Raw genomic sequence first — 54,859 nt, 5'->3', positions numbered from 1 at the left:
CCCGTACCAGACTGGAGGAGACAAAGCTGTATTCCTCCGCCGGCGTCAGGAACAGCGTTTCGACCTCGGGGGCCAGCTGACGGTTCATGGCCGCCAGCTGAAATTCGTGCTCGAAATCGGATACCGCGCGCAGGCCGCGCAGGATCACGTTGGCCCCCTGGGCATGAACGAACTTGGCCAGCAGCACGTTGAAGCCCTGAACCTCGACCCCGTCGATCCCCTTCACTGCCTCTTCGGCCAGCGCGACGCGCGTCTCCAGGGGAAAGGCTGGCCCCTTGTTCGGGTTGGCGGCCACCGCGATCACCACACGATCGAACAGACGCGCGGCTCGGCGCACGATATCCGTGTGCCCGTGGGTGATTGGGTCGAAGGTGCCGGGGTAGATCGCAGTGACTTGGGACATGCCAACAGCCAGCAGGGAACAAGGCCCGTATTAGACCGCAAGGGGTGGGGGCAAACCAAACACCCCCACCCGGGCATGTTCGGAAATCGCCGGGCCAGGCTTTACACTGCCCCGTCTCGTCCACCGCCGCCAAGGGCTACCGATGACCGATGACTACCGTCCGCCGCTCGCCGATTACTGGGACCAGCTCGAGGCCCGCTACGGGGGCGGGTTCAACTTCCACCAGATCTCGCGCGAGGAACTGGCGCAACTGGTCGAGCACCTGCGCCACGCCGTGAAGGAAGACCCGCAAGTCACGGACGTCGAGAAACAGAACCTCGGGCTGGTCCTCAAGCACGCCGAACAGACCCTGGAGAAGCGCAAGGCCTGACGGGCCGCCCGCTACTCCTGCGGCGCGCGTGCTTCCAGCGCCGCGGGGCAGGGCGGAAGGGCGCGACACTGATCGCCGTCGTCAGGCGCCCCGGCCGCCGCCCCCAGGGTAGGCGCATAGCTCCCGGGACCGGCCAGTTCACCCGCGCAACTGGCAGCCTCGCGGGCCTGCTCGCCGCACTGGCGGGCAATCAGCACATGGGCCAGGTTGTTCCAGCCCTCGTGCCGTTGCGGGTCCCGTTCGATCAACTGGCGCAGCGTGTCCTCCGCCGTTAGCAGGTCGCCCTGGGCGAAGGCCACATTCGCCCGCCCGACATAGCCGATCGGGTGTTCCGGCCAGCGCTCCATCGCGGTCTGATATCCCGTGGCGGCCGGGCCCAGACGCCCCACCTGCTCCAGTTCGTTCACGGCACGCAGCCAGCGCAGCGGCTCGGCCGTGGCCGGCAGCTGATCCGGCTCGGTCACCAGGAAGGCCCAGCGATCGCCGCGCGCCCAGGTGCGCTCGAAGCGGGCGAACGAATTCACGTGGCGCTCGATAGGCCCGCTGCGCAGATACACCTCGCGCTCCTCCAGGTCGTAACCCATCACCACGGCAAAGTGCCATTCGGGGAACATCGCGACCCCGAGGTTCTGGAACACCACCACCGGGTTACCCTCGGCCACCTCGCGCAGGATGGACTCCAGCTGCGGCTCGACGCGGTAGGCGACCAGGTCACGGGCACGCGCGGCGGCACGCATCTCGGCCTGCAGACTGCCCTCGCGACCCGGGATGTAGACCTCGTCGATCAGTTCTTCCAGCGAGGTGTCGATCCCGCGCGCGCCCAGTACGGTGGCCAGCGCCGCCGGACCACACTGGTAATCCTCCTGCGGGAAGAACGGGGTGTCTTCCAGCTCCACGCGGGTCGGGATGTCTTCCGGGGCCTGACTGGAGAGCTGCGCACTCTGTGGCGCCGTGGCGCAGCCACTGAGCCAGAGCACGGCCACCAGGCCGCAAACGAGTGCGGCGAGCCCGGGGGCTCGCCGCCAGTAAACAGGTGCCATAAGAGACCTAGCGTTCGCGGGCAGGGCCAACGAACGAGAAGATGTCGGTCACGCCGACCGCGTCCAGAATCACGAGCACGACGAACACGATGGCAACCACGCCGACCACGCCGGCGGCACCGGCCGGATCGGTTTCCATGCGGGCCTCGAGGTGGGCCAGCTCTTCAGGGGTCAGGCGGGCGACGCGCTCCTGGGCCCGGTCGGGGTCCACGCCCATCTCGACCAGCTTCTCGCGAACGGCCTGATCATCCAGCTGTTTGAGCAGCTGAGCGCGGGTGTCATCCGCGCTGGCCTGCTGGATCATGGAGCCGGTGTCCAGCATTCCCGCACCGGCAAAGGCCGGGGTCGCGGGCAGCAGGGCCAGCGCCATTGCGATCAGGAAAGCGGCCGGGGCGGACAACCAACGACGATGCGGTGCGTGGGACATGGTCGAACTCCTTTTTCGATTGAACAGGGCCGGCAATCCGCCGGGGTGACACCACTTAAGTGTACCCGCCGGCACCTGCTCGCCAAGCCCCGGGCTGCTCATTTTTTCGCGCCCGGTCACGCTATCAAGCCCCGGTCAGGGAAACGCGGACCACGAAACGCGAGCTGGCTCAACTCTCTTCGGGCGGATCGACCTTTTCGATCTCGTACTCGAGCACTTCGACCGAACGCGCCCAGGCCCCGCCGCAGACGCTGTCGTCACGCGTGCGCTCACGCATGTCGCCCGGCGCAATCGTGCCGAAGCGACGCACCGTGGTGCGTACGTCATCGTCGAGCTCGCCGGGGCAGGTGTAGGCCGTCTTGGTCACGGTTACATCGACGTAGTCATCGCTCTCGTTCACGACGCGCCACTCACCGCGGACGTTGTCGCAGCCATGATCGCGCAGCCGGTATTCGACCTTGATGTCGTCGGGCGAACCGTCGGCCGCCAGCCAGTAAGCACCTTGGGCCGACACCGTGCCCGGGGCGGCGAAAGCCCCCATCAAGGCGACGGCCGCAAAGCCCGCCAGCGTCCGGTTCAGGGTTTGGCTCTTCATGATCTCCTCCACAGTCTCTGGACTTCGGCTGGCCCTCTTGCGTGGCCTTTATCACAGATTAGACGCCCGGCTTGCACTGGCTACTCCGTTTCCGGGTAGCACACGGGGTTTTTCCGCCCACAGGCGCCTTGTACATTGCTCATCATGCCGCCTTCGCCTGAAACGCAGATGAATGAAGTCGTCCTGGAGTCGACCCTGACCTGCCCCGAATGCGGGCACGAGAAAGGGGAAACCATGCCTACCGATGCCTGCCAGTGGTTCTACGAGTGCACCGGCTGCGGTGCCCTGCTGAGGCCGTTGCCGGGCGATTGCTGCGTCTTCTGTTCCTACGGAACCGTGCCCTGCCCACCCATCCAGCAAGAAGGCCCCGGCGGCTGCTGCGGGCCGAACAAAGCACCCGAGCAGCAGGCAGGCGACACTAGTCGGTGTTGACCTCGTACGGCGGGCAGCGCTTGGGCAAGAGCTCGCCGCGGATGCGCGGGTAGCAGGGCAGGCCGCGCTCGAACGGCGGGGCGTCCTCGCCCTGGATCAGCGGGCGCAGGTAGTCGCGTGCGTCCTGAGTAATGCCGTAGCCATCCGGGGTGATGTAGTTGCGCGGCATGCCCTGCTCGATATCGGCGACGGTCTCCAGCGGGGTAAAGCCGATGCTCCAGCGATAGGGCTTGCTGGAGTCACGCCGGATGATCGGCATGAAGGCATCCTCGCCGGCGACCACCCCCTCCACCGCCGCGCGGCCACAGGCATAGGCCTGCTCCACGTCCACCTTCGACGCGATATGGCGCGCGGCACGCTGGATGTAGTCCACCACCGCCCAGTGCAGCTTGTGCCCGGTCTTTTCGCGGATCAGCTCGGCAAGGCGCGGGGCGGCACCGCCGAGCTGGGTGTAGGCATAGACATCGTGGCTCTGCGCGACCGAGAACAAGCCACCGTCGGGATTCTTCAGCCCCTCGGAAACGACCACCACGCAATACCCGTGACGTTCGATGGTGCGGTTCAGATGATCCAGGAAGTCGTCCTGATCGAACGGGACCTCGGCGAACAGGATCAGCATCGGCGGCTGGCCGTCGAACTCCTGCGCCAGCGCCGCCGCAGCCGCCAGCCAGCCAGCATGGCGCCCCATCACCTCCATCACGAACACCTTGGTGGAACTGGTGTGCATGGACTCGACGTCCAGGCTGGCCTCGCGCACCACGGTGGCGATGAACTTGGCGGCGGAACCAAAGCCCGGGCTGGAGTCGGTCACGGCAAGGTCGTTGTCGATCGTCTTGGGCACGCCAATCGCCTTGATCGGAAAGCCCATGCGCTCGCCCATCTTCGCGATCTTCAAGGCGGTATCCATGGAGCCGCCACCGCCGTTGTAGAAGAAGGTGCCGATGTCATGGGCGCGGAAGACTTCGACCAGGCGCTCGTATTGTTGCGGGTCCTTGTCGGGGTCACCCAGATCGAAGCGGCAGGAACCGAACGCACCGCCCGGCGTATGGCGCAGGGCGGCCAGGGTCAGCGGGTCCTCGTGGTCGAGGTCGATGATCTCTTCGCGCAGGACGCCCAGGATGCCGTCGCGCGCCGCATAGATCTTGCCGAAATGGGCCGGGTGGGCGCGGACCGCCTCGATTACCCCCCAGGCGCTGGCGTTAATGACAGCGGTGACCCCGCCCGACTGGGCGTACAGCGCGTTCTGGGGCATGCGAATCCTCCATGTTTTTGTTGGACCCCGAAGGCCGAGCAAGCACAGTGCCAGGCCGGTCACGCCACGATCAGTGCTGCGGATCGGCCCCTCCGGGTGCTTTTGCTACACTATGCCGCCTTTGACACCCGGCGCGCCGGGGCCGTTCGCCCCGCGACGGGGCTGCTGTGCCCCATTTCGCGCCGTGTCGCCCGATTCACAACAGCATCAGGATTGCATCATGCATATCGGCACCACTCTGACCAACTGCATCATCGAAACCCAGCGCGGCATCCAGGGCGCAACCGGCGAATTCACCGGTCTGCTGAACGACATCTCCGTGGCGTGCAAGAAGATCTCCGACCTCGTCGACAAGGGTGATCTGGTCGGCGTGCTCGGCTCCGCCGGCTCCGAGAACGTGCAGGGCGAGACGCAGAAGAAGCTCGACATCATCACCAACGAGGTGTTCATCGAGAGCCTGAGCCACAACGGCCACGCCGCCGGCCTGGCCTCCGAGGAGATGGACGAGATCTGCGAGATGCCGGCCAACGAGCCGCGCGGCCACTACCTGGTCCTGTTCGATCCGCTGGACGGCTCCTCGAACATCGACGTGAACGTCTCCGTCGGCACGATCTTCTCCATCCTGAAGGCCCCGGAAGGCGTCACCGATCCCAAGACCGAGGACTTCCTGCAGCCGGGCACCAAGCAGGTCGCCGCCGGCTACTGCCTGTACGGCCCGTCCACCATGATGGTGATGACCACCGGCCAGGGCGTGAAGATGTTCACCCTGGACAAGGACTTCGGCGAGTTCCTGCTGACCAAGGACAGCGTGCAGATCCCGGAAGACACCCAGGAGTTCGCGATCAACATGTCCAACAGCCGCTTCTGGGAGGCCCCGGTCAAGCGCTACATCGACGAATGCCTGGCCGGCAAGGAAGGCGAGCGCGGCAAGGACTTCAACATGCGTTGGGTAGCCTCCATGGTCGCCGAGGTGCACCGCATCCTGTGCCGCGGCGGGGTGTTCATGTACCCGATGGATACGAAGATGCAGGCCAAGGGCACGACCGGCAAGCTGCGCCTGATGTACGAGGCCAACCCGATGAGCTTCATCGTCGAACAGGCCGGCGGTGCCGCCACCACCGGGCGCGAGCGCATCATGGACATCAGCCCCGAGGGCATCCACCAGCGCGTGCCGGTGGTCCTGGGCGCGAAGAACGAAGTGGAGCGCATCACCGGCTACCACAACGAGGGCTGATCCCTACGCCCTTTGCAGTCAGTTAGACGCTGGCGCGAGCGCGGACGCGCGATCAAGTCAGCGCCTTCCAAGAGGCCCGGCCCCGCAAGGCGCCGGGCTTTCTTGTGCCCGGAAGCCATTGGTTGTAACGGACGTTACGTTACTGCTATACCTGTAACATGGATTTTCCGGATACCGACTGGCAACTGCTCATCCTCGCCTTTCAGAGTGGGCAGAACTCGACCCGGGTTCGGCTCTGGCGCGCGCTGAAGGCGCTGGGCGCCGCTACGCTGCGCGACGGGGTCTACTTGCTGCCCAATCGCTCGGATCTGCGCGACGCTCTGCTGGAACTGGCGGAATCCGCCCGGGCGGCGGGCAACCAGGCCTACCACCTGCCGGTGGCGGCCAGCGCCGAGGAGCAGGCGCATTACCGCAGCCTGTTCGACCGCGAGGCCGAGTACCGCACGCTGCAGACCAGCGCCGAAACCCTCCTGGGCCAGCTGCCTGGGCTGGGCGAGGCCGAACTGCTCAAGCGCCTGCGCCAGGTCCATCGCGAGGCGGAGCAGCTGCGCCACACGGACTACTTCCCGGGCCCCGGACGCGGGCCACTGGAGGCCCAGCTGGCCCGGCTCGAATCCGCGGCCCAGTCGATGCTTTCGCCGGACGAACCTTCACCCGCACCGGATTCCGGAATCCCCCGGCTGGACTTGGCGGACTACCGGGGCCGGCTGTGGGCCACGCGCGCGGCCATGTGGGTGGACCGGGTCGCCAGTGCCTGGCTGATCCGCGAATTCATCGACCCGGAAGCCCGCTTCGTCTGGATTCCCACCCCGGCCGACTGCCCGACCGAGGCCCTGGGCTTCGACTTCGACGGGGCCGCCTTCACCCACGTCGGCGACCGCGTCACGTTCGAGGTACTGCTGGCCGCCTTCGGCCTGGAGCGCGACAGCGGTCTGGCCGGGCTCGCCGAGATGGTGCATTTCCTGGATGTCGGGGGCCGCCCCATCCCCGAGGCGGCGGGCTTCGAAAGCATCCTGACCGGGGCCAAACAGCAGTGCACGGACGACGATGCCCTGCTGGCCCGGGTAACACCGGTGCTGCACGACCTCCGCCAGGCCTTTGAGCAACAATCCGGACGCGACCCCAGATGACCGATCCCCGACACTCCTCGACACAACGACCCGACCCGCCCACTCGGGCCGAGGCCTTTCGCTACTGGCTGAAGCTCGGCTTCATCAGTTTTGGCGGTGCCGCCGGGCAGATCGGGATGATGCACGAGGAACTGGTGGAGCGCCGACGCTGGGTCTCCGAGAACCGCTTTCTGCATGCGCTGAACTACACGATGGTGCTGCCGGGGCCCGAGGCGCAGCAGCTGGCGACCTATCTCGGCTGGCTGCTGCACGGCACCTTCGGCGGCCTGATGGCCGGGCTGCTGTTTATCCTGCCTTCGCTGTTCCTGATGATCGGTTTGTCCTGGGTGTACCTGGCCTTTGGCGATGTACCGGCGGTGGAGGCCGTGTTCTATGGCATCAAGCCGGCGGTGGTCGCGATCATCGTCTACGCGGGCTGGCGCATCGGCGGACGGGTACTCAACAATGGCCTGCTGTGGTTGATGGCGATCGCGGCCTTCCTGGCCATCTTCGCGCTCAATATCCCGTTTCCGTACATCATCATTGCCGCCGGCATCCTCGGCTGGCTGGGCAGCCGTGTGTGGCCGGAGCGCTTTCGTGGCGGCGAATCCCACGGTGAGGGCGCCCACGAGGCCCGCGGCCCGGCGGTGGTGGACGACGACACGCCGCCCGCCCCCTGGATGCAGTTTCGCTGGCTGCGGGTCGTCCGATTTCTGGTGGTGGGTCTGGGCCTGTGGGCCGCCGTATTCGGCGCGTTGCTCGCGGTGTTCGGCTGGGACGCCACGCTGACCCGAATGGGGCAGTTCTTTACCCAGACCGCGCTGGTCACCTTCGGCGGGGCGTATGCGGTACTGCCCTATGTCTATCAGGGCGGGGTGGAGACCTATGGCTGGCTGAGCCCGACGCAGATGATCGACGGGATCGCGCTGGGCGAGGGCACGCCCGGGCCGCTCATCATGGTGGTCACCTTTGTTGGCTTCATCGGTGGCTGGACGCAGGCCTTTCTCGGGCCGGATCAAGTCGTTCTGGCCGCCCTGCTGGGTGCGCTGGTCGCGACCTTCTTTACCTTCCTGCCGTCGTTCCTGTTCATCCTGGTCGGCGCACCGCTGGTCGAGCGCACCCGCGGGGACCTGCACTTTACCGGGCCGCTGACGGGCATCACCGCTGCGGTGGTCGGGGTGATCGTCAATCTCGCGGTCTTCTTTACCTGGCACGTCTTGTGGCCGGACGGATTCGAGGGGGCCTTCGAATGGTTCTCCGCGCTGCTGGGCATCGCTGCCTTTATCGCCCTTGCCCGCTTTCGGGTCGGGATCATCCCGCTGATCGCTGTCTGTGCCGCCCTCGGTGCGGGGTATCAGCTTCTGCTCTAGGAGTACCTGACATGCTGAAACAAGGACGAAAAGGGGGCCTGTCGGTCCTGGCCCTGGCGGCATTCGCGCTGGGTCCGGCTCTTGCGGCCAGCGAGACCCCGATCCTGCCAGAACCCGAGGCCGTCTCGGATCATGCCCATGCCTGGATCGGGCCGTACGGCGGGCCGGACACCGAGAACCAGGGGTTTCGTATGAACCTCGGCTACGTGGTCGGCGAAGATGCTGTGGCCGTGATCGATTCCGGCCATACCCCGGAGATGGCCAAAGAGATGCTGGAGCATATCCGCGCCACGACGGACAAGCCGGTGCGCTACATGATCAACACCAACTCACAGCCGCACCGCTTCATGGGCAATGACGTCTTCCGCGAGGCGGGAGCCGACATCCTGGCCGCTCCCGAGGCCATCGACCGCATGCAGGGCAGCGCCTCGATGTTCGCCATGCAGCTCGAGAACGCGCTCGATCGACCGGAAGGCTCCGCCGAACATCCCGAACCACCGAACGTGATGGTCGAAGATCGCGAGGAACTGGACCTGGGCGGTGTCACGCTGACGGTTCGTCATGTGGGCAGCGCACACACCCACGGCAGCCTGATCGCGGTGGTCGAGCCCGACAACGTCGTGTTTGCCGGCGACGTTCTCTACGGCGGCCGTCTGCTGGCCATCCTGCCCGACGGCAGCATGGAGGGCTGGCTGGAGGCCTACGAACTCCTGCAGGATGAGTACGCAGATGCGAAATTCATCCCGGGCCACGGGAAACCGGGCGCACTGTCGACCTTCGACCACGCAACCCACGATTACCTGCGCGCGCTGTGGGACCACATGTTTGAGGCGGCGGACATGGGCACCGACATGCAATCGGCCATCCGCTCCTTCGATGCTTCGCCCTGGCAGGACCTGGCCGATTTCGACGACCTGGCGCCACGCAACGCGAATCTGGCCTACCAAGAGGCCGAAAGCGCCTTGTTCTAGAAAAGCGTGGAAGTCGACTCGCCCCGGGGTGTTTGTGAATCCCGGGGCGAGCCGCAGTCGAATCAGACGACGCGGCCTTCGGGCTGCGCGTCCGGATCCCGGTGCAGGGTGGTCAGGTTGGCCACGGTGGTGTCGGCGATGTTGGTAAGCGCCTCGTGGGTCAGGAATGCCTGGTGGCCGGTGACCAGCACATCGTCGCGCTGCATCAGCCGCGCCAGACGCCGGTCCGGCAGACCGGCCAGCGACCAGTCGTGGAAGAACAGCCCCGCCTCGGCCTCGTAGACGTCCAGCGCAAATCCGCCCAGCTGACCCGAGTCCAGCGCGACCTCGGCGGCATTGGTATCCACCAGCGCCCCGCGCGCGGTATTGATCAGAAAGGCCCCGCGCGGCATCCGCGCCAGGGTGTCGGCATTGATCATGTGCCGGTTCTCCGGCGTCATCGGACAGCTCAGGCTCAGCACCCAGGACTCGGCCAGCAGCGTATCCAGGTCCCGATACTCCACCCCCGCCGCCTGCAGTTCCGCATTCGGGTAGGGGTCGTGCGCGAGGACGCGGCAGCCAAAGCCGAGCATGATCCGCGCGAAGGCCTGGCCGATGCGTCCAGTGCCGACCACCCCCACGGTGCGCCCGACGAGATCGAAGCCTGTCAGGTGGTCAAGGCGAAAATCGCCGCGCCGAGTCCGGTCCCAGGCCCGGTGCACCTGACGGTTCAGGGTCATCAGCAGGGCGACCGCATGCTCCGCGATCGCGTTCGGCGAGTAGGCCGGCACCCGCCCCACGCGCACCCCGCGCTCGCGGGCCCGCGCGACATCCAGGTTGTCGTAGCCGGAGCAGCGCAGCGCCACCACATGGACACCCTGGTCCGCCAGCCCGTCGATCACCCGCCGGTGCAGGTCGTCGTTGGTGAACACGCAGACCGCATCCGCGCCCCGCGCCAGGTGCACCGTCTCCGCAGTCAGGCGCTCGGCGTACACCACCGGCACCATTCCGGCGGACACCAGAGCGGGTACCAGGGACTCGCGATCATGCTGCTGGATACTAAAGACGGCGACCTTCATCGGTTCTCCCGGGTGTTGTCTGGATTCCGTCCCAGCATAACCGGGAAGGGGCCCCTTCGGGATGGATCACGATCCAGGGTTGGCGCACTATAATTTCAGCCACGGTCGCCCATCGAACGAAGGTCGATGCAGGTTGCGGCGAGCGTTCGAGGATGACCCATGCACGTGATCGCACCACAAGTCGTGGATACGCTGATCCGCCTGCTGGCCGGCGACGGCTACGAGGTGGTGGGTCCGACGCGGCGCGACGGGGCGATCGTCTACGATCGCGTGCACGGTCTCGACGACCTGCCGGCGGGCTGGACCGACGAGCACGCCCCCGGCCACTACCGCCTGCGCGCGCGTGACGACGCGGCCCTGTTCGGCTACGTGGTCGGGCCGCACTCCTGGAAGAAGCACCTGTTCCCGCCCGAGGAGACCCTGTTCCGGCTGACCCGTCAGCCGGACGGCAGCTTCGTGACCGAGCCGGGCGAGCCGGCACCGCCCCGGCGCGCGTTCATCGGCATGCGTGCCTGCGAGCTGGCGGCGATCGGCGTGCAGGACCGGGTGTTCCTCGGCCAGGTGGTGCAGGATCGCGGCTATGCGGCGCGGCGTCGGGACGTGTTCATGGTCGCGGCCCACTGCGCCGAGCCCGGCGGCACCTGCTTCTGCGCCTCGATGGACACCGGGCCGCGCGCGCGGGAGGGCTTCGACCTGGCCCTGACCGAGGTGATCGACGGCGCCACGCACTTCCTGGTCGTCGAGGCCGGGAGCGAGGCGGGACGCGCGATGTTCGAGCGGCTGGAACCGCGCCCCGCCAGCGCTGCCGAACAGGCGGCGGCCGAACGCGTCTGGGCCGAGGCCCCAGACAAGATGGGCCGGCAGATGCCGGGCGACGCGCGCGAGGTGCTGAACCGGGCCTTCGAGCACCCGCGCTGGGAGGAGACGGCCGAGCGCTGCCTGTCCTGCTCCAACTGTACGCTGGTCTGCCCCACCTGCTTCTGCTCGCAGGTCGAGGAGGTGCCCGATCTGGAGGGCCAGCGCACCGAGCGCGTGCGGCGCTGGGATTCCTGTTTCAACCAGGAGCACTCGCACCTGGTCGGCGGGCCGCACCGCGACTCGGTGGCCGCGCGCTACCGCCAGTGGATCACCCACAAGCTGGCCACCTGGCACGACCAGTTCGGCACTTCCGGCTGCGTCGGCTGCGGACGCTGCATCACCTGGTGCCCGGTGGGGATCGACATCACCGAGGAGGTGACCGCGGTGCGCCGTGATGCGGGGGACTCGCCATGAAGGAACTGCTGGCCATCCTCGAAGACCAGCCGTTCTTCGAGGACTTCGACCCGAAGCATCTGCGCCTGCTGGCGGCCTGCGCCGCGAAGCTCAGCTACCCGGCGGACACGCGGCTGATGCGCGACCACGAGCCGACGGAGACCTTCTGGCTGATCCGCGAGGGCCAGGTCGCGCTGGAGAGCCCGCTGCGCGAAGGCTGCGTGACCTTTCAGACCCTGGGGCCCGGGGACATCCTCGGCTGGTCGTGGCTGCTGCCGCCGTATCGTGCCAGTTACGACGCCCGCGCCCTGACCGAGCTGCATACCCTGCGCTTTGATGCCGGCGTGCTGCGCGAACACATGGAGGCCGATCCGGCCTTCGGCTACATGCTGATGAAACACTTCTCCGCGCTGATCGTGCAGCGGCTGCAGGCCGCGCGATTGCAGGCGCTGGACATCTACAGCCACGGAGGGCCCGGGCATGGCACCTGAGACCCTGCAGCCCCGCACCGACAGCGCCCTGCCGGAACAGGCGATGGCGCCGCAGCCCTGGCGCATCCGTTCGGTGCGGCCGGATGTCGCCAGCAACGAGGTGTTCAGCTGGACGCTGTACCCCGAACCGGGGGTGGAGCCGGGGCCGCTGCCGACCCCCGGGCAGTTCAACATGCTCTACCTGTTCGGCGTGGGCGAGGTGCCGATCTCGGTGTCCGCGATCACCGCGGACGGCGGCATCGTGCACACCACCCGCGCGGTGGGCAGCGTGACCCGCACGATGCAGGATCTGGGGCCTGGCGCGGTGGTCGGCCTGCGCGGCCCGTTCGGTACCGCGTGGCCGGTGGAGCAGGCCCGAGGCCGCGACCTGGTGCTGGTGGCCGGCGGCATCGGTCTGGCCCCGCTACGCCCGGTGATCCATGCGGCGCTGGAACGGCGCGACGACTTCGGCCATATGGTGATCTGCTACGGCGCCCGCTCGCCCGGGGACATGATCTTTCGTGACGAGCTGGAGGCCTGGGGCGCGCGCGACGATCTCGACCTGCGCATTACCGTAGACCGCGGCACCGCCGCATGGCGCGGCGATGTTGGCGTGGTCACCCAGCTCGTTGATCGCGGCGGCTTCGACCGCCGCAACACGCTGGCGATGACCTGCGGCCCGGAGGTGATGATGCGCTTCGCCGCCGCCGCGCTGGAGCGCCGCGGGCTGAAGCCGGGAGACATCTTTGTCTCCATGGAGCGCAACATGCGCTGTGCGGTGGGCTTTTGCGGGCACTGCCAGATCGGGTCGCAGTTCGTCTGCCGCGACGGACCCGTGTTTCCCTACCCGGTGATGGAGCCGGCCTTCCGGATACGCGAGCTATGAGACGGGAACAGCCTACCCTCGCGGTGTTCAAGTTCGCCTCCTGCGATGGCTGCCAACTCTCGCTGCTCGACTGCGAGGACGAGCTGCTGGCGGTGACCGACCGGATTCAGCTCGCACACTTTCCCGAGGCCACGCGCACTCGCATCGACGGGCCCTGGGACCTGACGCTGGTGGAGGGCTCGATCACCACGCCGGAGGCGGCCAAGGAGATCCGCGAGATCCGCCGAGCCTCGAAGTTCCTGGTGACCATCGGCGCCTGCGCCACCACCGGCGGCATCCAGGCCCTGCGCAATTTCGCGGACGTCGAGGAATTTACCCGCCAGGTCTACGCCCACCCGGAATACATCGAGACCCTGGCCACCTCGGATGCGATCAGCCAGCACGTGCCGGTGGACTTCGAACTGCGCGGCTGCCCGATCGACAAGTACCAGCTGCTGGAGGTCATCAGCGCGTTCCTCTACGGCCGTCGCCCGCAGGTCTCCAGCGCCAGCGTCTGCGAGGAGTGCAAGCGGGCGGGGCAGGTCTGCGTGATGGTCGCCCACGGCACGCCGTGCCTCGGCCCGGTCACCCACGCCGGTTGCGGCGCGCTGTGCCCCGGCTGTCACCGCGGCTGCTACGGCTGCTTCGGCCCCAAGGAGACGCCCAACGCGCCCGGCCTGTCCGGGCAGCTGGAGCAGCTCGGCATGGACCGCGCCACCCGCGTGCGCTTCTACCGCACCTTCAATGCCGGCGCCGACGCCTTCCGCGAGGAGAGCGAGCGCGAAGAATCAGGAAACGGACCATGAGCGAGACCCGCACCATCGAAGTCGACTACCTCGCCCGCGTGGAGGGCGAGGGCGCGATGTACGTGCGCACCGAGGGCGACCGCGTGGAGGAGGTGAAGCTGTCGATCTTCGAGGCCCCGCGCTTCTTCGAGGGCTTCCTGCGCGGGCGCGACTTCCGCGAGGCCCCAGACATCACCGCGCGCATCTGCGGCATCTGCCCGATCGCCTACCAGCTGGGCGCCTCGCTGGCGATGGAGGACGTCTGCGGCGTGACCGTGGACGGCGTGCTGCAGGACCTGCGCCGGCTGGCCTACTGCGGCGAATGGATCGAGAGCCACGCCCTGCACGTGTTCATGCTCCACCTGCCGGACTTCCTCGGCTATCCCGACGCGGTCACCGCCGCGAAGGACCACCCGGACATGGTGCGCAACGGCCTGCGCATCAAGAAGACCGGCAACGCCATCCTGCGCCTGCTGGGCGGGCGCGAGATCCACCCGGTCAACCTGCGCGTCGGCGGCTTCTATCGCACGCCAACGCCCGCCGAGGTCGCCGGGCTGCGCGAGGAGCTGGCCTGGGGCCTGGAGGCTGCCTGCGAGGTGGCCGAATTCCTCGCCACCCTCGACTACCCGAACCTGGAGCGCGACTACGAGTTCGTGTCGCTGGTGCACCCGGACGAATACCCGATCACCCATGGCCGCCTCGGCTCCGGCAGCGGTCTGGACGCCGCCATCCGCGACTACGACAACGTCTTCACCGAGGAACACGTCGCCCACTCCAACGCCCTGCACAGCCACCGCTCCGACAGCGGCGAACCGGTGTTCATGGGTCCGCTGGCGCGCTTCGCGCTGAACCGCGAGCGCCTCACCCCGCGCGCCGCCGAACTGGCCGAACGCGCCGGGCTGGGCGCGGCCTGCCGCAACCCGTTCCGCAGCATCCAGGTGCGCATGATCGAGATCTTGCTCGCCTTCGAGGAGGCCCTGCGCCTGGTCGACGGCTACCGGGGCGCACCGGCCGAACCCGCGCGGCCGGTCACCCCGCGTGCCGGCACCGGTTTCGGCGCCACCGAGGCCCCGCGCGGCATCTGCTACCACCGCTACAGCATCGACGACACAGGCATCATCACCGACGCCAAGATCGTCCCGCCCACCTCGGTCAACCAGCCCACCATCGAGGCCGACCTGCGCGAACTGGTGCAGACCCACCTCCACCTGCCGGACGACGAACTGCGCCACCACTGCGAGGTCGCCATCCGCAACTACGACCCCTGCATCTCCTGCGCCACCCACTTCCTCGACCTCACCGTCGAGCGCCAGTGAGCGCAGGCATGGATCGCGCGCACAAGGGGCCGCTGGTCATCGGCATCGGCAACCCCTGGCGCGGCGACGACGGCATCGGCCACGCGGTGGTGGACGCGCTGGTCGACACCCCGGGCCTCGCCACCGCGAAAAGCCACGGCGAACCCGCCGAACTGATGGAGCTGTGGCAGGGCCATGATCCGGTGATCCTCGTGGACGCCATCGTCACCGGCGCCGCCCCCGGCACACTCCACCGCCTGGACGCCCGCGAGCCGCTGCCGCGCGGCGCCCGCTACTCCTCCCACGGCATCGGCCTCGCCGAGGCCGTCGAACTGGCCCGCTCCCTGGGCGAGCTGCCGGACACCCTCATCGTCCACGGCATCGAACCGACGTGCCTCAAGGACGCCGCCGATCTCTCGCACGAGGTCCGCGAGTCCATTGCCTCAGCCGTCTCCCGAATCACCGACGACCTCGCGGCGGCCGTGCACGGGCAACCTCCGTGCACCAACAGAGCAGGGTCACAGCACTCGAACTGATTGAACGTGCTGGCGAAAGACGCGATATGGAGACCGCTCAGGACCTTGGAGGGCCGGCTATGGTGGCCAAATGGCGGGTCAAGGTGACCCGCCGGCGACAGTCTGGAGCCCGAAGCACTGTCAGCGTCCCTCGAACGCGGCGAGGATTTCGGCCTCCAGCAGGGATTCATCGCCGCTGTGGCGAGGGGAGAAGTGGAACGGGATGACCCGCCGCGCACCGGCCTCGCGGGCCAGCTGACCCGCCTGACGCGCGGTCAGGTGGGCCGTGGTGGCGGCACGCTGTCCCGCGGCGTGGAGGAACGGGGCCTCGATGTAGAACAGGTCCGCGTCCCGGGCCAGTTCCACAATGGCGCGGCGGTTGGCCTCGTGGAAGGCGACATCGGTCACGTAGGCGATCTTCTGCCCGCGAGTCTCTTGCAGTACCTCCCGGCGCAGGCGCCCGAGCGGGAGTTCGCGCCGATGCTCGCCGTGGCGGTCGTGCCAGGCGACCTCCACCAGGGTGTCGTCCGCCGCCTGCTCCCGCACCAGGCGCTTCAGGTGCGCGAGCCACGGACCGGTCGGCAGGCCGAGGGCCTCGAGTCGGTTGCGCCAGACGTTGATGTGGGTCTTCTCCTCCAGCACAAAACCGAGACAGGGGATGCCGTGATCCAGGTGCACCGCACGGATGCGGAAGCCGGGTTCGTCGAGCAGTACGCCATCGTCGGGTGCCGGCGGAGTGGCGTCCTCGCGGCGAAAGCTATCGCCGGAACGAAACCGTGCGCGGGCATGGCGACCATCGGCGCCGAACTCGGTTACCTCGAACACCAGTTCGGTCGCGAAGTGGTGCAGCAGATTCCAGGTGTAACCCTGCAGGTGGTGGCCGGCACGTTCGATCAGACCCGGCGGTCCGTACAGCCGCAGGTGCGCATCGCGGCCCAGTAGCAGCCGTAACAGGGTGTCGAAGCCGATGAAATGGTCCATATGGACATGCGAGACGAACACGTCCGACAGGCGCAGGACCCGGCGCGGAGGCAGGCGACTCATCTCGCCAAGGTCGAACAACAGCGCGCGGCGCTGGAACAGGCAGTCGATATAGAGCGCCGGGTCGCCGCAGGGTCCGTTGACCAGATGGGGGTGGAACAGTGGCGTCACCAGCGAACCCCCTCGCGAATGGCCCCGACATGGCCTTCGGGGCCTTTTGCTCCAGTGTCGCAGGAACCGCTAACCGGACGAACCGGGGTTGGAGTTCGGCAACCGGCTGAACGGGGACGAGAATGCACAGCCACGACGACGTTCAGGCGCTTGGAGGCGCGGTTTCGGCGTTGCAATGGGGCTCCACGATGCCCTGCGAACGAGAGGCCGGACCCGGGCTCACGGGCCTGGCAGGCGGTAGCCCAAGAGGATCCGCCAGCACAACGGAACCGCAGCATCGGGCGCGCCCGTTTTCGTCAACAACGGGCGGCCGGGCGCCTGCTGGCAATGGCTTGTGGGGTTGGCACCCCAGGTTTCCCTAATGGTGTGCGGAAACCGCAGCCGCAAACTCGCCGCAAAGCTCGTGGGTGGCCGAGTGGGAAATGTCTCCGAGGGACAGCATGCCCACCATCCGCTTGTCCTTGTTCATAACCGGCAGACGGCGGATCTGGCGCTCTTCCATAAGGTGTACGGCGTGTTCGAGGTCATCGTCCTCGAAGCAGTAGATGATCCCCGCTGTCATGACATCACGCGCCGTTAGGGACGCCATCTCTTTGCCCTCGGCGATGCCACGGCAGACGATGTCACGATCGGTCAGCATGCCGATCAGGCGATCGTTCTCGCCAATCGGGACTGCGCCAATATCCTTCTCGCGCAGGAGCTTTGCGATTTCGATGATGGACGTATCCGGAGCGCACCACTCCACTCCGCGGTGCATGGCTGATTTGATGTCCATGGCCCTGACCTCGCTGTATGAGTAATTACTCTTGTATAGCCAAGGCTTAGGGCACTGGCCAGGCGAATAATTTCATCATTCGGGCGAAGCGGAGGAATGGGCTCCGAACGACGAGGTCGATTGAGAAGCCCACAGCCATTCGACCGAGGACGGACCCGGGGGAGACACTGAATTAATCGCGCGTGCCCGCTCGGACGGCTCGGCGCACCCCTCACGACCGCACCAGGACTCCGCGGCGTGAAGCCCCGGGCGGTACTGGCATTCCCTGGCTCAGATGTGACCCAGCGCCTCCATGGCGCGCGCCACCTTGACGAAACCGGCGATGTTGGCACCCACCGTGTAGTTGCCGGGTGCGCCGTACTCCTCGGCCGTCTCGTGGCAGGTCCGGTGGATGTTGGACATGATCTCCTGCAGGCGGGCCTCGGTGTGTTCGAAGGTCCACGAATCCCGGCTGGCGTTTTGCTGCATCTCCAGGGCGCTGGTGGCCACACCGCCGGCGTTGGCCGCCTTGCCGGGCCCGAAGGCGATTCCGGCCTCGCGGAAGGTCTGGATGCCCTCCGGCGTGACCGGCATGTTGGCGCCCTCGGCCACCGCAATGCAGCCGTTCTCGACCAGCGTCTTGGCATTCTTGCCGGTCAGTTCGTTCTGCGTGGCACAGGGCAGGGCCACTTCGCAGGGGATATCCCAGATACAGCCGTTCTCGGTGTACTTCGCGCTCTTCTTGCGCTCGGCATAAGCACTGATCGGGCCACGCTCGCGTTCCTTGATCTGGCGGACCAGCTCCAGGTCCAGACCGTTCTCATCGAGCAGCACCCCACGCGAGTCGGAACAGGCAACCACCCGGGCGCCCAGTTGCTGGGCCTTCTGGGTCGCATAGATGGCCACGTTGCCGGCCCCGGAGATCACCATGCGTTTGCCGTCCAGCGAGTCATTGCGGGCCTTGAGCATGTCCTCGGTGAAGAATACGGCCCCGTAGCCGGTGGCCTCGGTGCGAGCACGGCTGCCGCCCCAGTCCAGACCCTTGCCGGTGAATACGCCGGACTCGAAGCGGTTGGTCAGGCGCTTGTACTGCCCGAACATGTAGCCAACCTCGCGCTGGCCCACACCGATGTCGCCCGCGGGGACGTCTGTGTATTCGCCCAGGTGGCGGTACATCTCGGTCATCAGGCTCTGGCAAAAGCGCATGATCTCCGCGTCGGAGCGGCCCTTGGGATCGAAGTCGCTGCCACCCTTGCCGCCACCGATCGGCAGTCCGGACAGGGCATTCTTGAACACCTGCGAGAAGCCCAGAAACTTGATGATCCCCAGGTATACCGACGGGTGAAAACGAATGCCTCCCTTGTACGGCCCCAGGGCACTGTTGAACTGCACGCGGAACGCACGATTGATGTGCAGCTCGCCGCGGTCGTCCTGCCAGGGGACACGAAAGATGATCTGGCGCTCGGGCTCGCAGATCCGCTGAATGATCTTCAGCTCGGCGAATTCCGGGTACTTCACCAGGACCGGGCCCAGCGTATCCAGCACGCCGTGTACCGACTGGTGGAACTCCGTCTCGCCCGGGTTGCGGTGCAGGACTTCCTGATAAATGGGTTCAAGCTTCTCGTCGAGACTTCCGTTCATTGGGTCGTATCCTGATGGTCAGATTCACGCGAATTTAGGCGCGGAGCAGCAGGAAAACAATCCCGACCGCCCCATGCCGGGGCTGCGCGGCTGTCGCGCCACCCGCTTGACCGACTCTCGGGCCGATGGGCGTCTGCGGGAACCCTGGAGGCGCCCCTGGGGCGCGGAAGCGGACTCACTCCGAGACGCGGTCCCGTTCGGGCGCGGGCGGGGTCGCGCGGGAGGAGACGCTGAGGGCGGTGACCGTGACGAGGATGAGGGCCATCCCGATGATCTGAACGATTGCCAGGCTTTCGTGCAGGATCACGACCCCGAACAGCGTGGCGGTGACCGGCTCGATCATCGCCACGATAGAGGCCACGGCGGGCGCGGTCGTCCGGAGCCCGTTAATGTAGAACGCGAACGACAGGCCCGCTCCAAACACGCCCAGCGCGGCGAACAGCGGCCAGTCCGTGGTAGTCAGGACTGCGGCCATCTGCGTGTTGTCGCCCGGCAGCATCAGCAGGATCACCAGCACGCCGAAGGCAATCGTAAGGATCGCCTGCGGGCTGCCATGCTGGCCCGCGTACTTGAAGCCAAAAATGAAGATCGCGTAGGACAGGCCCGCCAGCAGGCCGGCACCGGCACCGATGAGCGTCACGCCGCCGGCTCCGGTGTCGTAGATCTGGGTGAGCAGGACGATGCCGACCATGACCATCGCGATGGCCACCAGCTTGAGCGTGGTGGGGGTTTCCAGCTTCAGAGCGAAAGAGATGATGTAGACAAACACCGGGGCGCAGTACATCAGCGTGGCGGCAACCGCCACACTGCCATGCGCGATGCTGAGAAAGTAGAACGCGAAGTTACCGGCCACGCCCAGACCGGCCACGGCCGACCAGAACCACATCCGGCCACTCCCCAGCCCGCTGCCACCCGGGCGCCAGGCCAGCCACACCAGCACAAACAAGAGACCAATGGCCCCGCGGTAGAACGAGACCACAAAGGCATCCCATCCCTCGGCCATGAGGATGCCGCCAATCCCGCCGGACAGCCCCCAGAAGAAGGCCGCCAGCACCACCAGTCCCACACCCAGGCCCATCAATAGCTCCCTTTGTTTCGTTGTATGCAACGGGCCGTCATCGGGGACGGAACAAGGCCGAGGTTCTCGGGCAACCTGCCCGTCCGCTGGCTGGGAAGGCGCCGGCATCCCGCTTGGAGCCCCTGCAGGATACGTGCCCTGAAGGGCGCGTCCAGAACCACGGTACCCTGCCAGGCCTTTGGCTGCTCTGCTGGCGGGGCATGAGGCGGCTACGACATGGCTTCCTCGATCCGCTGGCTCACGCGGTCGGCGACCTTGCCTCTCACCACGACCGCGTCGGCTCCCGCCTGGCGCGCGGCCTTCAGCATCGCGCCTTCGACGTGGGGGCCAAAGGCCAGGATGGAGGCATCGGGACAGCGTTCGCGCCAGTTGGCCACGGTGTCCACGTCGCGGGTCGCCAGGTCGACCACCACCAGATCGGGGCGCTCGGCCCCATCGCCACTGGTGACCGTGGCCCCGGCCGAGCGCCAGCGGGATTCGAGGCGCACGCGGGTCATCAGGTCCGGGGTATCGAGGTGGATGTGCATGGGCGTCTCCGGCGGAAGGGGTCTGTGACCTGGATGCACAGCCTCGCGCACGACGGGCAGGCGCACCAGAGACGCCATACGGGACAGCGAAAATTCAGTCCCGGAAAACATCCGCGCCTGTGCGGTTGAGCGCACCCCCGGGTTGGAGGAAGCTTGAGGTTGACACCGACTGCGCTGGCGCACCGAACCCAAGGGAAACACTGATTAATGGACACACTGTTGCGGTTCCCTTGTGCAGAATGACTGCACAGCAGTCACCGCGCCTTGTTCGCACGCAAAAGCGACTCGAGCGCGAGTGTGTCCATTAATCCGTGTTTCCCAAGGAGTCGAGATGCACGAGTTTTCGTTGATGGCCGACCTGATGCGCAAGATCGAGCATGTGGCGGCGGACAATAACGCCGAGCGGGTGACCCGGGTGCGGGTGTGGCTGGGCGCGCTGTCGCACATCACGCCGGAGCACTTCCGCGAGCACTTCGAGGATGGCACCCGCGGCACGCTGGCCGAGGGCGCCGAGCTGGAGGTAGAGACCTCGGATGACGAGACCCACCCCGAGGCGCAACAGATCCTGCTGCGGAGCCTGGACGTGGCGTGAACACGGCCACGACACGCACCCCGGCGCGGGAGCACTGGCGCCTGGTCGTCACCGGCCGGGTGCAGGGCGTGGGATTCCGGCCATTCGTCGCGGCGCTGGCAAAACGCCTGGCGCTGACCGGGACGGTCGGCAACACGCCCGCGGGCGTGGTGATCGAGGCCGAGGGGGACGCGGCCAGCCTGGATGCGTTTCGTACGGCACTGGTGCAGGAGGCGCCGGTGGCCGCGCGGATCGATGGCATCTCTGTCAGCCCCGTAATCCCGACTGGCGCGGCCAGTTTCCGGGTCACCGCGGGGCCGAACCGGGGCGGTGCCCCCGCCCTGGCCCCGGACCGTGCCCCCTGCCCTGACTGCCTGGCCGAGATCCGCGATCCGGGATCGCGGCGCTACCGCTATCCGTTCATCGCCTGCACTGCCTGCGGCCCGCGCTGGAGCATCACGACCGCGCTGCCCTGGGATCGTGTCCACACCACCCTGGCTGACTTCCCGCTGTGCCCGGCCTGTCGGGCGGAGTTCGAGAACCCGGGGGATCGGCGCTTCCATGCCGAGGCGATGGCCTGCCCGGACTGCGGGCCGCGGCTCGTGCAGCGCGCGCCGGACGGTACCGAACAGGCCACCGGTGATGCGGCACTGGATGCCGCCGTGGCCACCCTGCGAGAGGGGCAGATTCTGGCCCTGAAGGCCCCGGGCGGATTCCAGCTGCTGACGGACGCCACCCGCGAGTCCGCGGTTGCCCGCCTGCGCGCGCGCAAGCAGCGCCCGGAAAAGCCGCTGGCGGTGCTGCTGCCGGATGGCGGCTGGCTGGACCGTCTGGCCCATGCATCCGAAGCGGAACGGGCACTGCTGGACAGCCCGGAGGCCCCGATCGTGCTGGTGGATCGCAAGATTGGCGCGCCGCTGGCCGGGAACATCGCCCCGGGGCTGAACCGCCTCGGGCTGATGCGGGCGGCCACGCCTCTGCACCAGATGCTGCTGGACGCGCTCGCGATCCCGCTGGTCTGCACCTCCGGCAACCGCAGTGGCGAGCCGCTTTGTATCGACGGCGAGGAAGCGGTGGCCCGGCTGGGCGTGATCGCGGATGCCATCCTCGACCACGACCGGCCGATTGCGCGGCCGCTGGACGACAGCGTGTTCCAGATCGCGGCCGGGCAGCCGCAGTGCCTGCGCCTGGGACGGGGAGCCCTGCCCCTGCGCATCCCGCTGCCGCAGCCCGGCCCGGTCACGCTGGCGCTGGGCGGCCACCTGAAGGCGGCACCGGCGCTGGCCCTGGACCGCGAGGCCGTGGTCGGCGCCCATGTCGGCGACCTCGACAGCGATGCGGCCCTGCGCCGCCTCGACAGCGAGGCCCGCGCGCTGGCCGGGCTCTGCGGCGTGCAGATCGAACGCATCGCCTGCGACCGGCACCCGGACTATGCCTCCACCACGCTCGCCGAGGGCACGGGCGTGCCGGTCTTCCCCGTGCAGCACCACCACGCCCATGCCGCGGCCTGCCTGGCCGAGCACGGGGTGCAGGCCCCGGCTCTGGCGCTGATCTGGGACGGCGCGGGGCTGGGTGCCGACGGGACGCTCTGGGGGGGCGAGTGCCTGACCGTGGGCGCCGATGGCGACTGGCAGCGTCTGGGTCACCTGCGCCCGTTCCGCCTGCCGGGGAGCGAGGCCGCGATCCGCGAGCCGCGACGCGCGCTGCTCGGGCTGCTGCATGCGCACTTCGCGGGCGATACGGCGGCCCTGGCGGCCAGCCCGGTCCGGGCGCTGTTTAGCGATGCCGAGTGGGCACCCCTGCTCCGCGCCCTGGATCGCGGGGTCAATGCGCCCTGGACCAGCAGCGTCGGGCGGCTGTTCGATGCGGTGGCGGCCCTGACCGGGCTGCGCACCGGTGCCGGCTTCGAGGGGCAGGCCGCGATGCTCGTGCAGCAGGCGGCGGAGGCCTCACCGAGAGCAGCGGATGCCCCGGATCTGGTGCTGGATAACGCGATGCCCTGGCAGGCGGACTGGGGCCCGCTGATCGCCGCCCTGCTGGCGGCGCAGGCGGCCGGTGCATCCCCCGGGGGGATCGCCGCGCAGCTGCATGTCGCGCTGGCGCGGTTCGCGGTCGCCGCCGCACGGGCGGGCGGGCGCGAGACCGTGGCATTGACCGGCGGATGCTTCCAGAATCGGCACCTGCTGCAATGCTGCGTGGCGGCCCTGCGGGACGCCGGCTTTCACCCGCTGTGGCCACAGGCCGTTCCGCCCAACGATGGTGGACTGGCGCTGGGCCAGGCGGTGGTCGCGCGCCACGCCGCACACCCGGCCCGACCGGAAGGAGGAGACTGACCCATGTGCCTTGCGATCCCCGGCCTTATCGACGCGGTGGAGGGCGACGACCCGCTGTTCCGCCAGGCGCAGGTCCGATTCGGCGGGGTTGCGCGCACGGTGTCGCTCGCCTGCACCCCGGAGGCCGGGCCCGGCGACTACGTGCTGGTGCATGCCGGCATCGCGATCGCCACCATCGACGAGGCCGCGGCCGAACGCACCCTGGCCGCGCTGCGCGCGATCCCCGAACACGAGCCGCCCACCCCGGAGGGCCCGTGAGGCACCTGGACGAATACCGCGACCCGGCGCTGATCCTGCAGCAGGCGGAGGCGATCCGCGCGGCCTGCACCCGGCGCTGGACGCTGATGGAGGTCTGCGGCGGCCAGACCCACGCGATCCTGCGCCACGGGCTGGACGACCTGCTGGCGGGCTCGGTCGAGCTGCTCCACGGGCCCGGCTGCCCGGTCTGCGTGACCCCGACCGAGACCCTGGACCAGGCCGTACTGCTGACCCGCCGCCGGGAGGTGATGCTGTGCACCTTCGGCGATATGCTGCGCGTGCCCGGTGCGCTGGGCGACCTGAACGCCGCGCGCGCGGCCGGCGGGGACGTGCGCGTGATCTACTCGCCGCTGGATGCGGTCGCCCTGGCGCGCGAACACCCGCAGCGCGAGGTGGTGCTGCTGGCGGTGGGCTTCGAGACCACCGCCCCGGCCGCCGCGATCACGGTACTGCAGGCCGAGGCCCTGGGGCTGTCCAACCTGTCGCTGCTGGTCTCGCACTCGCTGGTGCCGCCGGCGATGGAGGCCCTGCTGACGGACCCGGCCCACCGCATCCAGGGCTTTCTGGCCGCCGGGCATGTCTGCACCGTGGAGGGGGCCGCGGCCTATCAGGCGATGGCCGAACGTTTCCGGGTGCCCATCGTGGTGACGGGCTTCGAGCCGGTGGACCTGCTGGCCGGGATCCGGGCCTGTGTGGAGCAGCTGGAACGCGACGAGGCCCGGGTCGAGAACCGCTACGACCGGGCCGCCCGCGATGACGGCAACGCGGCCGCCCGCGATGCGGTCGCCCGCGTATTCGAGCCGGTGGAACGCGAGTGGCGCGGCATGGGCCGCCTGCCCACCAGCGGGCTGGGCCTGCGCCCGGCCTACGCCCGCTTCGATGCCGTCGCGCGTTTCGGGATCGCGGCCCCCGCGACCGGGGCGGACGGGCCCTGCATCGCCGGCGAGGTGCTGCGCGGGCTGCGCCGACCGACCGATTGCCCCGCCTTCGGCCGCGCGTGCACCCCGGACACCCCGCTGGGCGCGCCGATGGTGTCCTCCGAGGGGGCCTGTGCCGCCTACCTGCACTACCGGGGCGGGGCATGACCACGGAGGTGGTCCGCCTCGCGCATGGGGGCGGGGGCCGGCTGCAGGCGAAGCTGCTGGACGAGGTGATCCTGCCGGCGCTGGGCAGCCCGGCCCGCGGGGCCCCCGATGCGGCCGTGCTCGACGCACCGGGCGGACGCCTGGCCCTAACCACCGACAGCTTCGTGGTGCGGCCGCTGTTCTTCCCCGGTGGCGACATCGGCCGCCTCGCGGTACACGGCACGGTCAACGACCTGGCGATGGCCGGGGCGCGGCCGCTGTGGCTGACGCTGGGCCTGGTCCTCGAGGAGGGGCTCCCAGTGGAGGATCTGCGGCGCATCCTCGCCTCCGTAAGCGCGGCTGCCGAAGAATGTGGTGTGCAGGTGATGGCCGGCGACACCAAGGTAGTCGAGGCCGGACGCGGCGACGGGGCCTATCTCAACACCAGTGGCGTGGGCGTCGTGCCGGAGGGGGTGCGGATCGCACCGGATGCGATACGGCCGGGAGACGTGCTGCTGGCCAGCGGCGATCTGGGCCGGCATGGCGTCGCCATCCTGGCCGCGCGCGAGGGTCTGGGGCTGGACCCGCCGATCCCCAGCGACAGCGCCCCGGTCGCCGGGGCAGTGGCCGCGCTGCTGGCAGCCGACGTGCCCGTGCATGCCCTGCGCGACCCCACCCGCGGCGGCACAGTGGCTGCGCTGCAGGAACTGGCGGACGCCTCCGGCTGCCGCCTGGTGCTGGACGACGCAGCCATCCCGGTGCGCGAGGACGTGCGCGGGGCCTGCGAGATCCTCGGGCTGGACCCGCTGCACAGCGCCTCGGAGGGCCGCTTCCTGGCCGCCGTGCCGGAACCCGCGGCCGAACACGCCCTGAGCGTACTGCGATCACGACCGGAGACGGCCGGTGCCGTCGCCATCGGCCAGGCCGAGGCGGGCGAGCCCGCGGTCATCCGACGCCTCGCGACCGGCGTGGAACGCCGGGTGATCCTGCCAGCCGGCGAGCAGTTGCCCCGCATCTGCTGAGGGACCACTGAAACCGCCCGATGGAGTCTGACAGAGACACGGGATGACGGGCATGACGGCGGCGCCCGCCGGACGTTATGGTGAAACTCACGGTTCAGTCAGGAGAAACCCACGATGTCGATGCGCCCGTTGATTCCCGCATTCCTCGCGCTCGCCAGCAGCCCCGCCCTCGCCCACCCGGGGCACGGCCATGGCGACGGCTTCTCTCTGCTGCACTACCTGAGCGCCCCGGAACATGTGGCAGGACTGGTATTGCTCGCTATGGTCGGCGGGGGCATTGTCGGCTGGTGGCTGCGCCGCCGAAGCCGTGACAACCGCCAGGACTGATCCAGGCGCCCCGCGCGTTCATGCGCCGGCTTCGAGCGGCCACCAGTAGCGCTGCTCGAAGTCCCGGTCCCGGTCGCGTACCGGCACCGACTGGAAGCCGACCCGGGCGAAAAAGCCGGCCGCCGACGTCTGCGCCTTGACCAGCACCCCGTCTACATCCGCAGCGCGGGCGGCCTCCTGGCAGGCCACTACCAGTTGCCGTCCGACACCCGTACCACGGGCGGTGCGGGCCACGTACAGGCCGTGCAGCAACAGACCCGCCGTCACGCCCTCGGGCAGGTCGCGGGCACCTACCGATTCCCAGGTCGCCACACCGACCACCTGTCCGGCCTCCTCCCGCACGACGGCGTCCAGGAACATCAGATCGGCCTCGGTGTAGCGATAGGCCGGCAGTGCCAGCCGGCGTACCCGCTCCGGCAAGGGCCAGTCCTCGATCGCCTCGGCGACCAGCTGATTGATCGCCCCCAGGTCCTCACGGCAGGCGGGGCGCAGGCCCGAACTCTGGACAACGCTGGCGGCCATCGGACACCCCTTATTCGGCACGGTTCATGCTGGGACCACGAGAGGGGTCAGGAGTGCCCCATGCCGAGGGCTTCACGACAGCGACATGTTCGATCAGAGATAATCACGCCGCACCGAAAAGAGACGACAGCGCACCATGACGGAACTGAAAAAAGCCATCGAGCACCAGCGCGAATATCTGGAAGCCCGGCTACAGGAGCCGCTGGCCGAAATCGCAGCCCGTATAAGCAAGGCCTGGCCGCGACGCGAGGCACTGGATTCGATCCTGGAAGAGGCGATCCGGCAGATCCCGGAAGCCACGTTTGTCTATGCCCTGAACACCGAGGGCATCCAGCTATCCGACAACATCTCGCGCAGCGGCGTGCTGCCGGAGCACTTCGGTCGCGACCGCTCGCAGCGCCCCTACATGAAGGAGGCGGTGCCAGCCGAGGGCTTCCTGCTGTCGGAGGCCTACATCAGCCTGCTCGGACGCCGCCCTTCGCTCACCTCGCTACAGCTGGTGCGCGACGAGAACGGCACGGCTCTCGGGTTCCTCGGCGCGGATTTCGACCTGCGCAACCTGCCGGATCTGTCGGAGGATCTCTACGAGGAACCGAACGAGTGGCGCCAGATCAAGGGCGACCCGTCCATCCGCGGTACCCTGTTCCTGCAGAGCCGCACCGAGAGCCTGATGGACCAGCACATCGACACCGCGCTGGCCATCCTGGAAGAGCTGTTCACCGAGCGCGGCGTATTCCAGGGCGTGTTCCACTTCTCCAGCTCGCGGGCGACGCTCTGGACTACGGAGGACCCCTACCGCTACCGCATCCTGACCCATGAATCCCTGGCCGACCCCGATGTCTGCCTCGCCTTTCCCCACGAGCCTTACCCGGAGGAAGCGCTGATCCCGAAAGAGTCCGTGGGCCGCGTGCTCGAAGGGCTCAAGGCCCTGCGCTTTGCCGACGAGACCATCTACCTGCGCTCGGCCTCGGTGAACCTGTTCAACGGCATGGTCAGCCTGACTTTCTCCTGCGACGGCTCCCACTACATGACCTGGGACGACTTCCTCGGCCGCTCCATCGACTTCTGGATCGGCGCCACCGGGTAGGAAACGCCCTCTCGCGCTGACAGCGACCCGTCGCCTGGGCCATGATGGTCTCGGAGCCAGGTGCGGGGACAACAGGGGATGGAGACCGCGGTAGCCAAGGAAATCGGCGGGCGGCGCGAGCAGCAGGACGCAGCCGGTGTATGGACCTGCCCGAATACCCGGTGCGCGTTGCTGGTCGTCGCGGACGGCATGGGCGGGCACGCGGACGGCGCTCAGGCAGCCCGGATGGCCATCGCCACCGCCGAGCGCCTGTGGCACGACTGCGACGGTCGCCCGGAGGACCCGGCGGCACTCCTGGAGCGCCTCTTTCGCGAGGCCCAGGCCGCCCTGCACAACCCCGGCGCGGCACCCGGCGAACAATCCGGGACCACGCTGGTGGCGCTGTATGTCGGGCCGGAGCGGGCCTGGTGGGCCCACTGCGGCGACAGCCGTCTGTATCACTTCGAGGGGGAGCGCCTGATCGCCCGCACGCGGGACCACACGCGGGTGCAGGCGCTGGCGGATGCCGGCGAGATCCGCGAAGAAGACATGGCAACCCACCCGGAACAGAACCAGCTCCTGCAGGCCCTGGGCGTGGTCGATCCGATCCGGGTGAAACATGGCGAGGCCTCGCTAACGCCCGATAGCCGCTTCCTGCTGTGCTCCGATGGGTACTGGGAACAGCTGGACCCCGAGGAAAGTGCTCAATGGATGAGTCAGCCGGATCTTCAGGCCGCCTGTACGCAGACGGCCGCCCGCGCGGCACAGCGCGGCGGCGTGCATGGCGACAATGTGGCCATCGCCGCCTGGCGTGCACAGGCCATGACCACCCCGGCTCGGCGCCACCTGCGTGCCGCCATCCGGCCGCTACTGCTGGGGGCCCTGCTCCTGCTCGCCGTCCTTGCAATCCTCTTCTGGCCTCTGGACTGAACATGACGCGTCTTGCTGTCGGGGCAGCATTGCCCCTCGTCGCCCTGCTGACCGGCTGTGCAATGCTGGGAGTCGAAGGAGATGAACCGGCCACCGAGGCGCCCGAGGTGTCAGAAGAGGCCGCTGCAGAAGGCCCCGCGCCAGCGGAGGACCTGACCATCGCGCAGATCATCGAGGCCCTGCAAGAGGGGGACATCGAACGGGCAGCCCCGGCCCTGGACCGATTCCTGAAGGGCGAGCCCGGGCACCGGGTCGCGCGCAGCCTGCGCGCGCAGCTGGATGCGGACCCGCGCGAGGAACTGGGCTCGGCCTACTTCACGCACACTGTCGAGCCGGGCGAGACACTGGGCCAGCTGGCCCGGCAGTACCTGGGTGATGCCAACCGCTTCCTGGTCCTCGCGCGTTACAACGACATCGAGCGCCCGTCGCGGCTACTGGCCGGCCAGCGCCTGCGCATACCGCAGAGCGCCGCGCGCGAGGTACCGGCCGCCAATGCGGAGGGACTCGAAGACCAGCTGACCGCCCTAGGCGGACAGGACGACGAAGAGGCCTACCTGCGCGCGATCGAGGCCGACCTGGAGGCGGGGCGTTACGAAGAGGCGCGCGACGGGGTGCGACAGGCGCGTGCACAGGCCGGCAATGGCCTTCGGGGGCAACGACTCGACGAGCTGGAACGCACGGTGGACGGCCGCTACTGGGAGCGGCACGGGCACGCGGCGCGGGATGCGGGTGACCCCGAGGCCGCGCTGGCCGCCTACGACCGGGCGTTGGAGGCCGACTCCGGGCGCGCCAAGGCCCGGGAGGCGCGCGAGGAACTGCGCGAACAGCGCAAGGACGAGCTGCATTCGGCCGCCATCCAGCGTTATCGCAACCAGGACCTGGACGAGGCGATTGCCCTTTGGGACAAGGCGCTGGAGCTGGACCCCGAGTTCGAGGCCGCTCGCGGATACCGCTTGCGGGCCCTGGAACTGCAGCGCCGCCTGGAGCGTCTGGGACGCTCGGAAGAAGGCGCTTCCTGAGCCAGTCAGACCCCGTATTCGGCGCGGTAGGCGCGCAGGGCCTCGAGGTGCTCAGGGGCGCGGCCGGTCTGCTCCAGCATCTGCACCAGGTCCCCCAGCCGAGCCACGCGCACGACCTCCAGGCCCAACTCGTCCTCGACCTCCTGAATTGCCGAACGCTCGCCGCGGCCGCGCTCTTCGCGATCCAGGGCAATGGCCACCGCCACCGGCGTGGCGCCCGCCGCGCGGATCAGCTCCACCGATTCGCGGATGGCAGTGCCGGCGGTGATCACGTCGTCCACGATCAGCACGCGCCCGGCCAGCGGTGCCCCCACAATGTTGCCGCCCTCGCCATGGTCCTTGGCCTCCTTGCGGTTGAAGGCCCAGGGCCGGTCCATCTCGTGGTCGCGGTACAGCGCCTCGGTGACGGCCGCAGCCAGCGGGATGCCCTTGTACGCCGGACCAAAGACCAGGTCGAAGGAGACGCCGGAATCGACGATCGCCTGTGCATAGAACTCGCCCAGGCGTACGAGATCGGAGCCGCGGTTGAACAGGCCGGCATTGAAGAAATACGGGCTTACCCGCCCCGACTTCAGTGTGAACTCGCCAAAGCGCAGGACATCGCGTTCCAGGGCATAGTCGAGAAAGGCATGGGCGGTCATCGTGGGGCTCCGGTCGGAAAACGCCGTATTCTGACACAGGCGGGGCTGGATTCATCATGCCAGCCCTTTCCTGCACGCGCGCGCGCCGGTATCGTTCCCGGCCATGCGCATACTCTCGATGAACGCCAACGGCATCCGTGCCGCCGCCCGAAAGGGCTTCTTCGACTGGCTCCCGACGACCGAGGCCGACGTGGTCTGCATCCAGGAGACCAAGGCCCAGATCCACCAGATTCAGGGCGAGCCTTTCCATCCCCCCGGCTACCACTGCGCCTATGTGGATGCGGTCAAGCCCGGCTACAGTGGCGTGGCCCTGTACAGCCGGCGTCAGCCGGACGAGGTGATCACGCGCATTGGCTTCGAGGAGGCGGACAACGAGGGCCGCTACGTGGAGATGCGCTTCGGGGACCTGTCCGTGGTGTCGCTCTACCTGCCCTCGGGTTCCTCGGGGGACCACCGGCAGGATTCGAAGTGGCGGTTTCTGGACTTCTTCCGGCCCTGGCTGGCGGAGCGCATGCAGGACGGGCGCGAGTGGGTGATCTGCGGCGACTGGAACATCGCCCACAAGGAGATCGACCTGCGCAACTGGAAATCCAATCAGAAGAACTCGGGCTTCCTGCCCGAGGAGCGGGCCTGGCTGGATCACCTGTTCGACGAGATCGGAATGGTGGATGTATTCCGGCGGCTGGACGACCGACCCGAGCAGTACACCTGGTGGTCCAATCGCGGCCAGGCCTGGGCGAAGAATGTGGGCTGGCGCATCGACTACCAGATTGCCACCCCCGGCATCGCGGAGACCGCGCGGGCCCCGTACATCCATACGGACGACCGCTACTCCGATCACGCCCCGTTCTGGATCGACTATGACTACACCCCCTGATCGTCGTTCGCGGGCCTCTTCGTGAGCACGGCTGCCGAGTCGCAGAACCGGCCAAACCGCGACTGGCGCGAGGCGCTGGCCGTCTACCGCCACCCGCGGGTGGTGGGCATGCTGTTCCTCGGTTTTGCCGCCGGACTCCCGCTACTGCTGACCGGCGGCACCTTCACCGCCTGGCTGCGCGACCTCGGGGTCGAACTGGCCTCCATCGGTTTCCTCTCCTGGGTGGGCATGGCCTACAGCATCAAGGTGCTGTGGGCTCCCATCGTGGACCGGATGCGGCTACCGCTGCTGACCCGGATCTTCGGGCGACGGCGGGCCTGGATGCTGGCGGCGCAGGCGACCATCATGCTGGGGCTGTTCGGAATCGCCTTTACCGACCCCACCGAACAGCTCTGGCTGGTCGCGGTCTGGGCGGTACTGACCGCCTTTGGTGCCGCGACCCAGGACATCGCGATCGACGCCTACCGCATCGAGGCGGTCAGCCAGGAGCGCCAGGGCGCGATGGCCGCAGCCTATGTCTTCGGCTATCGCGTGGCATTGCTGACGGCCGGGGCGGGGGCGCTGCATATTGCGGCCGCCGGCAGCTGGAGCCTGTCCTATATGGCGATGGCGGCGCTGATGCTGGTCGGGGTCGTATGCACCCTGATCGTGCGCGAACCCGAGGTGGCCACCCGCGACGCACAGACCGCCCGGCTCGAACAACGCGTGGTGCATTACATCAACAACACCGCCGACACCGGCCTCTGGCGGGACTTCAAGGCCTGGTTCATCGGCGCGGTGGTATGCCCGTTCGTGGAGTTCTGGCAGCGCTTCGGACGAATCGCCCTGCTGGTGATCGCGTTCATCGCGATCTTCCGCATCAGCGACATCTTCATGGGGGTGATGGCCAACCCGTTCTATCTCGACCTGGGCTTCACCAAGGACGAGATCGCCAACATCGCCGCGGCCTTCGGGCTGGCGATGACGCTGACGGGGGCCGCCCTGGGCGGACTGCTGGTCGTGCGTTTCGGGATCATGCGCATGCTGATCGCCACCGCCATCCTGGCGCCGGCTACCAACCTGACCTTCTCCTGGCTGGCGACCCTGGGCCCGGAAACCTACGGCCTGGTGTTCGCAATCATGGCCGACAATCTCTCCGGCGGGATGGCGATATCGGTGTTCATCGCCTATCTCTCCAGCCTGACCAACTCGGCCTACACCGCGACCCAGTACGCCCTGTTCAGCTCGATCATGACCCTCCCGGGTCAGTTCCTGGCCGGATTTACCGGCGTATTCGCCGAGCACCTGGGCTGGTTCTGGTTCTTTGCCAGCTCCGCGCTCATTGGCATCCCCACCATCCTGCTGGCCCTCGCCCTGATGCGCTGGGCCAATCCGGACCGCATGGCCCAGCCGGGCCGACCGTCGGAGTTGCAGGCGCCGCCGGAGGGACCGGAACGCGCCCCCTCGTAAGAGGCGGGCCCGGGTTCCGAACGTCGGCCCGTCCGTCCGGGGCCTACCAAAACAAAAACGTCCGCCGGCGATGACGATCGCAAGCGGACGGCAGGGCAGCGCCCCCGGTATCGAAGGGGCGGCTATCGACTACTCCCGGCTTCAGGGGCGCTTCGGCGTCTGGTATTCCGCCTCTTTCTGGAAAGACTCCCAGATCGTCTCGTAACCGACGAAGCCCTTTTCGTTGGGCGGCATCTGGCGGGTCACCAGGTAACGGGACTTGCCGTCCGGGACCTGCGGGTGTTTCTTCTCGGTATCCTGGCTCATGGTTCATTCACCTCGCTTCGATGAAAAAGAGGGGATGGGACATTAACGTCTCGCCCCCAGACATACTGAAAGGCCGGGCAAACCGGCCCCATCACTCGATGGGCACCGCTCGTCCGCTGTCGATTTCCGGGCCCGACTCCACCTTGCCACCATGCTCGATTTCGTCCGCAGTGGCATCACGCACCAACAACACATTCAGTTTGAAAATCACCTGCCGACCACACAGCGGGTTATTGCCATCAATGGTGATCGTCTTGTCGTCGAGCCGCGTAACCAGAAAATTCTTGGTCTGGCCACGATCGTTTTCCATCAGGATCGCCGTACCGAGCTCGCGGTACTCCTCCGGCACGTTTTCGATCGCTTCCGTGATCACCAGGGACTCGTCGCGCGGGCCGTACAGCGCATTGCAATCGATGGGAACCTCGATGGTTTCGCCCTGCGCCTTGCCCTCAAGCTCGCCCATCACCTTGGGCGACAGGACCTCATTGACGCCGTGCACGTATCCCAGGGGGAACTCCACCTCGGTCAGGACCTGGCCGGATTTCTCGTCGATGACCTGGTAATTCAGCTCGACGTACTTGTTGTCCTTGATTACATCTGTCATTCAAAGTCCCGCTGTCTTAGAAAATGGACGCACCGAAGATTCGCACTTCGCCTTCCTCGTAGCCGAGGACCATGCGGCCGAGCCACTCCCCTTCTTTCTTCGTGCTGCGCACCCGATACAGGACCGTGACATGTTCGCCGCGGCGAATGATGCCGAGGTAATCCCAGTCATCTTTCAGGTTGCGGGTCAGCTCGCTCTGGGCGAACTGCTTGCCCACCTCGACCTCGTTAAGGCCGAACAGCAGGTGGTAGGAGAACCGGCGGACGAACTTGCCGTACTGGCCCTTGTTCGAGTACTTGATCAGATCGCTCCACATGGGATGGGCGATCTCCAGGATCTCCTCGTCGGAGTGATCGATGATGTTCATCGAGGTCTCCGGCATTGGCTGTGCTTCAGCTGCACTGGTCATGTTGAAACCCCCGGGGGTGACGGTTGAAAGAGAAGACCAACGCGCGAACGCGTTGGCCATCGCTGCTTGCCAGCCGTGGTGACGGGGCCGCACCCGACCCCGTCACGTTAGCACCCTAGGCTTCCGCCTTCTCGGGTTCGGCCGGGGCCTCGTCCTTGTCGACCAGGTGATAGCACGGCGCCTTCTCCATGGTGTACTCGCCCGTCTTCGGGTCACGACGAGAGACGGTCAGGTGATGCCAGTTCTTGTCGTCGAGCTTCATGTAGTCGCCTCGGTAGTAGTAACCCGGCCAGCGGGTTTCCTTGCGGAACAGCGTGTGTTGGAAGACGCTCTCGGCCGTGCGCACGCGGTGCTTCAGCTCCCAGGCACGCAGCAGCTCGTGGATGTCCTCCGCCGCCAGCTTGTCCAGATCCTCTTCGAGGATGTGCATCTTCTTCAGGCCGATATTGAGCAGCTTCTCGTTGGTCATGTAGCTGACCGTCACGCCGCCGCAGTATTCATCCATCAGCTTCTGCAGGCGGTCAAGACCCTGGCGCGGATTGATGAAGTTCGGATTGACCGAACCGGCCACAACCTCGTTGCTATAGATCTTGTAGTGCTCGAGCGGCTTGTAGATCTCCTCTTTGCGCTTGTTGATCTGCGAATCGGAGACGCGGATGCCGTCGGCCTTGCCATCGTCGATGTACTTGCAGGCAGCCTTCGCGGCCAGCCGGCCCTCGGTGAAGGAACCGGAGGAGAACGCATGTGGCGTCCCGCCCACGGCGTCGCCGGCACCAAACAGGCCTTCGACGCTGGTCATGCGGTTGTAGCCCCAGAAGTACTCGGGCGGGGAAACATCTTCCGGACCGGAGCACCAGGCTCCACAGCCCGTGGCATGCGAGCCCATCACGTAGGGCTCCGAGGTGGTCAGCTCGGGGTTCTCGTTCTTGGGGTCCACGTCGGTGGCGGCCCAGAGCACGGCCTGGCCGACGGTCATACCCAGGAAGTTCTCCCAGCCCACCTCTTCAAGATGCGGATCCTGGAAGGCCTCCATGGTGACCATGTGGATCGGGCCACGGCCGGCATTCACCTCGTTGAGGAACGCGTGGTTGCGCAGGCATGTCGGGATCGGGCGATGGGTCCGGTGGGAGACCTCCGGATCCAGGTACTCCTTGCCGACCATCTCCTGCAGCTGCGGCCACCACTTGGACTCGTACTCTTCGCCGTTGCAGTTCTGCGTGCGGGTCTTCAGATGCAGGAAGTAGGCACCTACCGGGCCGTAACCATCCTTGAAGCGGGCCAGCACGATGCGGTTTTCCATCTGGGTCATCTTGGCACCGGCATTGATCAGCAGACCGTAGGCCGAGCCGGAAGACCAGGGCGCGTACCAGACACGACCCGCCCCTTCACCGACCGAGCGCGGCTTGAAGATCATCGATGCGCCGCCGGCAGCAACGATTACCGTCTTCGACTTGAAGACGTGATAGTTGCCGGTGCGCACATTGAAGCCCACGGCGCCGGCCACCCGGTTCTCCTTGGACTCGTCCATCAGCAGATGGGTGACGCAGATGCGGTTGTAGATCGTATCGGCCGACTTCTTGGCGGCCTCGGCCACGATCGGCTTGTAGGACTCGCCGTGGATCATGATCTGCCAGCGGCCTTCCCGCTGGTAGGCGCCCGTCTTCGGGTCGCGCATCAGCGGGAGACCCCATTCCTCGAACTGGTGCACGGTGGAATCCACGTGGCGCGCCATGTCGAACAGCAGATCCTCGCGCACCATGCCCATCAGGTCGATACGCGCGTAGCGAACATGGTCCTCGGGGTTGTTCTCGCCCCAGCGGGTGCCCATGTAGCAGTTGATCGCGTACAGGCCCTGGGCCACGGCGCCGGAGCGGTCGATGTTGGCCTTCTCCGCAATCACGACCTTCTTGTCCTGGCCCCAGAACCGGGCTTCCCAGGCGGCGCCCGTGCCGCCCAGGCCGGCGCCACAGACCAAGATGTCGATGTTGTCTTCGACGATTGTCTTGTAGGCCATCAGTAGTACACCCCTTCTTTCAGTTTGAGACCGGCGGCCTCAAGCGTGTGCAGATCCCCCTCATCCATACGGATGTACTTGGGCTCGTTGAACAGCAGCTGGCTGTCCCTCATCGACTTGTCCGGCGCAGGAACGTCGGCCAGCTGCGGGATGTGCTTGCCCCAGGGTTTGGTGGTAATGGGCGACAGGAACTCCTTTTCGCGACCATCGCGGAACTTGATCTTCCAGGCGATAGTTCCCCGCTCTTCGTCGCGGTCGACGCGTACGCTGTGCCCAAGCGGCGCGAAGTCCGCATAGCCGCGCACGTCAATGGCGTGGTGCGGGCAGGCTTTCACGCAGGAGAAGCACTCCCAGCACATATTGGGCTCGATGTTGTAGGCACGACGGGTGGTTTCGTCGATATGCATGATGTCTGACGGGCAGATATCCACGCAGTATCCACAGCCATCGCAACGGGTCATGTATACGAAAGTTGGCATGGTAGTCCTCGATCGATGCTGATGTTCGGGTAAATGGCTTTAGTAGTGGTTGGGCGCTTCACGCTGGATACCCTTCCCCATCTCCATCGGCGCGTCGCGCAGCAACTCCATGGAATGGCGCTGCTGCTGCTCGGGGTCATCACGCGTAAGGGTCGGAAGGTTCTCGGCGGAGCCGTCGGCCCGGGTAAGGCGCTTCTGGTAGGCCGCGGCGGGCTTGAAGAACATGTGCGCGAATTTCGACCAGTAGACGGTTGCGAACAGGGTCGTGGTAGCCGCGAGGAAGAGCACGAAGAAGAGCCAGCCGAGGGCACCTGCGCCCTGGGTCAGCGACCACAGAATGGCGAACGTCGACATCGCCAGCAGCGACACGATGAACAGGTCCGCGCGGACCAGCTGGTACCAGCGACGGCCTTCGGAATTGACATCGACACGAATGAAAAACCAGAACCAGTAGCCGCCAAAGGCGAGCGACAAGGCGCCCAGGTGCCACAGGAGCGGCCACACGCCGGCGGCCGGCTCGGCCGCGTAGCCAAAGATCAGCACGGCGGAGGAGACGACGAAAACGATAAAGCCCCACATGGTGAAGAGGTGGGAGGCACGACGCGTCGGATTCTTGAATTCGCCGGAGGTGATGACCTCTTTCCCGATGGTCTGCATCGCCAGCGAGAATTTCTCGCCACCGCTCACGCTTCGGCTCGCATTCTTCTCGGCTTTCTTGGCGTTCTCGAAAAAGTACTTGGCACTCCTCTTGTGCATCATGTCGAGGATCGTGCCGCCGGCCACGAGAATGACCATGAGCACGACATACCACTGCATTGCGGCTGGTGGAATAAACGCAGCCAGTTCGGCAAAGGGATTACTAGTGATCACGGCGTCAGGCCTCCTCAGAGTGTCCAATTGGCCCACCGAGTCTGTGCCAACTCCATCTTGTGCTTCAAATCAAACTTGCTTGCCGAGACATAAGTTCAATGTATGGGGTCATATGCTTATTTAGGGAAACGCTAATCTATGGAGCTGCTTTCACGGGCTTTGCGCGCCACAAGCCGGTCGCGCGACTGGAAAGTAATGTGGCGACCAGCACAAGAACCTTTAATCAACCACGAAACCCGCATTGGGACCGAACGGCAGCCGATTGATGAACCGCGCCGCTCCAGACGCGGCCGACAAGGGGTCAAGTAACCCGGCGCTTTATGGACTATCTTGTGCTACGTTCAGGGTCGACTTGCAGCACGGCCGGCGACCAGACCGGCTGGCCACGTACGGCCCGAGCACGACACTCGGCGGGATAATCCGCCCAATCCATGCAGTCCACATCCAGCGTCGGCAGGAGATAAAGCCCCATGATCAAACCGCACGGTGCAGACACCCTGAAGCCCCTGTTTGTCTACGACCCCGAACAACACCATGCCTTGTTGAAAGAGGCCGAAAGCCTCCCCTCCGTGGTGATCAGCTCTGCGGCCGCCGGCAACGCCGTGATGATGGGAGGGGGCTATTTCACACCCCTGACCGGCTTCATGAATGTCGCAGACGCAATGGGCTGCGCGGAGGACATGCGAACCACCAGCGGTCTGTTTTTCCCGGTCCCGGTGGTAAACCTGTTGGAGAATGCCGACGCCATCCGCGGGGCCAAGCGAATCGCCCTGCGCGATCCCAACATGGAGGGGAACCCGGTACTCGCCATCCAGGAAGTCGAGGCCATCGAGGAGTTCACCCCCGAACAGATGGAGACCATGACGCAGAAGGTCTACGGCACGACCGACATGGAACACCCCGGGGTGGCCGCCTTCAACAGCGAGGGCCGCGTCTGCGTGTCGGGCCCCATTCAGGTGCTCCACTTCTCCTATTTCCAGGATGACTTCCCCGACACCTTCCGCACTGCGGTCGAGATCCGCAACGAGATTGCGGAACGCGGCTGGAACAAGGTGGTGGCCTTCCAGACCCGCAACCCGATGCACCGCGCTCACGAGGAGCTATGCCGCATGGCACTGGACCAGCTGGGCGCCGATGGCCTGGTGATCCACATGCTGCTGGGCAAGCTGAAGCCCGGCGATATCCCGGCCCCGGTGCGCGACGCCGCCATTCGCAAGATGGCCGAGATCTACTTCCCCCCGAACACCGTGATGATCACCGGGTACGGCTTCGACATGCTTTATGCCGGGCCGCGGGAGGCCGTGCTCCATGCGCTGTTCCGGCAGAACATGGGGGCGACCCACTTCATCATCGGGCGCGATCACGCCGGGGTTGGGGACTACTACGGACCGTTCGACGCCCAGACCATCTTCGACACGGAGGTCCCGAGCGACGCACTGGAGATCGAGATCTTCCGAGCGGACCACACCGCCTTCTCGAAGAAGCTCGGCCGCGTGGTCATGATGTGTGATGCGCCCGACCACACGAAGGAGGACTTCGTGCTCCTGTCCGGCACCAAGGTGCGCGAGATGCTGGGCCGCGGCGAGGCACCCCCGCCCGAGTTTTCCCGCCCGGAGGTGGCCGAGATCCTGATGGACTACTACCAGAGCATCAATCAGTAACCGGGCTCGACTGCGTCAAAGCCCGGAAACAGAAAAGGTGGCGGGAGATCCCGCCACCTTTTTGCGTTCTCAGTAGGTCTTCGACAATGCCGCCTGGATCTCGGCGAAGGTCCGCGCGACATCAAAGGTCTGCACCGACACGCCCAGTTGGCGGCCAATCTGCGTGGCCGAGAACATGCCCCGGATGCGGGTCTCGCCGGTCGCCGGATCCGTCTGGCCCACGAGCGCATGCTGACGCCCCCAGTCCTTCAGGGTTGCGATGATGTCGCCAACGTCCGCCTGCATCACCCGTTGCATGTCCAGAAGATCCACATCATCCAGGGGCGCCATCAGGTCACGGACCCGGAGGTCCTCATGCCGCAGACCACGCTCATTCACCATCTGGATCGGGCGCTCCCCCTGCGTATCGCGAGCCGTAATCAACCCGCGCACCTGCCGCGCGTCGTCGACCACGATCAGCAACCGCACACCCCTGGCAATCATCTGCTCCGTCGCCTGACCGAGGGTCGCGTCGGGACCAATTGTGGCCACCGGCACTCGGCGGAAGTCGGTCAGCACACACAACGCGGAGGAGGCCAGCGTAACCCGCGGTTCCTCGTCGGTTACCTGCTGAAGCCCGGTTCCGGGAGCTGCCTTGCTCGATGGCAGGGGCTTGTGCGGGAATTCTGCGGTCATCGCATTTCTCCATCCAGGGTGGGAACCTAGACGATGCCCTGAGATGGGCGCGCTGACAAGCGGGTCCCGTCTGACGAAACCGCGGGGCGGCGCAGCGCCGGGGAGGCGCCAGGGAACCCCGATGGGTCACTCGATTCCGGCTGCTGCCTCTTCCGGCGTTGGCCGGATCTCGAACGACATGCGGTCGAGATCCCCCAGCGCCCAGGTCGCCTCGGGCGCGCCGAGACCCGCGACCGTGCCGGGATTCACGACCCAAGTGGAGCCATCCTGCACATGCGGCTGCTGACGGATCTCGGTCTCGTGGCTGTGGCCGCAGCAGACCAGGTCGTAGTCACCCGTGCATGCCATCGCATGGGCGTAATGGGGGTAGTGCGTGACGAAGATGCGGCGCCCCCCCAGGGTGATCGTGGCATCCAGCCCGTAGTAGTGCAGCAGGCCGTTGGACTGATGGGCGATGCGCGAGATCGCGACCGGGTCCCCCAGGTTGTTGCCATGCACCGCGTGTATCGGCACACCCAGCTTCAGCGAGGCCCGCAGCGTATTGCCGCCGATCACGTCGCCACAGTGGATGACCGCCTCGGCGCCCTCGACAATACCGGCCTCGATCGCGCGGGCCAGCATCGGGCCGCGGTCATGGCTGTCGGAAACAATGCATACCTTCATGGGTTCGCAGGCCTCTGTTGCCAAATTCCAGTGCCGGGACGATAACACTGCCGCGCCCCGCCCTGCCCCCGGGCCCAATTCGAGGCATCCGAACGGGCACGCAGAATCCATCTTTGACTCCCTTGTGGTGGGCACCCCGGAACTGCATAGTGGGGGTAACCCCGACCGAAGTAAGGGGTATTGCAGTATATCGCGATTGTCTAACTTACAAGGCGTTGACGATTTATGGCACAGACCCCGTCGCACGAAATCAAGAACACCACCTGTTACATGTGCGCCTGCCGCTGCGGCATCCGGGTGCACCTGCGCGACGGGGAGGTACGGTACATCGACGGCAACCCCGAGCACCCGATCAACGAGGGCGTGATCTGCGCCAAGGGCGCCTCCGGGATCATGAAACAGCACTCCCCGGCGCGGCTGACCCAGCCCCTGCGGCGCAAGCCCGGCGCCGAGCGGGGCGACGGCGAGTTCGAGCCGATCTCCTGGGAGGAGACCTTCGAGATCCTCGCCGAGCGCCTCGGGCACATCCGCGAGACCGACCCGAAGCGCTTCGCGCTGTTCACCGGGCGTGACCAGATGCAGGCCCTGACCGGGCTGTTCGCCAAGCAGTTCGGCACCCCCAACTACGCCGCGCACGGCGGTTTCTGCTCGGTGAACATGGCCGCCGGCATGATCTACACGATCGGCGGCTCGTTCTGGGAGTTCGGTGGTCCCGACCTGGAACGCTCGAAGCTGTTCGTGATGATCGGCACCGCGGAGGACCACCACTCCAACCCGCTGAAGGTGGCGATCTCCAAGTTCAAGCGCCAGGGCGGGCGCTTTATCTCCATCAATCCGGTGCGCACCGGCTACTCCGCGATCGCCGACGAATGGGTCCCGATCCGTCCGGGGACCGATGGCGCCCTGCTGCTGGCCCTGATCCACGAGATCATCAACAAGGGCCTGTACGACCGCGACTTCCTGGTCCGCTACAGCAATGCCGGCCAGCTGGTGAACATGGACGAGGACCAGGACGAGTTCGGCATGTTCCTGCGCACCGAGGATCCGCCGGAAGAAGGCTGCTACGACGCGCAGAACCAGCTCTGGTGGGATCGCAAGACCGGGCGCCCGGTCGCCACCCACACCCCGGGCGCCGACCCCTACCTGCTCGGAGAATTCACACTCGACGACGGGACACGGGCGAAGCCCTCGTTCCAGCTGCTGCAGGACCGGGTCGCGGAGTACACCCCGGAATGGGCCGAGCGCGTCACCGGCATAGCGGCCAAGGATATCCGCCGCCTGGCCCACGAGATGGGCGTGACCGCGCGCGATCAGCGCATCGAGCTGCCGATCGCCTGGACCGATTCCTGGGGTGTGGAGCACGAGTCGGTGACCGGCAACCCGGTCTCCTTCCATGCGATGCGCGGGCTGGCCGCACACTCGAACGGCTTCCACACCATCCGTTCGCTGTCGATCCTGATGTCGCTGCTGGGCACGATCGATCGCCCCGGTGGCTTCCGCCACAAGGCCCCGTTCCCGCGTCCGATCCCGCCTTGCGCCCGCACGCCGAAGGGGCCGGAGGGCGTTCAGCCCGGCAAGCCGCTGGACGGCATGGTGCTCGGCTGGCCGGCCAGCCCGGACGACCTGTTCGTGGACGACAAGGGCGAGCCGGTGCGACTCGACAAGGCCTTCTCCTGGGAGTACCCGCTGGCCGTGCACGGCATGATGCACAACGCGATCACCAATGCCTGGCGCGGCGACCCCTACCCGATCGACACCCTGCTGATCTTCATGGCCAACATGGCGTGGAACTCGACCATGAACACGGAAGAGGTCCGCAAGATGTTGAACGACAAGGACGACAACGGGGAATACAAGATCCCGTTCCTGGTCGTGGCGGATGCCTTCCAGTCCGAGATGACCGCGTTTGCCGACCTGGTGCTGCCGGATACCACCTATCTGGAACGCCACGACGTAATGTCGATGCTGGATCGCCCGATCTCCGAGTTCACCGGCCCGGTGGACTCGGTGCGCATCCCGGTGGTGCCGCCCAAGGGCGAGTGCAAGCCCTTCCAGGATGTACTGATCGAGCTCGGGTCGCGCCTGAAGCTACCGGCCTTCGTGAACGAGAAGGGCGATCGCAAGTTCCGCGACTACCCGGACTTCGTGGTCAACTACGAGACCGAGCCGGGCTCCGGCATCGGTTTCCTGGCCGGCTGGCGCGGCAAGGGCGGCGAAAAGTCCCTGCGTGGCGAACCCAACCCCAACCAGTGGGAGATGTACGCGAAGAACAACTGCGTCTTCCAGTACGAACTGCCGCGCAGCTACCAGTACATGCGTAACTGGAACAAGGGCTATCTGGAGTGGTCGCAGCGCAACCGCATCACGCGCTATGGCGAGCCCGTGCTGATCCACCTCTACTCCGAGGTGCTGATGAAGTTCCGCGCCGCCGCCCAGGGCAAGGGGCCCACGCGCAAGGCGCCGGCGCACCTGGCCAAGCGCGTCGAGACCTTCTTCGACCCGCTGCCCTTCTACTATGACCCGCTGGAACACCAGTCCACGGACAAGCACACCTACCCGCTGGCGGCCGTCACCCAGCGGCCGATGGCGATGTACCACTCCTGGGACTCCCAGAACGCCTGGCTGCGCCAGATCCACGCCCACAACCTGCTGTACGTGAACGCGCGCACCGCGCGGGCCGCCGGCATCGAAGACGAGGACTGGATCTGGGCGGAAAGCCCCTGGGGCCGGGTGCGCTGCATGGCCAAGTACTCGGAGGCTGTCGAGCCCGGCACCGTCTGGACCTGGAATGCGATCGGCAAGGCCGCGGGGGCCTGGAACCTGACCCCGGGCGCCAACGAGTCACGCAAGGGCTTTCTGCTGAACCACCTGATCTCCGAGGAGCTGCCGGGGCAGAGCGGCCCGATCTCGAACTCCGATCCGGTGACTGGTCAGGCGGCCTGGTATGACGTCCGCGTACGAATCTACAAGGCCGAAGAAGGGGAGCCGCAGGAGACCTCTCCCCAGTTCAAGCCGCTCAAACCGTACCCCGGCCAGTCCACACGGGCACGTGTTTTGAACTTCTTTGCGGGCATAGGAGGCAAGAAATGACCCAACTCGCCCTCGTCATCGATCTCAACGTCTGCGTGGGTTGCCACGCCTGCGTGACCAGTTGCAAGGAATGGAACACCTCCGGCGATGCCGGCCCACTGGTCGACCAGAACCCCTACGACGCGGACCCCACCGGCACCTTCTTCAACCGGGTGCAAAGTTTCGAGGTGGGTGAATACCCGAACACCGAGACGGTGCACTTTCCAAAGTCCTGCCTGCACTGCGAAGAGCCGCCCTGCGTGCCGGTCTGCCCGACCGGGGCGTCCTACAAGCGCGAGTCGGACGGCATCGTGCTGGTCGATTACGACAAGTGCATCGGCTGTAAGTACTGCTCCTGGGCCTGCCCCTATGGCGTGCGCGAGGTGGATGCCGAACGCAAGGTGATGACCAAGTGCACCCTGTGCGTGGACCGCATCTACAACGAGGAGCTGCCGGAATGGGATCGCAAGCCGGCCTGCGTGCGGGCCTGCCCGACCAATGCGCGGCTCTACGGCGATATCCATGACCCCGAGTCGGTCGTCTCGAAGGCCATCCGCGAGGCCGGTGGTTACCAGCTGATGCCGGAATGGGGGTCCAAGCCGGCCAACCACTACCTGCCGCGGCGCAAGACCCAGCTCACCATCCGCGAAGACGAGGTCGAACGCGCGGACAACCCGCTGAAGATCGACAGTCAGTTGCCGAAGCCCGGGCAGGACGAACCCTCGCTCGACGACGTCACCAGCTGGTAAACAGGGACGAAGACACTATGCATCCAGCCTTCTCGGTCATTTTCCTCACCACCCTGATCGGCGCCGGCCAGGGCCTGTTTCTCGGCCTGTTCGGTGCCGAGGCACTGAGCCTGCTGGGCGTGCTGCCGCCCCCGGGTTCGGACTTCCTGGCCCTGGGCTCCGCGCTCGCGCTGGCCTTCCTGGTGCTGGGGCTGATCGCCTCGTTCTTTCACCTGGGGCGGCCGGAACGCGCCTGGCGCACCGCCACCAAGTGGCGCACCTCTTGGCTCTCGCGCGAGGTGATCGTGCTCCCGGCGTTCATGGGCGTCGTGTTCCTGTACGGCGCGGCCCATGCGTTCGGGTTCAACCCGGCCCTGGGTACGCTGGCCGGGGATGTCCCCGTCCTGCTGACCGTCGTGCTTGGCGCCATCGGGGCGCTGCTGGCCATCGTGCTGTATGTAACGACCGCGATGATCTACGCCTGCATCAAGTTCCTGCAGGAATGGCACTCCCCGCTGACCGTGGTCAACTACACCGTGCTGGGGGCCGCCAACGGCTTCACCCTGGCGGCCGCCTATGCGGCCTGGGCCGGTGTCCCGCTGGTCGCCTTCCTGGCGACGGTCGCGATCGTCCTGACGCTTCTGGGACTGGGTACCCGCAGCGCATCGCTGGTGCGCAACTCCCGTATCAAGTCGAAGTCCACGCTGCAGACCGCGATCGGGGTGAAGCACCCGAAGATCCAGCAGAAGTCCCAGGGCTTCATGGGCGGGTCATTCAATACGCGGGAATTCTTCCACCACATGTCGGCCGCGTTCCTGCGCGGGATGAAGTGGATCTTCCTGCTGGGTGCATTCGTGGTCCCGGCGATCCTGCTGCTGGTCGTGCTGGTCGCCCGCATCGACCCGGTCAACCTGCTGATCGCCGCGTTCGTGATCCAGTATCTGGGCATGGTCGCCGAGCGCTGGTTCTTCTTCGCCCAGGCCAACCACCCGCAGAACATCTACTACCAGTCGGTGGCCTGAGGACACAGCCGGGGGCGGCCTGACCGCTCCCGGCCCATCCAGGTTCGGGGCCCAGCCCCAAATCGCTCCGATCAGACCGCCGACCAGGCCTCGGTCGTGATCCCCTCACCCAGATCGAGCTCTACCAGGCGGCGGCGCACCTCCAGCAACTTCTCGACCAGGGCCGGTTCGACGTGCTCGTAGGCCTCCGCGTCCGGCACCCGGTTGACCACCACCCCCAGCAGCTCAGTGATCGCGTTGCCGATCGAATTCTGACTGATCGTGACGATCAAGCGGCCCTCGTCGTTGCGGTAAATCAGCTGCTTGAAGGCCGGCTGCCAACGGATCGCATGGGCGTACTTGGCGTCGGTGAAGCAGCGATCGCGCACCTTCTTGGCGGTCTTGAGGAAGTCGTTGTTGAACAGCAGGACCTCCTCCACCGCATCGGGGAAGTGCACGCCCTCGGGCATCGGGGCATTGCGGGTGGAGACCTGCGAGAAGAAGGTGCGGTAGAAGTCCAGAAAGCCCTGCAGGACCGCGTCGTATTCGCGCCAGAAGCGGATGTCCTTCAACGCCTCGACCCCACCCTGGATCTCCCAGCTCGGGAGGCCGTGCGGGTAGCCGGTCAGCGCGAGTCGAGCCTCGTGATCGGGCGCGGGCCGCAGGATCTGCAGGTCCAGGGCGCGGGTAAAGAAGGCCCGGTAGACATCGCGCATATAGGCCTGGAACAGGCTGTGCTGGCCGCCATCGGTCAGGTTGGGGTTACCGGGATCGGCCAGCGGCGCTTCAGCCAGCGTCGCCATCGGAAAGACGATGAAATGGTTGTGCAGCATGCGGATACTGGGCACCCCGGGCGCGGTCAGCGGCCAGGTCGCGTCCAGGCTGGCCTCGCCCGCCAGCACCAGGGCCTCGGCCGGGTCCGGGTACTGCTCCAGCATGTACTCGATGATCACTCCGTTCATCCGGTTCCAGACATGCCGCACCGGCTCCGGCACCTGGGTGCGCCGCACCGGGCGCCCCATCGGGTCGAGGATGGTCTGCGAGGTGTTGTAGATGATAGAGCAGTCGAACTCGTTGCTGTGCCCCAGCGCCTTGCGGTAGAGCAGGAGGTTTTCCGGATTGACCAGCAGCCCGTTGTTGTTCACCAGGTCGGCGAGGTTCTCGGTGCTGTTGAAGAACTCGTTGGGTTTCATGCCCTCCGGGATATCCAGGGGGATGGGCCGAAACGGCGTGGTGATCTCGCGGGGGCCGGCTTGCATAACGGTCGGTGACTCCTTGCAGGGGGCGGGTGTCACATAAGGAAGGGCAGGGTTGTACCGACAACCACAACCCCTGTACTGTAACTTGCGCGGATCGGGAGTGTCTGCAGCGACCATAGCACAACCACCCACTCCTCATAGGAGCGAGAGCATGCGACTGATTCTGTTGGGGGCGCCTGGCGCCGGCAAGGGCACCCAGGCCCAGTACATCTGCGAGAAGTACAACATCCCGCAGATCTCCACCGGCGATATGCTGCGTGCAGCCGTCAAGGCAGGCACCCCACTGGGTCTGAAGGCCAAAGAGGTCATGGATGCTGGCGGCCTGGTCTCCGACGACATCATCCTGGGCCTGGTGAAGGAACGCGTGGAGCAGCCCGATTGCTGCGACACCGGCTTCCTGTTCGATGGCTTCCCGCGCACCATCCCGCAGGCCGAGGCCCTGAAGGAGCAGAACGTGCCGCTCGACTTTGTCGTGGAGGTGGATGTCCCCGACGAAGAGGTGATCCGCCGCATGAGCGGACGGCGGGTACATCCGGGCTCCGGCCGCACCTATCACGTCGAATTCAATCCGCCGAAGGTCGAAGGCAAGGACGACGTCACCGGCGAGGACCTGATCCAGCGCGAAGACGACAACGAAGAAACGGTGCGCAAGCGCCTCGAGGCCTACCACAGCCAGACGCGCCCGCTGGTGGACTTCTACTCGAAGTGGGCGGACAGCGGCGAGCCCGACGCGCCGAAATATGTCCACATCAAGGGAACCGGGTCGGTGGAAGACATCCGCGACCAGATCTTCAAGGCCCTGGGCTAAAAAACGACCCGCCAGGTATTCCGGGCGGGTCGTCTTGATTGGGCCACGGCCCCGCGCCTGCCGCCCCTGGGCCCGGACACGGGACCAGGGGCTTTCTTGCTACTAGCGACCGAGCACCTTGGTCACCTTGTTCTGACGCAGGCGGTAGGCATCCGGCATGCCCGAGCCCAGCAGCGGACGCAGATACATCCGGAAGGCGTCGGTGACGTCGGTGCCCGAGGCATCGATGAACTCGTCCGGCATGACCTTGGTCTTGCCAGCGACGGCCTCCAGCGGCACGTACTCGTAGTCCACCGAATAAAAGCCGGTACGCTTGATCGCGACCGAGCCGTCGCGGCCCTGCCACATCGCAAACTGCACGGCCTTCTCGCCCACTTCCCGGGCCTCGCGCTGGTCGACGTCCGAGACACAGCCAATAAAGGCACGCTGCAGATAGCCGAAGGTGTCGCCGCGTACGCGCTTGACCCCCAGCTTGTCCCGGATCTCGCCACAGAGCATGTCGGCCAGGGCGCCGGTGCCCGAGAGCTGAACATTACCGTGGGCATCCTTCTCCACGTCCTTGGCGAGCTTGGTCGCGATCGGCTCACCGTCCGCGTCATGGATCCCCTCGCTGACCGCGATCACGCAGCGCCCGTAACGGTCCATGGTCGCCTTGACGTCCGACAGGAAGCGGTCGACTTCGAATACGCGTTCGGGCACGTAGATCAGGTGGGGCCCGTCGTCCGGGAATTTCTTCCCGAGGGCGGAGGCCGCGGTCAGGAACCCGGCATGGCGGCCCATGACCACCGCCAGATAGATTCCCGGCAGGGCATAGTTGTCGAGGTTGGCGCCGACGAAGGCCTGGGCCACGAAACGCGCTGCGGACGGGAAGCCCGGCGTATGGTCGTTCTCCACCAGGTCGTTGTCGATCGTCTTCGGGATATGCACGCAACGCATCGGATAGTTGGCCTTGCGCGCCTCCTCGCTGACGATACGCACCGTGTCGGAGGAGTCGTTGCCACCGATATAGAAGAAGTAGGTGATCTCGTGGGCCTTCAGGACCTTGAAGATCTCCTTGCAGTAGTCGAGATCCGGCTTGTCACGCGTAGAGCCCAGCGCCGAGGAGGGCGTCCGCGCGACCATCTCCAGATTGTGGGTGGTCTCCTGGGTCAGGTCCAGGAACTCCTCGTCGATGATCCCGCGGACCCCGTGGAAGGCCCCGTATACCAGCTCGACGTCGGTAAATTTCCGGGCTTCCAGGACTGCGCCCACCATGGATTGATTGATTACCGCCGTCGGGCCTCCACCCTGGGCGATCAGAACCTTGGCCATCTTCGTCCTCCTTCTGCGACTTTAGTGCGTTCCAACCGTGAATCGGCCGCGCAACGACCGGGCATCTCAGTGACATAAGGCCCGAAGATAGCAAATTCCGCACTCTCCGCACGGAAACGTTTAATTGTATTATCAAAGACTTATTGACCTGAGAGGGCCTGAAGGCACAACGGCACCACCAACCCGATGGGTCGGTGGTGCCGGCTCGCAGGCCAGGGGAGGAAGTCGAGGGAGAACTCAGTCGCGCAGATGCTGGTTCACAAAGCGGGTGACCCGGATCATCGCGTCACGAGAGGCGAGATCGTCGGCGAAGGTGCGGTTGCTGCCATTGCGAAAATCGAAGCCGCGGCCAACGCCTGGATATTCGATCCAGGTCACATCACCGCCGCGGCTTTCCAGACCGTCCGCGGCCATCTTCGCGGTCCGGTGGCGCTGATACTGCTCTTCGTCGCCGATCAGGATCATCATCGGGATCTCGAGCTGATTGACCTCGTTGGCGTAGCGATACACCTGGTGCGGCTCGCCGAGGTTCGGGTCCTGCAGGTGCGGGTAGTAGCCGGCCCAGCAGGCAACATCCTCGACCTGCCGCTCAAAGGTCACGGCCACCTTAAGCGTCTTGTAGCCCCCGCGCGTGATGGAGACCAGGCAGGCCCGGTCACCGACGATGTCGTCACGCTCGAGCAGGACATCCAATCCCTTGTTCAGGTCGCCCTCCAGCTCGTAGTCATGATCCAGCGGATGGCTTTCCATGAAACGGCCGGTGTACATGTCCGGCGCCATCACCACGAAGCCGCGCGCGGCCAGGCGCTTCACATGCAGGATCGCCAGATCGTCCAGCCCGCGCCGGCCATGGGCCCAGAGGATCGCGGGATAGGCCTCGCCATCGGCGGGGCGCGCCACCAGCGCCGGGATGTCCACGCCGTCGCGCTCATACTCGAATCGCTCGACCTCGACCTCGTGATTCTCGAGATCGGAATACAGCACGCCGTCTTCCCACCAGTCGTCATCCCACCACCAGTTGTCAGAACCGGTGGGTTCATCCGCGGCGAGCGGCGAGACGAGGAGGCTGGTGGCGGCCAGCAGGCAGAACGATCGAAAAGCAGAAACCATGAATCCCGAACCCCTTCTTATTGGAGCCGCGCAGAAGACCCAACTGGGGGTCCCGCAGCCGTGAGCCACGCCTTCGAGCTTAGAGCAAAGCACGGCGTCCTGCCCAGCACATCGGACCCTAGACCCCGCCCGGAAAACCGAGTTGGCGCCAGGCCTCGTAGACGACCACGGCCACCGCGTTGGAGAGGTTCAGGCTGCGGCTATCGGGCTGCATGGGCAGACGCAATCGCTGTTCGGGAGGCAGTGCGTCGAGTACCGCTTGGGGCAGTCCGCGGGTCTCCGGCCCAAACAACAGGGCATCACCGGACTGGAACCCGGCCTGGTCGTAACGGGCCTGCCCGCGCGTGGTCAGGGCGAACTCGCGCTGCGGCCGGATCGATTCCCGCCACCGTTCGAGGCTGTCATACTCTTGCACCCGGGCCAGCTCGTGATAGTCGAGCCCGGCGCGGCGCGCCCGGGCGCTATCCAGCTCGAAGCCGAGCGGATGGATCAGGTGCAACGCCGCCCCGGTGTTGGCCGCCAGACGAATAATATTGCCCGTGTTCGGCGGGATTTCCGGTTCATAAAGGACGATGTGAAGCATGAGTGATTCGCGCACCGATCCGCGGCTGGCCGTTGATTTCTGCGGGCTGCATTTGAACACGCCGCTGGTGCTGCTGTCCGGCTGTGTCGGCTTTGGCGAGGAATACACCCGGGTTGCCGGGTTCTCCAATCGCGACGCGGGTGCGATCTGCCTGAAGGGCACGACCGGCCAGGCGCGACTGGGCAACCCGCCGCACCGCGTCTACGAGACCCCGGACGGCATGCTGAACGCGATCGGGCTGCAGAATCCGGGCGTGGACCGGGTGGTGGACGAGATCCTGCCCGCGCTGGATTTCGAGGAGACGCGCTTTTTCGCCAACGTCTCGGGCTCCACGATCGAGGAGTACATCGAGGTCACCCGGCGTTTCGACGACTCGCCGATCGATGCCATCGAGATCAATATCTCCTGCCCCAACGTGAAAGAAGGCGGCGTGGCGTTCGGCAACGACCCGGAGATGTCGGCGCGCGTGGTCGAGGCCTGCCGCTCCGTGACCTCCAAGCCGTTGATCACCAAGCTGTCGCCCAACCAAACCGACATCGGTGAGAATGCCCGCCGCTGCATCGATGCCGGGACCGACGGGTTTGCCGTGATCAACACCCTGATGGGGATGGCCGTCGACGTGGAAAACCGCCGCGCGGTGATCGGCAACAACCAGGGCGGACTCTCCGGCCCGGCGATCAAGCCGATCGCGCTGTTGAAAGTACAGCAGGTCTATCAGGTGGCCGCACCGCATAATGTCCCGATCATCGGCCAGGGCGGCGTGATGAATGCGCGCGACGCGCTGGAATTCCTGATCGCGGGCGCCAGCACCGTGGGCGTGGGTACCGGGCTGTTCTACGATCCGCTGTGCCTGCCGAAGATCCTGGACGGCATCCGCGACTACATGGATCGCCACGGCATCCAGCAGGTCAGCGAGCTGACCGGGAGCCTGCAGCTCAACAGCGCGATCTCCGCCTGCGCCGCCCCGGCCCCGGAAGACCCCACGACCTGATCTGCCCTACTCGTCGTCGATGCCCAGCTCCTGAATCTTGCGAGTCAGGGTGTTGCGGCCCCAGCCCAGCAGGGCAGCGGCCTGCTGGCGATGCCCACCGGTCACATTCAGCGCCTCGCGAATCACCGTACGCTCCAGTTGTGGCAGAACCCGGCCGAGCAGGTCGCGCTCGCCCTGTTGCCAGTGCTGCCGAGCGACCTGGGCCAGCTCGCTGGTCCAGTCACGCGGCGTGGCCATCTGCGCGTCCGACAGGCCTCCGTGGGTCTCCATGGGCGGCGCATCCTGATGCAGCTCGGCCGGAAGGTCGTCCAGGTGCACCTCACGTCCCGAGGCCATGACCGTCAGCCAGCGACAGGTGTTCTCCAGCTGGCGAACATTACCCGGCCAGGGCAGACGCTGCAGCTCGCGCACCACCTCCGGCCGCATGGTCTTCGCCTCGACCCCCAGTTCGCACGCCACCTCGGCCATGAAGTGCTGCACCAGCAGCGGGATGTCCTCCGGGCGCTCGCGCAACGACGGCACATGGATACGGATCACGTTCAGGCGATGGAACAGATCCTCGCGGAACAGCCCGGCGCGCACGCGCTCCTCGAGGTCCTGGTGGGTGGCGGCGATGATGCGCACATCCACCCGGATCGGGGTATGCCCACCGACGCGATAGAAGGTTCCGTCCGCCAGCACCCGCAGCAAACGCGTCTGCAGGTCGAACGGCATGTCGCCGATCTCGTCGAGGAACAGTGTGCCGCCATCGGCCTGCTCAAAGCGGCCCTTGCGGCTCTGGCTGGCGCCGGTAAAGGCGCCACGCTCATGACCGAACAGCTCGCTCTCCAGCAGGTCTTTCGGGATCGCGGCGGTGTTCAACGCGATCAATGGCTGATCGGCCCGCGGGCTGTGCTGGTGCAGGGCCCTCGCGACCAGCTCCTTGCCAGTGCCGGACTCGCCGTTGATCAGTACGGTGATATTGCTGCGCGACAGACGCCCGATCGCGCGGAACATCTCCTGCATCGCCGGCGCCTCGCCGATGATGGGGGTGTCCTCGATCCTGGCGCCACCCTCGGCATTTTGCTGCGCAGTCGCCCGCGCCTCCAGCGCACGCTGAACAAGGGCCACGGCCTCGTCGACATCGAACGGCTTGGGCAGATACTCGAAAGCCCCGGTCTGGTAAGCGCCGACCGCGCTCTCGAGATCCGAAAACGCCGTCATGATGATGACCGGTGGCGGATCCGGGCGGGTCTGCATACGGGCGAGAAAATCGAGGCCGTTCAGCCCCGGCATGCGGATGTCGGCCACCACCGTATCCGGGGCCTCGTCAGTCTCCAGCGCAGCCCAGGCCGCGTCGGCCGTCTCGAACCCGCGCACATTGATACCGGCGCGCTGCAGGGCGCGATCCAGCACCCAGCGGATCGAGTCGTCGTCGTCAATGATCCAGACGATGGGGTCCATCAGTTGCCGGCCTCCTTGGCATTTTGGGGTTCGATCGGCAGCAGGATGTCGAACGAGGTGCTGCCCGGTCGCGAACGGCATTCAATGAGTCCGTTGTGCAACTGGATCAGGCTCTGGGCGATGGGCAGGCCCAGGCCGGTGCCCGCGGCGCGGCCGGTCACCATCGGGAAGAAGATGCGCTCGCGGATCTCCTCCGGGATGCCCGGGCCGTTGTCGCGCACGCTCAGGCGCGCCACCAGGCGGTGGCGGTGACCGGAAATGGTGTACTGGCGCAGTACGCGCGAGACCAGGGTGATCTCGCCGCCCTCGCTCAACGCCTGCACCGCGTTCTGCACCAGATTCAGGATGGCCTGCACCAGCATGTCGCGGTCGGCCTGCACATCCGGGATGCTCGGGTCGTAGTCGCCGCGGATCTTCAGACCCAGCGGCAGTTGCACACTGACCAGGCCGCGCACGTGCTCCAGCACCTCGTGGAGGTTTACGGCCTCGAGGCGGGGCAGGTTGTTCGGGCCCAGCATGCGATCGACCAGGCTGCGCAGCCGGTCCGCCTCGCGAATGATGATGCCGGTGTATTCCTTCAGCCCGTCGTCATCCAGCTCGCTGGCCAATAGCTGCGCCGCCCCGCGCAGGCCGCCCAGCGGGTTCTTGATCTCGTGGGCCAGCCCCCGGGTCACCGCACGCGTGATCGCCTGCTGCTTTTGCAGCTGTTCCTCGCGACTGATCCGTTCATGGCGATCAATGGCGTTAAGTTCAAACAAGAGTTGTGGCTCGCGGCCATCGTCACCGCGCAGAGGCGTGATGGTGATGTCCGCCAGGAAGGGCTCGGCGCGCAGTGGCTCCATCTGTCGGGCGCGCAGGGTAATCGGCTGATCGAGTGACAACACCGACCGCAGCCGATTGGACAGGCTGCGGTCGAGCCTGAGGCACTGCCCCAGTCCGTGGCCGACGATACGCTCGCGGCTAAGCCCCAGCAGGACCTCGGCCGCACTGTTCAGGCTGACCAGGCGCAGCTCGCCATCCGTCACCAGCACGGCAGTTGACAGGTCGTCCCACCAGGGCCATGGCGCTGGGGCGGGCTTGGCAACAGGATTGTTCATCAACGGGCCTCAAGCAGGAATCGCGCCAAACAGGGGCACAGCACAGGGTGGATCATCCGCGGGCAGGAGAGCGCCCAGGCAAGGCGGCCGTGGCGGCAATCACCAAGCGCCGCCCCATTATAGTGCAAATACGGCACCATATTGGGGCAGAATGCGCACGGAGTTGGTGCGGCCGACTAGTTCTGCGGAATCTGCTGGACCTGGGGCTGAGGTGCGCGCGGGGCCTGGGGGGCCCGCGGGGCGCCGCCCTGGGGGAATTGCTGCGGGCGCTGTTGTTGCTGCTGTTCGCGCGGGATCGCGATGCGCAGCACGTTGAACTGGATGGTGTCGCTGCTGGCGAGCTCCTGCCCGGCGTCGTCTTCTACTCGCGCCTGCAGGCTGTATTCGCCGCGGTTGAGCCCCTCGAAGGTGATACTGGAGCCGGTGCTGTCGCCAGCCTCCTCGCCGTTCAGCAGCCAGACGACGCGATGGCCGGCCTCGGTATCCAGGGCGGGCTCCAGCGCCACCTCGGCGGTGACATTGCCGTCATTGGCACGCACGCCGGCCCCGTCCTCCGGCTGCGTAATCGCGACGCGTTCGTAGCCACTGGCATCGGCCTCCTCTTGCTGAGGCCGCACCGGACGTTCAAGGATCTCTCGGGCACCCTCGAGCGGCACCCCGCGCATGGGCTCACGTACATCGACCGACTCGCTGGCGCTGCCCTCGGGAGGACGGTCGCCAAAGTGCACATTGCCCTGGTCGTCAGTCCAGCGATAGACCTCGGCCTGGGTGAGCGCCGGCAGGCACATCGCGACTAGAAACAGCGCCCAGACCTTGTTCATCGTCGATCTCCTTGGGCCGAAACCCCCGAGCCACCTACGCGGCACGTACCCACATGCCCTGCACACGGGCGGCGTGCCCCTGCAGCGCAACGAGCCGCTGGCGTTCGGCCTCGCCCGTCGCGCCGGATTCGCGACGACCGATCCAGTCGTCCAGTGCGGCCAGGCGCAGCAATGTCGGTGCGGCCCCGCGCTCGATCGCGGCCAACGGGCGTCTGGCATGGTAGCCCGCAAGCAACGCGCGGTAGGCATCGGCTCGAATCTCGCCGGCCTCGTCCACCGCAATC

The 54,859-nt window shown here is 66.6% G+C and carries 58 protein-coding genes (2 of these 58 running past the window's edge); 29 read left to right on the top strand and 29 right to left on the bottom strand.

Going from position 1 to position 54,859, the window contains the following annotated elements:
- Positions 1–403, bottom strand: the 5' portion of a protein-coding gene (coaD, locus tag F466_RS0102680; protein ID WP_018139832.1) for a pantetheine-phosphate adenylyltransferase. The gene continues 89 nt to the left of window position 1, outside the view; 403 of the gene's 492 nt are visible here — the first part of the coding sequence; its start codon is at positions 401–403; its stop codon lies beyond the left edge, outside the window.
- Between the two features lie 142 nt (positions 404–545).
- On the opposite strand from coaD, the gene F466_RS0102675 reads away from it, so the two are divergent.
- Entirely contained in the window at positions 546–773 is a 228-nt protein-coding gene (locus tag F466_RS0102675) for a hypothetical protein (protein ID WP_018139831.1), read from the top strand.
- An 11-nt stretch (positions 774–784) separates the two neighbouring features.
- Here the strand turns inward: F466_RS0102675 and F466_RS0102670 are convergent, their stop codons facing one another.
- From F466_RS0102670 to F466_RS0102660, 3 genes are all read right to left on the bottom strand, one after another.
- Positions 785–1,813, bottom strand: coding sequence for a PA2778 family cysteine peptidase (locus F466_RS0102670; protein WP_038082515.1), 1,029 nt, complete (start codon positions 1,811–1,813; stop codon positions 785–787).
- Between the two features lie 7 nt (positions 1,814–1,820).
- Positions 1,821–2,240, bottom strand: coding sequence for a PA2779 family protein (locus F466_RS0102665; protein ID WP_018139829.1), 420 nt, complete (start codon positions 2,238–2,240; stop codon positions 1,821–1,823).
- A 169-nt stretch (positions 2,241–2,409) separates the two neighbouring features.
- A complete protein-coding gene (locus F466_RS0102660; RefSeq protein ID WP_018139828.1) occupies positions 2,410–2,847 on the bottom strand; it encodes a hypothetical protein in 438 nt (145 codons plus the stop codon).
- A gap of 156 nt (positions 2,848–3,003) precedes the next feature.
- On the opposite strand from F466_RS0102660, the gene F466_RS13275 reads away from it, so the two are divergent.
- Positions 3,004–3,267, top strand: a complete 264-nt coding sequence (locus tag F466_RS13275) for a GDCCVxC domain-containing (seleno)protein (RefSeq protein ID WP_083918079.1) — start codon at positions 3,004–3,006, stop codon at positions 3,265–3,267.
- On the opposite strand, the gene F466_RS0102655 is transcribed toward F466_RS13275, so the two are convergent.
- Entirely contained in the window at positions 3,254–4,519 is a 1,266-nt protein-coding gene (locus F466_RS0102655) for a 6-phosphofructokinase (protein WP_018139827.1), read from the bottom strand. The genes F466_RS13275 and F466_RS0102655 overlap by 14 nt on opposite strands.
- A 220-nt stretch (positions 4,520–4,739) precedes the next feature.
- On the opposite strand from F466_RS0102655, the gene F466_RS0102650 reads away from it, so the two are divergent.
- From F466_RS0102650 to F466_RS0102635, 4 genes are all read left to right on the top strand, one after another.
- Entirely contained in the window at positions 4,740–5,753 is a 1,014-nt protein-coding gene (locus F466_RS0102650; RefSeq protein WP_018139826.1) for a class 1 fructose-bisphosphatase, read from the top strand.
- 158 nt (positions 5,754–5,911) lie between these two features.
- Complete coding sequence (locus F466_RS0102645; RefSeq protein WP_018993393.1) at positions 5,912–6,883, top strand: chromate resistance protein ChrB domain-containing protein; 972 nt, start codon at positions 5,912–5,914, stop codon at positions 6,881–6,883.
- Positions 6,880–8,232 (top strand): chromate efflux transporter, encoded by a 1,353-nt coding sequence (gene chrA, locus F466_RS0102640; protein WP_018175120.1) that lies wholly within the window; start codon positions 6,880–6,882, stop codon positions 8,230–8,232. Before F466_RS0102645 ends, chrA begins: the two co-directional genes overlap by 4 nt.
- A gap of 11 nt (positions 8,233–8,243) precedes the next feature.
- Complete coding sequence (locus tag F466_RS0102635; RefSeq protein WP_018175119.1) at positions 8,244–9,203, top strand: MBL fold metallo-hydrolase; 960 nt, start codon at positions 8,244–8,246, stop codon at positions 9,201–9,203.
- 62 nt (positions 9,204–9,265) lie between these two features.
- On the opposite strand, the gene F466_RS0102630 is transcribed toward F466_RS0102635, so the two are convergent.
- Entirely contained in the window at positions 9,266–10,261 is a 996-nt protein-coding gene (locus tag F466_RS0102630) for a 2-hydroxyacid dehydrogenase (RefSeq protein WP_018139822.1), read from the bottom strand.
- A 159-nt stretch (positions 10,262–10,420) separates the two neighbouring features.
- Between F466_RS0102630 and F466_RS0102625 the strand changes: the two genes are divergently transcribed.
- The 6 genes from F466_RS0102625 to F466_RS0102600 are packed head-to-tail and all read left to right on the top strand — an operon-like array spanning position 10,421 to position 15,463.
- Positions 10,421–11,533 carry a sulfite reductase subunit A gene (locus F466_RS0102625; RefSeq protein WP_018649166.1) on the top strand — a complete coding sequence of 371 codons (1,113 nt, stop codon included), beginning with the start codon at positions 10,421–10,423 and terminating at the stop codon, positions 11,531–11,533.
- Positions 11,530–12,003 (top strand): cyclic nucleotide-binding domain-containing protein, encoded by a 474-nt coding sequence (locus F466_RS0102620; RefSeq protein ID WP_018993392.1) that lies wholly within the window; start codon positions 11,530–11,532, stop codon positions 12,001–12,003. The genes F466_RS0102625 and F466_RS0102620 overlap by 4 nt, the downstream gene beginning before the upstream one ends.
- Positions 11,993–12,868, top strand: a complete 876-nt coding sequence (locus tag F466_RS0102615; protein ID WP_018993391.1) for an FAD/NAD(P)-binding protein — start codon at positions 11,993–11,995, stop codon at positions 12,866–12,868. Before F466_RS0102620 ends, F466_RS0102615 begins: the two co-directional genes overlap by 11 nt.
- Entirely contained in the window at positions 12,865–13,653 is a 789-nt protein-coding gene (locus F466_RS0102610; protein WP_018993390.1) for an oxidoreductase, read from the top strand. Before F466_RS0102615 ends, F466_RS0102610 begins: the two co-directional genes overlap by 4 nt.
- Entirely contained in the window at positions 13,650–14,948 is a 1,299-nt protein-coding gene (locus tag F466_RS0102605; protein ID WP_018993389.1) for a Ni/Fe hydrogenase subunit alpha, read from the top strand. Before F466_RS0102610 ends, F466_RS0102605 begins: the two co-directional genes overlap by 4 nt.
- Before the next feature lie 8 nt (positions 14,949–14,956).
- A complete protein-coding gene (locus F466_RS0102600; RefSeq protein ID WP_018993388.1) occupies positions 14,957–15,463 on the top strand; it encodes a hydrogenase maturation protease in 507 nt (168 codons plus the stop codon).
- Positions 15,464–15,583: 120 nt separating this feature from the next.
- Here the strand turns inward: F466_RS0102600 and F466_RS0102595 are convergent, their stop codons facing one another.
- From F466_RS0102595 to F466_RS0102575, 5 genes are all read right to left on the bottom strand, one after another.
- Positions 15,584–16,594, bottom strand: coding sequence for an MBL fold metallo-hydrolase (locus tag F466_RS0102595; protein WP_018993387.1), 1,011 nt, complete (start codon positions 16,592–16,594; stop codon positions 15,584–15,586).
- A 358-nt stretch (positions 16,595–16,952) separates the two neighbouring features.
- Complete coding sequence (locus tag F466_RS0102590) at positions 16,953–17,369, bottom strand: CBS domain-containing protein (RefSeq protein ID WP_018175115.1); 417 nt, start codon at positions 17,367–17,369, stop codon at positions 16,953–16,955.
- A 270-nt stretch (positions 17,370–17,639) separates the two neighbouring features.
- The gene (gdhA, locus tag F466_RS0102585; protein ID WP_018175114.1) at positions 17,640–18,989 is read right to left on the bottom strand and encodes an NADP-specific glutamate dehydrogenase; all 1,350 of its coding nucleotides are present in this window, start codon (positions 18,987–18,989) and stop codon (positions 17,640–17,642) included.
- Between the two features lie 175 nt (positions 18,990–19,164).
- Positions 19,165–20,067, bottom strand: a complete 903-nt coding sequence (locus F466_RS0102580; RefSeq protein ID WP_018139812.1) for a DMT family transporter — start codon at positions 20,065–20,067, stop codon at positions 19,165–19,167.
- A gap of 209 nt (positions 20,068–20,276) precedes the next feature.
- A complete protein-coding gene (locus tag F466_RS0102575; RefSeq protein WP_018139811.1) occupies positions 20,277–20,594 on the bottom strand; it encodes a hypothetical protein in 318 nt (105 codons plus the stop codon).
- Positions 20,595–20,925: 331 nt separating this feature from the next.
- On the opposite strand from F466_RS0102575, the gene F466_RS0102570 reads away from it, so the two are divergent.
- The 6 genes from F466_RS0102570 (at position 20,926) to F466_RS0102545 (ending at position 26,169) form a co-directional block, all read left to right on the top strand.
- The gene (locus F466_RS0102570; RefSeq protein WP_018139810.1) at positions 20,926–21,186 is read left to right on the top strand and encodes a hydrogenase maturation nickel metallochaperone HypA; all 261 of its coding nucleotides are present in this window, start codon (positions 20,926–20,928) and stop codon (positions 21,184–21,186) included.
- Entirely contained in the window at positions 21,183–23,498 is a 2,316-nt protein-coding gene (hypF, locus tag F466_RS0102565) for a carbamoyltransferase HypF (RefSeq protein ID WP_018993386.1), read from the top strand. Before F466_RS0102570 ends, hypF begins: the two co-directional genes overlap by 4 nt.
- Positions 23,499–23,501: 3 nt before the next feature.
- A complete protein-coding gene (locus tag F466_RS0102560; RefSeq protein ID WP_018139808.1) occupies positions 23,502–23,756 on the top strand; it encodes a HypC/HybG/HupF family hydrogenase formation chaperone in 255 nt (84 codons plus the stop codon).
- Entirely contained in the window at positions 23,753–24,841 is a 1,089-nt protein-coding gene (gene hypD, locus F466_RS0102555; RefSeq protein ID WP_018175107.1) for a hydrogenase formation protein HypD, read from the top strand. Before F466_RS0102560 ends, hypD begins: the two co-directional genes overlap by 4 nt.
- On the top strand, positions 24,838–25,842 hold the full coding sequence (hypE, locus tag F466_RS0102550; protein WP_018993385.1) for a hydrogenase expression/formation protein HypE: 1,005 nt from the start codon (positions 24,838–24,840) through the stop codon (positions 25,840–25,842). The genes hypD and hypE overlap by 4 nt, the downstream gene beginning before the upstream one ends.
- Before the next feature lie 114 nt (positions 25,843–25,956).
- Positions 25,957–26,169 carry a hypothetical protein gene (locus F466_RS0102545; RefSeq protein ID WP_018175105.1) on the top strand — a complete coding sequence of 71 codons (213 nt, stop codon included), beginning with the start codon at positions 25,957–25,959 and terminating at the stop codon, positions 26,167–26,169.
- 18 nt (positions 26,170–26,187) lie between these two features.
- Here the strand turns inward: F466_RS0102545 and F466_RS0102540 are convergent, their stop codons facing one another.
- On the bottom strand, positions 26,188–26,691 hold the full coding sequence (locus F466_RS0102540) for a GNAT family N-acetyltransferase (RefSeq protein WP_018175104.1): 504 nt from the start codon (positions 26,689–26,691) through the stop codon (positions 26,188–26,190).
- A 136-nt stretch (positions 26,692–26,827) separates the two neighbouring features.
- Between F466_RS0102540 and F466_RS0102535 the strand changes: the two genes are divergently transcribed.
- From F466_RS0102535 to F466_RS0102525, 3 genes are all read left to right on the top strand, one after another.
- Entirely contained in the window at positions 26,828–27,778 is a 951-nt protein-coding gene (locus F466_RS0102535) for a PDC sensor domain-containing protein (protein ID WP_018139803.1), read from the top strand.
- 78 nt (positions 27,779–27,856) lie between these two features.
- Positions 27,857–28,687, top strand: a complete 831-nt coding sequence (locus F466_RS0102530; RefSeq protein ID WP_018139802.1) for a PP2C family serine/threonine-protein phosphatase — start codon at positions 27,857–27,859, stop codon at positions 28,685–28,687.
- Positions 28,688–28,749: 62 nt separating this feature from the next.
- Positions 28,750–29,706, top strand: coding sequence for a LysM domain-containing protein (locus F466_RS0102525; protein ID WP_198004208.1), 957 nt, complete (start codon positions 28,750–28,752; stop codon positions 29,704–29,706).
- 5 nt (positions 29,707–29,711) lie between these two features.
- Here F466_RS0102525 and pyrE read toward each other — a convergent pair whose 3' ends face one another.
- Positions 29,712–30,347, bottom strand: coding sequence for an orotate phosphoribosyltransferase (gene pyrE, locus F466_RS0102520; protein WP_018139800.1), 636 nt, complete (start codon positions 30,345–30,347; stop codon positions 29,712–29,714).
- 103 nt (positions 30,348–30,450) lie between these two features.
- Here pyrE and F466_RS0102515 point away from each other — a divergent pair, with 103 nt between their 5' ends.
- Together F466_RS0102515 and F466_RS0102510 are read left to right on the top strand one after the other, a co-directional pair.
- Positions 30,451–31,224 (top strand): exodeoxyribonuclease III, encoded by a 774-nt coding sequence (locus tag F466_RS0102515; RefSeq protein ID WP_018862862.1) that lies wholly within the window; start codon positions 30,451–30,453, stop codon positions 31,222–31,224.
- A gap of 21 nt (positions 31,225–31,245) precedes the next feature.
- A complete protein-coding gene (locus F466_RS0102510) occupies positions 31,246–32,673 on the top strand; it encodes an AmpG family muropeptide MFS transporter (RefSeq protein WP_018175099.1) in 1,428 nt (475 codons plus the stop codon).
- Between the two features lie 141 nt (positions 32,674–32,814).
- Here the strand turns inward: F466_RS0102510 and F466_RS13685 are convergent, their stop codons facing one another.
- The 6 genes from F466_RS13685 to F466_RS0102480 form a co-directional block, all read right to left on the bottom strand.
- Positions 32,815–32,979, bottom strand: coding sequence for a hypothetical protein (locus F466_RS13685; RefSeq protein WP_018139797.1), 165 nt, complete (start codon positions 32,977–32,979; stop codon positions 32,815–32,817).
- A 91-nt stretch (positions 32,980–33,070) separates the two neighbouring features.
- Positions 33,071–33,583 carry a peptidylprolyl isomerase gene (locus F466_RS0102500; RefSeq protein WP_018139796.1) on the bottom strand — a complete coding sequence of 171 codons (513 nt, stop codon included), beginning with the start codon at positions 33,581–33,583 and terminating at the stop codon, positions 33,071–33,073.
- A 16-nt stretch (positions 33,584–33,599) separates the two neighbouring features.
- Positions 33,600–33,950: a hypothetical protein gene (locus tag F466_RS0102495; protein ID WP_018139795.1), complete on the bottom strand. Its 351-nt coding sequence runs from the start codon at positions 33,948–33,950 to the stop codon at positions 33,600–33,602.
- A gap of 157 nt (positions 33,951–34,107) precedes the next feature.
- Positions 34,108–36,006, bottom strand: coding sequence for an adenylyl-sulfate reductase subunit alpha (gene aprA, locus F466_RS0102490; RefSeq protein WP_018139794.1), 1,899 nt, complete (start codon positions 36,004–36,006; stop codon positions 34,108–34,110).
- Complete coding sequence (gene aprB, locus F466_RS0102485) at positions 36,006–36,485, bottom strand: adenylyl-sulfate reductase subunit beta (protein WP_038038494.1); 480 nt, start codon at positions 36,483–36,485, stop codon at positions 36,006–36,008. Before aprB ends, aprA begins: the two co-directional genes overlap by 1 nt.
- Before the next feature lie 39 nt (positions 36,486–36,524).
- Entirely contained in the window at positions 36,525–37,301 is a 777-nt protein-coding gene (locus F466_RS0102480) for a hypothetical protein (RefSeq protein WP_018139792.1), read from the bottom strand.
- A 524-nt stretch (positions 37,302–37,825) separates the two neighbouring features.
- On the opposite strand from F466_RS0102480, the gene sat reads away from it, so the two are divergent.
- A complete protein-coding gene (sat, locus tag F466_RS0102475; protein ID WP_018175097.1) occupies positions 37,826–39,016 on the top strand; it encodes a sulfate adenylyltransferase in 1,191 nt (396 codons plus the stop codon).
- A gap of 69 nt (positions 39,017–39,085) precedes the next feature.
- Here the strand turns inward: sat and F466_RS0102470 are convergent, their stop codons facing one another.
- Both F466_RS0102470 and F466_RS0102465 read right to left on the bottom strand, forming a co-directional pair.
- Entirely contained in the window at positions 39,086–39,691 is a 606-nt protein-coding gene (locus tag F466_RS0102470; RefSeq protein ID WP_012981477.1) for a CBS domain-containing protein, read from the bottom strand.
- 126 nt (positions 39,692–39,817) lie between these two features.
- Positions 39,818–40,354: a metallophosphoesterase family protein gene (locus F466_RS0102465; protein WP_012981476.1), complete on the bottom strand. Its 537-nt coding sequence runs from the start codon at positions 40,352–40,354 to the stop codon at positions 39,818–39,820.
- 225 nt (positions 40,355–40,579) lie between these two features.
- Between F466_RS0102465 and F466_RS0102460 the strand changes: the two genes are divergently transcribed.
- From F466_RS0102460 to F466_RS0102450, 3 genes are read left to right on the top strand one after another with little or no spacing between them, the layout of a single operon-like run.
- Complete coding sequence (locus F466_RS0102460) at positions 40,580–43,444, top strand: molybdopterin oxidoreductase family protein (protein ID WP_018139790.1); 2,865 nt, start codon at positions 40,580–40,582, stop codon at positions 43,442–43,444.
- The gene (locus F466_RS0102455) at positions 43,441–44,172 is read left to right on the top strand and encodes a 4Fe-4S dicluster domain-containing protein (RefSeq protein ID WP_012981474.1); all 732 of its coding nucleotides are present in this window, start codon (positions 43,441–43,443) and stop codon (positions 44,170–44,172) included. The genes F466_RS0102460 and F466_RS0102455 overlap by 4 nt, the downstream gene beginning before the upstream one ends.
- Positions 44,173–44,189: 17 nt before the next feature.
- Positions 44,190–45,173: a DmsC/YnfH family molybdoenzyme membrane anchor subunit gene (locus F466_RS0102450; RefSeq protein ID WP_012981473.1), complete on the top strand. Its 984-nt coding sequence runs from the start codon at positions 44,190–44,192 to the stop codon at positions 45,171–45,173.
- 71 nt (positions 45,174–45,244) lie between these two features.
- On the opposite strand, the gene F466_RS0102445 is transcribed toward F466_RS0102450, so the two are convergent.
- A complete protein-coding gene (locus F466_RS0102445) occupies positions 45,245–46,411 on the bottom strand; it encodes a hypothetical protein (protein WP_018993383.1) in 1,167 nt (388 codons plus the stop codon).
- A 151-nt stretch (positions 46,412–46,562) separates the two neighbouring features.
- On the opposite strand from F466_RS0102445, the gene adk reads away from it, so the two are divergent.
- Positions 46,563–47,219: an adenylate kinase gene (gene adk / locus F466_RS0102440; RefSeq protein ID WP_018649153.1), complete on the top strand. Its 657-nt coding sequence runs from the start codon at positions 46,563–46,565 to the stop codon at positions 47,217–47,219.
- 102 nt (positions 47,220–47,321) lie between these two features.
- Here adk and F466_RS0102435 read toward each other — a convergent pair whose 3' ends face one another.
- The 3 genes from F466_RS0102435 to F466_RS0102425 all read right to left on the bottom strand — a co-directional run bounded on the left by F466_RS0102435 (position 47,322) and on the right by F466_RS0102425 (position 50,223).
- Entirely contained in the window at positions 47,322–48,530 is a 1,209-nt protein-coding gene (locus tag F466_RS0102435) for a 6-phosphofructokinase (RefSeq protein WP_012981470.1), read from the bottom strand.
- 237 nt (positions 48,531–48,767) lie between these two features.
- Positions 48,768–49,640, bottom strand: a complete 873-nt coding sequence (locus F466_RS0102430) for a dienelactone hydrolase family protein (RefSeq protein WP_018993382.1) — start codon at positions 49,638–49,640, stop codon at positions 48,768–48,770.
- Positions 49,641–49,758: 118 nt separating this feature from the next.
- Positions 49,759–50,223, bottom strand: coding sequence for a tRNA (cytidine(34)-2'-O)-methyltransferase (locus F466_RS0102425; RefSeq protein ID WP_012981468.1), 465 nt, complete (start codon positions 50,221–50,223; stop codon positions 49,759–49,761).
- Between F466_RS0102425 and F466_RS0102420 the strand changes: the two genes are divergently transcribed.
- Positions 50,222–51,214, top strand: coding sequence for a dihydroorotate dehydrogenase (locus tag F466_RS0102420; RefSeq protein WP_018993381.1), 993 nt, complete (start codon positions 50,222–50,224; stop codon positions 51,212–51,214). The genes F466_RS0102425 and F466_RS0102420 overlap by 2 nt on opposite strands.
- A gap of 6 nt (positions 51,215–51,220) precedes the next feature.
- Here the strand turns inward: F466_RS0102420 and ntrC are convergent, their stop codons facing one another.
- The 4 genes from ntrC to F466_RS0102400 form a co-directional block, all read right to left on the bottom strand.
- A complete protein-coding gene (gene ntrC, locus F466_RS0102415; protein ID WP_012981466.1) occupies positions 51,221–52,657 on the bottom strand; it encodes a nitrogen regulation protein NR(I) in 1,437 nt (478 codons plus the stop codon).
- Complete coding sequence (glnL, locus tag F466_RS0102410; RefSeq protein ID WP_012981465.1) at positions 52,657–53,754, bottom strand: nitrogen regulation protein NR(II); 1,098 nt, start codon at positions 53,752–53,754, stop codon at positions 52,657–52,659. The genes ntrC and glnL overlap by 1 nt, the downstream gene beginning before the upstream one ends.
- 176 nt (positions 53,755–53,930) lie before the next feature.
- A complete protein-coding gene (locus F466_RS0102405) occupies positions 53,931–54,575 on the bottom strand; it encodes a DUF4124 domain-containing protein (protein ID WP_018993380.1) in 645 nt (214 codons plus the stop codon).
- A gap of 34 nt (positions 54,576–54,609) precedes the next feature.
- On the bottom strand, positions 54,610–54,859 hold the 3' end of the coding sequence (locus F466_RS0102400) for a hypothetical protein (protein WP_012981463.1). Its footprint extends 587 nt past the window's final position; the window shows 250 of its 837 coding nt (coding positions 588–837); its start codon lies off the right edge, out of view — the gene reads right to left on this strand; its stop codon occupies positions 54,610–54,612.

The organism is Thioalkalivibrio sp. ALgr1, assembly GCF_000378285.1.
GTDB lineage: Bacteria > Pseudomonadota > Gammaproteobacteria > Ectothiorhodospirales > Ectothiorhodospiraceae > Thioalkalivibrio.
This window is presented reverse-complemented; position numbering and strand designations above follow the sequence as displayed.

Bases quoted from the DNA above. Each gene is read 5' to 3' on its own strand.
- adk (WP_018649153.1), top strand. From the start codon at position 46,563: ATGCGACTGATTCTGTTGGGGGCGCCTGGCGCCGGCAAGGGCACCCAG.
- F466_RS0102540 (WP_018175104.1), bottom strand. From the start codon at position 26,691: ATGGCCGCCAGCGTTGTCCAGAGTTCGGGCCTGCGCCCCGCCTGCCGT.
- F466_RS0102525 (WP_198004208.1), top strand. From the start codon at position 28,750: ATGCTGGGAGTCGAAGGAGATGAACCGGCCACCGAGGCGCCCGAGGTG.
- F466_RS0102610 (WP_018993390.1), top strand. From the start codon at position 12,865: ATGAGACGGGAACAGCCTACCCTCGCGGTGTTCAAGTTCGCCTCCTGC.
- gdhA (WP_018175114.1), bottom strand. From the start codon at position 18,989: ATGAACGGAAGTCTCGACGAGAAGCTTGAACCCATTTATCAGGAAGTC.
- F466_RS0102545 (WP_018175105.1), top strand. From the start codon at position 25,957: ATGTCGATGCGCCCGTTGATTCCCGCATTCCTCGCGCTCGCCAGCAGC.
- F466_RS0102495 (WP_018139795.1), bottom strand. From the start codon at position 33,950: ATGAACATCATCGATCACTCCGACGAGGAGATCCTGGAGATCGCCCAT.
- F466_RS13685 (WP_018139797.1), bottom strand. From the start codon at position 32,979: ATGAGCCAGGATACCGAGAAGAAACACCCGCAGGTCCCGGACGGCAAG.
- F466_RS0102455 (WP_012981474.1), top strand. From the start codon at position 43,441: ATGACCCAACTCGCCCTCGTCATCGATCTCAACGTCTGCGTGGGTTGC.
- F466_RS0102590 (WP_018175115.1), bottom strand. From the start codon at position 17,369: ATGGACATCAAATCAGCCATGCACCGCGGAGTGGAGTGGTGCGCTCCG.
- F466_RS0102560 (WP_018139808.1), top strand. From the start codon at position 23,502: ATGTGCCTTGCGATCCCCGGCCTTATCGACGCGGTGGAGGGCGACGAC.
- F466_RS0102575 (WP_018139811.1), bottom strand. From the start codon at position 20,594: ATGCACATCCACCTCGATACCCCGGACCTGATGACCCGCGTGCGCCTC.
- F466_RS0102420 (WP_018993381.1), top strand. From the start codon at position 50,222: ATGAGTGATTCGCGCACCGATCCGCGGCTGGCCGTTGATTTCTGCGGG.
- F466_RS0102435 (WP_012981470.1), bottom strand. From the start codon at position 48,530: ATGGCCAAGGTTCTGATCGCCCAGGGTGGAGGCCCGACGGCGGTAATC.
- F466_RS0102580 (WP_018139812.1), bottom strand. From the start codon at position 20,067: ATGGGCCTGGGTGTGGGACTGGTGGTGCTGGCGGCCTTCTTCTGGGGG.
- F466_RS0102445 (WP_018993383.1), bottom strand. From the start codon at position 46,411: ATGCAAGCCGGCCCCCGCGAGATCACCACGCCGTTTCGGCCCATCCCC.
- hypE (WP_018993385.1), top strand. From the start codon at position 24,838: ATGACCACGGAGGTGGTCCGCCTCGCGCATGGGGGCGGGGGCCGGCTG.
- ntrC (WP_012981466.1), bottom strand. From the start codon at position 52,657: ATGGACCCCATCGTCTGGATCATTGACGACGACGACTCGATCCGCTGG.
- aprA (WP_018139794.1), bottom strand. From the start codon at position 36,006: ATGGCCTACAAGACAATCGTCGAAGACAACATCGACATCTTGGTCTGT.
- F466_RS13275 (WP_083918079.1), top strand. From the start codon at position 3,004: ATGAATGAAGTCGTCCTGGAGTCGACCCTGACCTGCCCCGAATGCGGG.
- F466_RS0102500 (WP_018139796.1), bottom strand. From the start codon at position 33,583: ATGACAGATGTAATCAAGGACAACAAGTACGTCGAGCTGAATTACCAG.
- F466_RS0102530 (WP_018139802.1), top strand. From the start codon at position 27,857: ATGGAGACCGCGGTAGCCAAGGAAATCGGCGGGCGGCGCGAGCAGCAG.
- chrA (WP_018175120.1), top strand. From the start codon at position 6,880: ATGACCGATCCCCGACACTCCTCGACACAACGACCCGACCCGCCCACT.
- F466_RS0102655 (WP_018139827.1), bottom strand. From the start codon at position 4,519: ATGCCCCAGAACGCGCTGTACGCCCAGTCGGGCGGGGTCACCGCTGTC.
- F466_RS0102430 (WP_018993382.1), bottom strand. From the start codon at position 49,640: ATGGTTTCTGCTTTTCGATCGTTCTGCCTGCTGGCCGCCACCAGCCTC.
- F466_RS0102405 (WP_018993380.1), bottom strand. From the start codon at position 54,575: ATGAACAAGGTCTGGGCGCTGTTTCTAGTCGCGATGTGCCTGCCGGCG.
- F466_RS0102665 (WP_018139829.1), bottom strand. From the start codon at position 2,240: ATGTCCCACGCACCGCATCGTCGTTGGTTGTCCGCCCCGGCCGCTTTC.
- F466_RS0102605 (WP_018993389.1), top strand. From the start codon at position 13,650: ATGAGCGAGACCCGCACCATCGAAGTCGACTACCTCGCCCGCGTGGAG.
- F466_RS0102600 (WP_018993388.1), top strand. From the start codon at position 14,957: ATGGATCGCGCGCACAAGGGGCCGCTGGTCATCGGCATCGGCAACCCC.
- F466_RS0102535 (WP_018139803.1), top strand. From the start codon at position 26,828: ATGACGGAACTGAAAAAAGCCATCGAGCACCAGCGCGAATATCTGGAA.
- aprB (WP_038038494.1), bottom strand. From the start codon at position 36,485: ATGCCAACTTTCGTATACATGACCCGTTGCGATGGCTGTGGATACTGC.
- F466_RS0102630 (WP_018139822.1), bottom strand. From the start codon at position 10,261: ATGAAGGTCGCCGTCTTTAGTATCCAGCAGCATGATCGCGAGTCCCTG.
- glnL (WP_012981465.1), bottom strand. From the start codon at position 53,754: ATGAACAATCCTGTTGCCAAGCCCGCCCCAGCGCCATGGCCCTGGTGG.
- F466_RS0102675 (WP_018139831.1), top strand. From the start codon at position 546: ATGACCGATGACTACCGTCCGCCGCTCGCCGATTACTGGGACCAGCTC.
- F466_RS0102570 (WP_018139810.1), top strand. From the start codon at position 20,926: ATGCACGAGTTTTCGTTGATGGCCGACCTGATGCGCAAGATCGAGCAT.
- F466_RS0102480 (WP_018139792.1), bottom strand. From the start codon at position 37,301: ATGCAGTGGTATGTCGTGCTCATGGTCATTCTCGTGGCCGGCGGCACG.
- F466_RS0102460 (WP_018139790.1), top strand. From the start codon at position 40,580: ATGGCACAGACCCCGTCGCACGAAATCAAGAACACCACCTGTTACATG.
- F466_RS0102670 (WP_038082515.1), bottom strand. From the start codon at position 1,813: ATGGCACCTGTTTACTGGCGGCGAGCCCCCGGGCTCGCCGCACTCGTT.
- F466_RS0102650 (WP_018139826.1), top strand. From the start codon at position 4,740: ATGCATATCGGCACCACTCTGACCAACTGCATCATCGAAACCCAGCGC.
- F466_RS0102625 (WP_018649166.1), top strand. From the start codon at position 10,421: ATGCACGTGATCGCACCACAAGTCGTGGATACGCTGATCCGCCTGCTG.
- F466_RS0102465 (WP_012981476.1), bottom strand. From the start codon at position 40,354: ATGAAGGTATGCATTGTTTCCGACAGCCATGACCGCGGCCCGATGCTG.
- F466_RS0102425 (WP_012981468.1), bottom strand. From the start codon at position 50,223: ATGCTTCACATCGTCCTTTATGAACCGGAAATCCCGCCGAACACGGGC.
- F466_RS0102620 (WP_018993392.1), top strand. From the start codon at position 11,530: ATGAAGGAACTGCTGGCCATCCTCGAAGACCAGCCGTTCTTCGAGGAC.
- F466_RS0102635 (WP_018175119.1), top strand. From the start codon at position 8,244: ATGCTGAAACAAGGACGAAAAGGGGGCCTGTCGGTCCTGGCCCTGGCG.
- F466_RS0102645 (WP_018993393.1), top strand. From the start codon at position 5,912: ATGGATTTTCCGGATACCGACTGGCAACTGCTCATCCTCGCCTTTCAG.
- F466_RS0102470 (WP_012981477.1), bottom strand. From the start codon at position 39,691: ATGACCGCAGAATTCCCGCACAAGCCCCTGCCATCGAGCAAGGCAGCT.
- F466_RS0102615 (WP_018993391.1), top strand. From the start codon at position 11,993: ATGGCACCTGAGACCCTGCAGCCCCGCACCGACAGCGCCCTGCCGGAA.
- pyrE (WP_018139800.1), bottom strand. From the start codon at position 30,347: ATGACCGCCCATGCCTTTCTCGACTATGCCCTGGAACGCGATGTCCTG.
- F466_RS0102515 (WP_018862862.1), top strand. From the start codon at position 30,451: ATGCGCATACTCTCGATGAACGCCAACGGCATCCGTGCCGCCGCCCGA.
- F466_RS0102450 (WP_012981473.1), top strand. From the start codon at position 44,190: ATGCATCCAGCCTTCTCGGTCATTTTCCTCACCACCCTGATCGGCGCC.
- sat (WP_018175097.1), top strand. From the start codon at position 37,826: ATGATCAAACCGCACGGTGCAGACACCCTGAAGCCCCTGTTTGTCTAC.